Raw genomic sequence first — 57,671 nt, 5'->3', positions numbered from 1 at the left:
GCGTACATAGTCTGAACAGGAGGAGTAAAACGCAATTGTTTATTCATTTGGAAATATCGATACTGATCATATAAATGAAGATAAAGGTTACGAGGCTTTATTTGCTCCGTTTTTTCTAACCGGTCTTTATTTGCTATAACAAACGACACGCCTGCCATTCCTTGAAGGTTCTTATTTGCACTTGCGGCCAGATAGCTTATATTCATTTTTTGCATGTCAATTGGAACAGCTGCATACGAACTCATTGCATCCACAATCATTTCGATATTTTTCACTGCACAAAATTCCCCAATTTTTTCAATATCATTAAGAAGCCCCGTGGAAGTTTCACAGTGAACAAGCGCCAGATAAGAAACGTTCGTTGAAATCTTTTTTATAAAAATTTCTAAGTTGTTCATATCAATAGCCTGCTCGGCGGAGCTTTTATATTCTAAATAATTCAGTCCATAAATTTCAGCGATTTTACACATTCTTTCACCGTATGGACCATTATTGATAATAACAACCGTACCGTTATCAATTACGGAACTTAAAATCGATTCCACTGCCGCCGTTCCAGATCCGCCGAATAATACCGTAGTATACTTTTCTGGATTCCCCACAAATTTTGTTAGTTCAGCAGAGATAAATTCCATCGTCTCTCCAAATTCTTTTTCTCTCGGGCAAATGTCTTCCACTATTTGAGCATATTTGACGGTATCTGTTGTAGTTGCTGGTCCGGGGTTTAGGAGTATATTTCTCTTAACTGTATGCGTAATACCTTCTCGAGCTTTAATAATCGGATAAACAATAGCAGTTGCTCTTGCCCAGTGATCTTCATCATCCACTTCACACCATGCCAAATTATCTAGTTTATGAACATATACATTTGCTTTTTCGGAAATTTTAACGAGGCCATATTCATAATCGATCGTTTGATTAAACTGGAACAGCGTATTTGCTTCATCACAAAGTCTCTGAAATGTAGCATAAGAGAGTTTAGTTAAACCAACTAGTTCTGCATAGATACTATTCAACTCTTCTTTTTGTTTTGACATATTCTTAAGGTTATTATTTTCATCAGCTTCAATATAAACTTCATCGCCAGCACCGTTCAATTTACTTGCTAGTATGACATCTGATCTTGAATGGTTTACTAATGTTTCCAACGCATTCTTTTCATAAATTACATCTGATTCCAATAGTAAAAAATCTTCTTTAATATAATTTTTAAATTGATACAGCGTAAACAGGCTTCCCGTTGTTTCGTATCTAGAATTATAAACACATTTTATTTGAGGATATCTAACCATTAGCTTTTCATATTCTTCTTTCATATATCCTGTTCCAATAAAAATCGTCTTGACTCCTGCTTTTATTAACTTCGAAATGGAATGTTCAATAATCGATTTTTCATCAATCATCAAAAAACCTTTAGGGCGGTTTCCAGCTCTTTTACGAATCCTGCTCCCCATCCCTGCAGCTAGAATAACAGCTGTTTTAATCATCTAAAAACACCTGCAGTCTTTCTCTGACTTCATAAGGCTTCATTTCAGGACGCCCCAGGTTCTTTTTAGATCCTTTCGCTATTTTAAGATATAAAAACGTTAATTTTTTATTACTTTTCCACTGTTTGATGTACGTCTCTAACTCATGTAAGTTATGAACATGAATAGAATTTTGATACCCACAGGAAGAAGCAATATCTACAAAATTAATGTTATGAGAGACCGTATGTTGTCCCCCTGTAGAATCATGGGTTTGATTGTCTAAAAGAATGTGTAATAAATTTGCTGGACAGTAGTATCCGTTGGTTGCTAGATTTCCCATGCGCATAAGCAACGCTCCGTCTCCATCAATTGTAATGATGTTCTTTTCATTTCTGCTCAAAGCTAAGCCTAAACCAATGGAACTAACGCACCCCATAGATCCAACCATATAAAAATTATTTCTTGCGTCTTCTATTTCGTAAAGCTCTCTTCCTGTTTTTCCTGTAGCGGCCAATTGAATAGTATCGTTGTCTTTTAATGAATTAACTACTTGTAATGCCTCATACCTTGAAGGTAACTCGTCGGTTGTTATCTGTTCACTTCTCATTTTAGGAGTAATGTTTTTCATTGATTTTTCTAAAAGCTTAACTGGCTCAAACGTTCCTTTTTTTACAATAAAGAAGTAGCTTTCATTATTTTCAACAGCTTGATTAGCCCGCTGTAATTGTTTTTTAACTTCCGTAAAATCAAAAGACAAATATTCCCATTTTATTTTCATCGTATTTAGCAGGGCAGGAGTAATTTCTCCCATTAATTCATGCTGCGGTTCATCTGGACATCCAGGTTCTCCGCGAAAACTGACAAATCCAAGGACAGGAATTTTAAACGGATGAATAAGAGAGGTTAAAGGGGAAACAGCATTTGCTAATCCGGAGTTCTGCATTAAAACAACCGCTTTGTTGCCAGCAATTGATGCGCCAGCAGCAATCGCTACCGCTTCTCCTTCGTTTGCTGCTGCAACATATTCACATTCGTTGATAGCGTAGTTAATAAGATGTTTAAGATAGGAACAAGGAACCCCGCTATAAAATTGAAAACCTAGTTTTTTTAATTGAGTTCCAAATACGGACGTACTAATCATTTTTCCCACCATCTTTTTGAATCTTTGTATACGTTTCGGTATCTATCCATGACCCCATTGTATATTTAACAGCAACCGGGTGAATTAGATTAACATAATTAAAGAAATCAGAAAACGTGAGCTGAGCAAAATCTTTTCTTTGTGCCAATTCTTCCAAAGCTTTTTTTACAACCTCAGTGCCTTTTGCGGAAACTTTCCAAAGACCAATGAATTCACCGTGAATGTTGTTAGAGTTTGGATTGCACGACATTTGAATCAAGTCTACTGTTTTGGAATACAGCTGCTTGGAATAGGGAAGTTTAGCAGTTACATAAGATGTTTGATTCCCTTTTAACTCATAATCAGCTCCTGCTACGATAGTGATATCGCCACTTTGATGAATTAACTCCTCAAAAACATGTGTTTTATATACGATGTTACTATCGCTTATTAAAGTAGCCGTTCCTAACTTATCTCTTGCAGCATAGAGATGATATAATTCTCCTTTATTAGGAAACGCCTTATCTTCCATAGCTTTGTTGGAACCTACTTTTATACTATTTGTCACGCCGACTTTTTTTAACTGATTTATCTGCTCAGTTATCAAAGCTTCATTTGCTGATTCTTTTACCAGAATCATAGCGTTCGTGCTATGATTGGCAGAGCTTAAATAAAGTTTCTCTGCGATGTCGAGCTCTTCAGCTTTTTGAAGACGGAAAACTTCCTCAAGCGGAGAGACATTTTTTTCTACGTTAATCAAACTTTTATCGTAATAAATCTGAGCGGACGTTTTTTGCATAGCTGTAATGGAAGATCTTAAGTTATGGTTGGCCCAAATGCTCAACCTAATTCCTAAATCACTAAATTTATCAGTTGGAACTGAATAATATTTGGTTGGAACAATAATAACCGGAAGCCTGTTTCCCCACTCTTTCATAAAAGCTTCAATCTCTGTCATATCTGACCTTTTACTATGAATCAAAACGGCGTCGGTTCCCGCTTGGCGATAAGCTTCTGCACGTTTTAAAGCTTCCTTCAGCCCCCACCCTGCAATAAAAGCTTCTACACGCGATACCACTACAAAATCTTCGTCATTTTGGCTATCTTTCATTGCTTTGATTTTGCCGCAAAATTCATTAATATCTGCAAGCGGCTGTGCTTCACCTTTAATAAATGAGTTTGTTTTTGGAAACAATTTATCTTCAATACATACGCCTGGAATGTCTCGCTGCTCCAATTTCTTAACTAATCTTCTTGCATTATTAAAGTTCCCATAGCCTGTATCACCATCAAGAAGAATTGGAATGGACGTTGCGTCACTCATAAACTCTAAGATGTCTAATACCTGTGTCCATGAAGCCTCGTTATTATCTCTTACACCCAGTGCTGCAGATAATGACAGGCCGCTGGCCCATATCCCTTTGAACCCTGCTTCTTCTACAATCTTTGCAGATAGCGCACTGTGAGCCTCCATAATAAACTCTAGCTGTTTACTTTCTATCAACTCTCTTAGCTGTTTAGTCTTCTTCATGTCTATCCTCCTTTTACTCTTCGTTGTCTGGAATAAGTTTATTTCTTAATTCCTTAAAAGTAGGTTTTGTCATAACACGGTGCGTTACTTTTAATAAAATTATTGTATCTTCATTTAAATATGGCGCTAGCACATTGTATACTTCATCACCAGTCTTACAAAAATAGACTTTATTAGGGTCCATTCCACATTTTAAAGCTCCTGTCCCAATAGCTTTTGCTTCTTCTCCTACTACCACTAAAATATCAATCTTTGATTCCGCTGCTTTTTTTCCCATATCTTCATATTGTTTAATTGCATAAGGTCCTTCTCCTAGCTGAGGCATGTAACCTAATAAAGCAATAGATTGTTTCTCTTTTGACATATCACTAAGAACTCCGAGAGCTGTAGCCATCGATAAAGGTGAAGAGTTCCATGTATCATTAATTACCGTACATTCATTCATTCCTCTTTTAAATTCCAAATGTTCTTCTACTTGTTCAAACAAGCTAAGTCTTTGTATCGCAACGGAAATATCAACGCCCGCATAAAATACTGCAGCAATGGCAGCCAGTGCATTATACACATTATGTTCACCATATCCAGGGATAAAAGCATCGTATTCTTTGTTTTGGTACTTTAAAGTAAAAGCCATTCCTCCATTAGCATATTTAATATCTTTTGCTTGAAATTGTGAACTATCATTTTTACCTATATATACAACATTTTGAAGATGACTAACATCAAGCACTCTCTTAATATTTTCATCATCTGCGTTTAAAATCAAAATGCCGCTGTTTGGATCTAAGCCTTCTACAATTTCGGCTTTTGCTTTCATATATTCTTCAGGTGTTTCACAATCAGCGAGATGGTGCACGCCTATATTTAATAGAATTCGTATTTGTGGCTGAAAGTAGCGACACGCAACTTTTAAATAGCCCGGATAAGCGACAGGCATTTCAAAAACAGCTGCTTCTGTCGTATCATCAATACCTGTTAAATAACGTAGATTTACAGACATAGAATTCATACTCATCCACGTAGCTTTCACTTTATAATCTTCAATTAATATTTGTCGGATCATCTCTTTTGTGGTCGTTTTTCCACAAGTTCCTGTAACACCAATAACAGGAAGATCAAAAAGCCCTCGGTAGTATTCGATAAATTTCCAATAAGCCTCTTCTAATTGAGCTGTTTTAACAAGAATAATATTTCCCTCTAAGTTCGTGCACAGCTCAGGGTGATCTGTTATAACGACAATTGAATGATTTTCTTTCCAATACTTCCCTCTAATCGGTTCTCTATCTAAATGAAAGATGAGTGTATGATCCTCTATATCCTTTTTAGCGTAGTTTATAGCATGTTTAATAACAGGATTTCCTGATCCATAACAAAGGTCTCCCCCCGTTTGTTTAAGGATTTCATTTAATGTGAAGTGCTTCATGTTAAATCCTCCTTTTCTTCTTCGTAACCAGCCAGTGAAGACGCATAATTAAGCAGACGAATCCCCGCCAAAGTACGCAGCTTGTAGGCTCTAATTTGTGAGAATAGACTATCTGGTTTTGCATTTATTTCAAGTAACTTTATGGAACCGTACTGATCTATACATAAATCTACCGCCAGCTCCCCAAAAGGACCTACTTTCTCCTCTACTGTTGCAACAATATTTTTAGATATTTTAGCTAATTGGTTTATAATGAGTCTTCTGTCTGTTGGATCAGGATATAAACTGTTTAATATTTTACTGAGGCGCATATTCGTTTCAGAATCTTCCGTTAGCACATCTTCACCGGTGAGACGCGCAACCATACCCGTTCGAAGCCAAATTTGCTTTTCATTTTTTTGCATATAAACCCGTATTTCTAAATTTTTATCTTTATGCTGTTTTCTGCGAATTCCTTCTTGAACAAGATAAGGATTGTTTTTCATCAAAGGAGAGAGCAAAGTAAATAATTCTTCCATATTACTGAATTGATGCAGCTCTTTTTTATTAAGATCAAACCAAAAGATGCCTGTTGGTCGGCGAACGATACGCATGACTCCTTTACTTAAGGCTCCGCCAAGCGGTTTTAAATAAACTTCTCCGTAGCTATCAAGCATTTCTGCAATGTCAGCAGAATTTTGTACGAGACGTGACTCTGGAAGAAATTCTTCATATTCTTTCATAAGAAGTTCATATGTTGCCCACTTATCTCCCGTAAGCTGAAACAAATTTGAAGAATTAACAAAAGGAATTTTATAAATCGCCTGGAGTTTTGCCCTTACTTCATCTATTAAAATATTCTTTCTACCATCTATGAAATAACGGTCATAAATAACAGCAGGAAAAGGAAAAAGCCCTTCACCGTTAATGGTTGTTCCTTTAACCAATTTTTTCTCCCAATCAATATCTTCGGGTTCAAACACATATACAAGCATTCGCTTTTCAGTTGCTAAGCGACATAGATGATGAAAATAGGTTGTTTGTCTTTCAAAAGGACGGTTAGCAAGAATGCCAATGATAGGACCTAAAGTTATGATGCCTTCTGAAGCTGATAGCTTGGGGCACCAATCTTTCGGGAGAGATAGTTTATCACGGAGAGATTTAGAGAGTTGAACCATATTTGGATGGCGAAATGAAAAAGGATAAGAATGAACAGTTGCAGTTGATATTGCCTTTCCTGCACTAACAATCGTAGACTGCCCCTCTTTGAGGCCGTATTTTAAACGCAGCTTTTTGGGGATTTGAATAATATGTCCGCGGTCATAGATTTCTTTAGAAATCTTTACATTCCAATTCCTACGAATATCCTTTGATTCATCACAAGGAATTTCTTTTTCTATCATTTCAAATAGAAAAGATAGTTCATTTTGATAGTGTGGATAGCTGGATGTTTTCATAAGATTGGCTTTGATATCTTTCCACATTCGTTTAAGAAAGATTTTATTCCCTTGATAGTAGGCACGCTGCGTAAGTGGATGAAATAAAAATTCGCTTTTTAATTCATGATGATGGGTAGCAACTAGCTGAGCAAGAGCTAAAGTGGAGAGAGTAATTCTAGGGTCGATAATCCAAGAGCTTAAAGTTAAATACTCAAATCCATACGGTTTCTCACGATAGCGTCCAAGACCTCCATGGTTCGTTTTCCGTCTGAGTTTAGCGGTCTTAGATTCTTCTATCAGCGCTACGGGAATAGCAAGGTAGTGGTCAAGAGCTCTTAATAAGGATAAAGAAAGCGGAATGCCAAAATGAATATGTCCTCCACATTGATACCCTGAAAACGGCATGCTGCCTGCCTGAAAATGAATATTTTCATATGGTACCTGTGCAGATGCTTTTTCTATTAATTTTTGAATATTCTCAAATAGTTCTGTTGATGAATTCGCTTTTTCAGGCCTAACTTCTACTAATGCATACTCACCGCTATCTTGCTCTATTTGTCTTTCATCACAGCCTATCGGACCTTCAACAGAAAAAAAAGTAGAAGCTGGTAGAAGCTCTCCATCACAACTTAACATAAACTCAACGTCAGCACCCATGCTAAAAGGAACACTAGGCTTTAATGGATTTTCTATCCATTCACTTTCTGATGAGTTAATATCTGTGACGATACACTCTCCATTTTCTAATACCCCCATTTTGACAAAGCCACTTTTAGCTCCCGTTACATAAAGCGCTCGAATGGCTATGCTTACCAACATTTCCGGTACATCCATGCTGTTTATCTGTTCTAATTTCCAGCCGAAGGCTTTTGTTCGAATGGGTATTTCATTAAATACAACGTGTTCACTAGTAACTACTTGTACTGATTTTACGTTCAGCCCTTCCACTTCTAGGAAATATTCTCTGTCTATTGCATACATTTTCGTAAAATAATCATATCCTTCATATATTGCTTGATCCTTTGTATTTACGATGACAATATCTCTTCCGCTATGGTGACCATACTTCCTCCCTATCACTGGATATGAACAGGTTTTGGGGTCAACTAATTCAACAGACGGTATATTATTCAGATTAAGAGTTTGCAACGTCATTTCTTTATCAGATAATATCCCTAACTCTTCTCTCATTGGATCCATTTTAAAGCCTCCTAATTAGAACTTTCTATCGTATTTTGCTACTTTAATGCCCTATAACAATAATCAGCTACTCCTATAGTATGTAAATATACAAAATACTCCTGTACATTTATCTATTTATTTCCACCATCTCTAAAAACTTTTTATGTATGTATTTAACACGTGTACTAATTCACCGATTTTATTTTTACTGCATTTATTATAGAAAGGATAGATTTCAAACGATATAAAAGGAGAAATAGTCAATGACATTAAAATTCATTCATGGAAACTACTTAAAATACAACAAAGGAAATGGTTTTATAAGCTGTCATGTGGATGCACTTCATGCAGAACCACCCGCTGCTGATTTATTTACGGATAAAATTGTAGAAAATTTAGTCAAGAAAACAGGATGTGCAGGAATCGTTAGTACGATTTCCAGAACCATAGCAGATTTAAATAGAAATCTAAATGAAACAAACCATGAGGGGATACATGAATATAGAAGAACAATCCAAGAAATTGTTAAATCTTTAAAAATAATAGATAGTAATAATTTCCTTTTAACACCCTATTTGCATTTATCTTTTCATGGAATGAAGGACATACATTACGGGCCTCATGCAATTGAAGTGGGGACTTTATATGGACAATCTTGCTCAAAGGAAGTTAAAGATTGGTTCCAACAGGAGCTGACTAAAAAATCTGAAGATTCGTTCCCGAAAATCCATGTAATATTTGATAATAAATTTGTTGGAAACGAATCAATTGCCTTTCACAGACAAGGTGACAATAGCCGCTATCTAGGTTACAGTCATAATTTTAATACATTTCAAATTGAATTATCCCGGACTCTGCGCAGCAAACACAGAACTACTATAACAAAGATATTTTCCGAGATTATTGATGACTTTCAACAAACATTCGTCGCTACTTAGTTTTTAGGAATCTTTTCCGTCTACTATTTCTTTTATATATTTAGGTAAAACAAATGATGCACGGAAAATTTCAGGATCAATATATTGAGTATCTGTATGCTGTAGCTTCGTCAAATCGGCCTGAAGAGGATCCATTTTTTTAGAAGCAATCGTAAAACTCCAAATGCCGCAAGGGAAAAGAGGTATAGCCACTAAATATGTGCGGACAATTGGAAATAGCTCCTTTAAATTTTTAATTGTGCCTTGTAATGTAGAAGTATTGTAGTAAGGAGATCCTGATTGAAAAACAACTACGCCATCATCTTTAAGGCTGTTGTAGACATATTGATAAAAATCAGGTTGAAATAGTTTTTTTCCCGGTCCAACAGGGTCAGGCCGATCAATTATGAGAACATCATAAACTCCCTTTTGTTCTTGAATCCAATCTATTCCATCGCGATGTATCATATTGAGCCTAGTTTCACCATCATAACAAGAAGCCGGAGTTAGCCATGTGCGGCAGATTTCTGTAACTTTTGGATCGATTTCGACTATATCAATTTGTTGAATTCCGTCATACTTCATGGCCTCCCGTGCAGGACCACAGTCTCCTCCGCCAATCATCGCAACTTTTTTAGGATTTGAATGCGTTATAATCGGCACATGGCTAATCATTTCATTATAAATAAACCCTTCTCCTGTTGAAATTTGTGGAGTACCATCTAGCACCAACATTTTCCCATACCATTTTGTATCCACAATACTGATTTGTTGATAGGAAGATTGCTCATAGTGAAGCAGACTTTTTACTTTATACCCCATTTTCACTCTAGCCTGTCCAACGTAACTCCATATCCAGAGAACTCCATTATCATCCTTTTTATAACCTGAAAGAGGATGCTTTTCTGTCACTTTTTCCACCTTCTATTTCAAAAATTTGTGTTCTATATAAAATATGAATTATTTTTTATTTCGCTATAATTCGATAGCACAAATTTATAGATGCTTACTCTATTAATCTCTTCTAATTTCAATTTTCCTTCCATTCTTTCGACAATATTTCTACTTACTGTTTCTTTCAAAGCTTTTTAACCGTTTCTTCATCAGCACTTAGATAGAGTGTAAGTCTAAGTTATCTCTCCACTTTTATCTGGGTCCGTTCTTCAGTAAAAGTACGGAAGAAAACCTAACACAGAATGATACATAAGAAAGAAAGCGTAGTATCATAATTACCATATTGCAACAGCTTTACGCTGGATATAAAAAAGGAGGTTTTTAAGTAATGTTTTCTAAACGGCCCTTATCTGTACTTCTTATCTCGACTTTATCTATGATTATTGCTTTTTCAGTATGGTCTGTCTTCGCACCTATCGCTGCAGATATTCAAGTAATGTATTCATTAACCAATGCTGAAAAAAGTGTCTTAATTGCCACTCCCGTCTTATTAGGTTCCCTCATGCGAATTCCGATGGGGATTTTAACAGATCGCTTCGGGGGAAGAAAAGTCTATTCTTTGACTATGCTGGCTCTTTTACTCCCTACCATTTGTGCAGGCTTTACTCATTCTTATTCTATGCTGCTCTTTTGGGCATTTTTTATCGGCATGGCTGGAACAACATTTGCTATTTCCATTACATATGTCTCTAAATGGTATTCACCTCAAAAGCAAGGTTTTATTTTAGGAATTGCCGGGATGGGCAACTTAGGATCGGCGGTAGCAAGCTTTAGTATTCCACTTATCTTTTCTTCTTTTGGCTTGCCTTGGGTATTTTGGAGTTTAGCAATTGCGGTAGCCTTAATGGCTCTTTTATTATGGGTAGGAACTTCAGACCACCCTTCTGCTGCTTCCCCCAATACGCTGCAGGAATCTTTATCGGTATTAAAATTTAAAGAAACGTGGTTTTTATCCGTTTTCTATTTTTTAACATTTGGTGGATTTGTAACGTTCAGCATCTATCTTCCTACCATTTTGCATGATCAATTTAATGCTTCAACTGTAGACAGTGGACTGAAAACAGCTGTATTTGTCGTGCTAGCAACATTTGTACGGCCTCTTGGAGGATATTTATCGGATGTCTTCGGAGCAAAAAAAGTACTCACCTTCGTCTTTACCGGAATGCTACTAATAGGGTTATTTATTGCATTTACCATCACTGCCTTCTCCCTATTTAGCGTAGGTTGTTTACTTGCAGCCATTACTCTTGGTATCGGAAATGGAGCTGTTTTTAAAATGGTTCCATCTGTTTCAACAGGAAATATTGGAGCTGTTACCGGGATCGTAGGAGCATTTGGAGGAGTAGGCGGCTTCTTTCCTCCTATTGTGCTAGGCTTTATAAAAGATACAAGCGGAGATTACGTTGTCGGTTTTTCCTTACTAGCGCTTTTTGCCCTATTCTGTCTCTTTCTAAATTATTCTGGATTCAAAAAACAAAATGTACGTATTAACCAAAAGCACCTTGCCTGATTCCATGCAAAAAGCCTCTTTTTTCAAGAGGCTTTTTTGCATCAGCATTTTTAATAGCTGCTTCTTTTTACAGAAGGGCTAATCTTCACAGCACTTACTTTAAACCCCGGCATCTTACAGGCGGGATCTAATTTCTCAGAAACAAGGTTATTAACATTTTGAGAATCCGCCCAGTGAAAAGGAACAAATACGGTATCTGGCCGAATGCCCTCTGAAAATTTGCTTCTTACCACAATCCTTCCATATGAAGATTCAATTTGTACTAATTCTTGATTCAAAATTTCATATTTTTTCGCTGTTAAAGGGTGGATTTCCATAAAAGATTCGAAATTTCTAGCAGATAAAGACGCACTTTTTCGCGTTTGTACACCCGTTAAATAGTGCGACATCACTCTCCCCGTTGTTAAATAGAGAGGATATTTTTCCGTTATTTTTGCTTTAGGTACAATAGCTTGATTCGAGACAGGGACCATCATCGCTTTTCCATCACTATGAGCAAAACGCGTTTCAAACAGGCGCTCGGTTCCTTTATCTGTTAAGCTTCTGCATGGCCATAAAATTCCTTTTTCCTCTCGTAATCGTTCGTACGTAATACCAGAGTAATCCGCGATCCCTCCTTTACTTGCTATTCGTAGTTCATTAAATATTTCTTCAGCTGATGAAAATGAAAAATGTTCCTCTTTCCCTAAAGCTTTAGCAATTTCACATAGTATTTCCCAGTCGTGTTTGATTTCGCCGCCGCATGGAAAGCTAGCTTCGCGTAATGTAACTCTTCCCTCTACATTTGTCATGGTTCCTTCATCTTCCAAGTAGGAAGATGCTGGTAAGATCAAGTTTGCTAATTTTGCCGTTTCTGATTCAAACATATCTGCTACCACTAGAAATTCAAGCTTTTCAAAAGCCTTCTTAACAAAATTAGCATTTGGATTTGAAACTGTTGGATTTGAACACATCAAAAACAGCCCTTTAATCTCACCATCATGAATTTTTTCAATCATCTCATATGCAGAAACACCTTTTCTAGGAAGATCTTTCTCCTCTATGTTCCACACATCTGCTATATACATCCGGTGCTCATGATTTTCGATTGAACGGTAGCCTGGAAGCTGATCCGCTTTTTGACCATGCTCCCGGGCTCCTTGCCCATTTCCTTGACCGGTAATAGCCCCATATCCGCAGCGAGGTTTACCGATTTTCCCAACGGAAAGTAGAATATTCAAAAAATTTTGCACCGCAGCACTTCCGTCTGTTTGCTGCTCTACCCCTCTAGCAGTAAAAATCATTCCCGTTTTTCTTTGACCAAACATACGGGCAGCTTGGTACATCTCTTCAAGTGGCACTCCCGTTATTTCTTCAATGATATTAAATTCTAGAGACGCCACATATTGAATTACTTCTTCAAATCCATTGACACGTTCTTGTAGAAATCGTTCATCTAGATAATTTTCTTCGATAAGGATCTTCAAGATTCCATTGGCTAATGCCGCATCGCTCCCCGGCTTAAGTTTCAAGTGTAAATCAGCTATTTTAGTTGTAGCGGTTTCTCTTGGATCAATTGCAATAATAAAGGCTCCGTTTTCTTTTGCTTTCTCAAAATAAGGCATAATCGTTGGCTGACATTCCGCAATATTTGTTCCAGCTAACATAATACATTCAGTAAACGGAATCTCCTGCAAGCTATTCGTAAATCCTCGGTCCATGCCAAATGTTTTACTAGCAGCAGAAGCAGCAGCCGACATACATAAGCGTCCATTGTAATCAATATACTTTGTTTTTAACGCAACTCGAGCAAATTTCCCTAATAAGTAAGCTTCTTCATTTGTAATAGAGGCACTTCCATAAACACCTAGCGCATCTGCTCCATTCTTCTCTTGAATCTTTGCAACGTTTTCTTTAATATAGTGAAGAGCTTCTTTCCAAGAAATCTTTACAAACTCTCCGTTTACTTTTAATAAAGGATATTGAATCCGATCTTTATGCAAAGGATGCTGATGCGCATTCATTCCTTTGATACATAACCTTCCTTGAGAAGTAGGGTTGTCTGTTCCAATTGTTTTATACGTTTTCCTTTTTACATGTGTTTGTTCAACTAGCTGCATTTTGCACTGCATGCTGCAGTAAGGACACTGAGTATTATAGATACGCTCGGTTTCAACTTGCTTTTGCTGCTCACGAAAATATTTCAATAGCATCTCAGTCATCGTAGGTCCCCCTTCTTTCCTATAATAAATATGTGATTGCACGAGAGCGCTCTGAACTGAGCTGCTTCATTAAATACTCTCGATTGTCTACCTCAAACAAAACTTCTCTGACATGAACAATTCCTACTCGCTCGATCCAGCTCCCGACGGTTTCCAAATAGTTCCCCGTTTCACGGTAATATTGAATCAAAGAACAGCTGATTTCTACTGCTTCTTCGTTCGTTTCGGCCACATAAAACAGCTCCCCGCTTCTGGCTTCTGCGCTGCTTCCGCCGACATATATTTCCCATCCTCTGTCTATTCTTCTTAATCCTATATCACTTGTTGTTACATTCTCTGCAATGTGAGAACACGAAGCAATACTGATTTTGATATCACATGGGGTCTTTACATATTCAAGCTGTTTATCTAATTCATTTGATAAAGCAAGAGCAGGTTCATACTGACAAATACACGTTCCTTTCCCTATATAAACAGATACATTTTTAACTGTACGTTCATATAGCTGCTGAAGTCCTCTATCTATTTCCTCACTTACCAACGGAAGATATTCTTTTTTCACTCCAATAAGTTGAATGCGCTGATCACTTGTTAAACGAATATTAGAGATGTTGTACCTTTCAGCTACATTTGCTATGTTCCTTAATTCCTGTACATTTGTCAGACCACCGTAAATTTGCGGTACCACTGCATAAGTCCCATCGTGAAGCAAAACGGCCTGTTCATTCTCCGTAGTAAATAAAGAATGTCGATTGTTTTCATAATGAGGATTCATCATATCTAAATAGTAATGAAGACCGCCTTCACATAACGAACAGCCTTTCATGTCTTTAAACTTTAATATTTCTCTTACTTGCTGAACCGTTTCAAATTGATATTGCTGCATTTCTCTTACCAGCTCATCTTCTGATAAATGTGTACATGTACAAAAGGTTTTTTGTTCAATGATTTCATCAAACTCATCGCTTTGAATATATGTTAAAAGATCTGTTACAAGGGGTTTGCATCCTCCGCATGAACCAGAAGCTTTCGTGCAATTTTTTATTTCATCTACTGTCGTTAAATCATTTTTCTGTACTGCTTCAATAATGGCTCCCTTTGTTACACCGTTACAGTTGCATACAATATCTGTAAGGGGCATAGAAGTTACTGCATTTTCTTTTTCATGTTGAGAAGGAAATAATTGTACTTTTTCCGCTTGCGACAAATCCTTTTTTTCATTAATCATTTGTGATAGCTTTATAGCCTCACTGGTATCTCCAAAAAGAACAGCTCCCACTATTTTCCCCTCGCGAAAAACGACTTTTTTGTATATACCATCTAACATATTCGAAATCGTAATGGCTTTTGCACCTTGATTTTCCTTGAATTCTCCGACTGAGTAAACATCTATTCCTGATATTTTTAATTGAGTGGAAAGAACGGACCCGCGATAACCATCGTTTTTTATTTGGCAAAGGTGTCGTCCTAAGACTTTTCCTTGTTCGTAAAGAGGAGCAACAAGGCCGTATGTCATCCCTCGATGTTCCGCGCATTCACCTACTGCATAGATATCCGGGGTACTCGTTTCTAAATAATCATTTACGATGATTGCTCTATTTGTTTCTATTCCACTTTTTTTAGCTAGATTAACATTTGGCCTCACTCCTGTAGCCATTACAACTAAATCAGCTGCAATTTTGCTGCTATCGTTAAATCGGACGCCTTCTGCTCGATTTCCCCCTATAATCTCATCCGTATGTTTGTTTAATAGAAAACTCATGCCTTGCTTTTCTAATTCTTCTCTTAACATAGCAGATGCTGCTCTGTCTAACTGTCGCTCCATTAAGAAACCCGAATGATGAATGACTTGAACATCCATTCCCAAATTTAATAGTCCTCTAGCAGCTTCCAGCCCTAACAGACCCCCTCCAATAACCGCTGCTTTTTTATACTGTTTAGAAATTTTAATCATTTCCTGACAGTCTTCGATGGTACGAAAACCGAGGACACCTTCTTTGTCAGACCCTTTAACGGGGAGCATATACGGGCTCGAACCAGTAGCAAGAATAAGCTTGTCGTACATCGTCTCTCTGTTTTTATCTGTTTTTATTATTTTTCTCTTGGTGTCTATGTGCGTAACGCTTTCTCCTTTAAATAAAGTAATATTATTTTCCTTATACCATGCCAAAGAATGAATATTGATATCTTCAAGCTTTGTACTGCCTTGTAAAACGGTTGATAATAAAATTCGATTATAGTTAACGTGAGGCTCACTTCCAAAAACAGTAATATCAAAACAATCTGGAGAATGAATAAGAATTTCTTCAATACAGCGCATTCCTGCCATTCCATTTCCGATTAATATCAGCTTTTGTTTCGTCATATAAAAACCTCCAACACATAGATTCAGACCGTAAAATATACAGTTTTTATTATTTCATAAACTTCTCTAAAAGAAATGAACCTTGTTATAACTTCTAACATTAAAATCTGTTTAAAGCTTATGAATACGCCGATACCATTCGTTGAAAGCAAGCTTTTATATAGAAGATTAATATGCTTTAAAAAGGGGTAGAAAAAAGGATGCTATGCTTATATCACCTTTCCCTACACCTTATAAGTAATCTATATAAAATTTTGTTATCTTCTTTTTGCCTACTATTTATTTATTTTGAAATCAATTATGATAAAAAAAAGAGTCTGAATTGGAGGTTTAAAACATGTCAATAACCGTTCACGCCACTCAGTGGATTCATTTTCAAATTAAATTGTATAACCTTCATTCCAAAACGAGATCGCTTAAAGATCAAAAACTAGAATTACCTCTGCCAGAATTCCATCAAAACCTAATCATATTTACATCAGCAGCTCATCATGGCCTTACGTTTGGATATCAAGCCATTCAATGGGATACACCCTATACTTCCTGTCCGATTTACATAGAGCGTCAGTCTATTCCATGGTCCACTTTAGAACAACGTTCCCATAAGCACATAACCGAACATATTACAGCTATTTTCTTAGAGACAATGTTTTATAGACAAAGTCAATTCAAACAATGTCAATTTTGTTTTGAATTTATCATTCCTGAGAGTCTTTTTGACCATACAACCTGTCAAAACTGCGCATCACGACATTTTGGAGTGGTGTATTAATTAACAAACAAAAGCCTGAAGGAGTCAGAAAATCTCTGACTCCTTCAGGCTTTTGTTACATGACTAGCTGAACAAAAAGTGGAATAACGGCAACTGTGACGACGCCTACAATAACAACTGCAATACTTGCCATGGCTGCCTCTACTTCTCCCATTTCAATCCCTACGGCTACTCCTAGCGCATGCCCAGAAGTTCCAAGAGCTAATCCTTTCGAAATTGGATTCTTCACCTTGAATACTTTTAAAAATAAAGCGCCCAGCGCATATACGATCACTGCATTAAAAATAACAGCAAAGGAAGTAATAGCAGGAATCCCTCCAATATCTTGAGACAATGGCAGCGCAATCGCTGTTGTAGCTGCTTGTGGAAGCATTGATTTCATCACAACTTCATCCATATGAATACCTTTAGCAATCGCAAAAATAATCGCTACCGAACAAACTGACCCTACCGCAATAGAAGAAAGAATTTGCCACCAGTACTTTTTTAATTTATCGGCTTGCTTATATAAAGGGATGGCAAAAGCAATTGTTGCCGGTTCTAAAAAGAAGCTGATAATCTTCCCCCCGCTGCTATATTCCTCATAAGAAAAATGACCAATTTTCAAAAAAGCAATTCCGAGTACCATTGCCACAAATAAAGGAGTAAATAAGAAAAAACCTTTTGACTTTTTAAATAAATACGTTCCAATGCCGTACGCAGCTAAAGAAACCACGATTCCAAAATACGGATTCATCTTTCCAACCACCTTGTCTCTTTATAATTGATGTTAAGCAATACCTTGTTTTTTCGTTTTTTCACTCATATCTACATCTTTTATTTCTTCTTTTGCTTTATTATCTTTTGTCATGCCAAGTATAAGCTGTGAAAATAAGCCTGTAACGCCTAACAAAATAATCGTTGCCACGATGATAACTAAACAAATTTGAATGCCGTACTGCTGCATAACACCTAATGAATTCATAACAGAAATACCTGCTGGTACAAATAAAAATCCGATCAAAGAAGTTAAAGCCGTTCCCAGTGATTCAACTTGCTCTAGTTTAATAATCTTCAAGCAGAGTGCAAGAAATAACAGCACAAGTCCAATGACTGAAGCAGGCATTGGAAAAGGCAAATGCTCTGCAATAAAATCTGAAATCAACATAATTACGGAAAAAATAAATGCTTGTGTTAAGAAGCCATACACTTTTTTAGCACTCATTTCTTTCACCTCTCTCTGTTTGTTGACTTCATTATATAAAATGAAAATCGACAAGAAAGCGTTTTCAAATTAAAGAGTCAAATATTTATGCTCACTTACAAAAATCGAGCCTTGAAATGCAAAAAAAAGCTTGCCAAAATGCATACGCAAGCTGTTTTTTCTTTAAATTCCTAAACGTTTCTTCAGTTCTTTAGCATATGTACGGCTGACAGGAACTCGCTCATCGTTTTTCATTACTAAATTATACGTAGAATTAAACCAAGGCTGTACTTCGGAAATATGATCTACGTTGACGATATACCCCCTGTGGACACGACTAAACGACTGAGAAGGGAGCTTTTTTTCTAGCATAGCCAGCGTATCAGCAGTATGGTAGGATTCTGTTATAGTCTGGATGGTGACTTCTCCTTCTATTAATCCTACAAACAAGATGTCCTTTATATTCACCAACACAATCGAATCGTCTATAGAAATCGCTAACTTTCCAGTTTGAGAAGAAGACTCTCCTATCGATTCTTCTTCTTTCACAGCGGGATGAGGAACACGCATTTTTTTATATTTATGAATGGCCTGCACCACTCTTTCTTCATCAAAAGGCTTCAAAATGTAATCAATTGCATCTACTTCAAAGGCTTGTAAAGCGTACTGATCGTACGCGGTTGCAAATATAATAGCTGGCGGATTTTTCATTTTTTTAAGCCTTTTAGCAATATCAAAACCGCTGTCATCTGACAATTGTATATCTAAAAATAATAAATCCGGCTTTTCATCCATCATTTTATCCAACGCCTCTTCGATACTTTCAGCTTCTTCAATGAAGTCTACTTCTTTCGTTCGATGTAATAAATATTTTAATTCATCTCGCGCTAACATTTCATCATCTACTATTAGTACTCGCAGCATATTACATACCCTCGCTTTTTAATTCAATTGGTATAACAAACGAAACCGCTGTTCCTTCTGTTACGTCAAACTCCAGCGTTGTTTCTTTTCCAAATAATCCGTGCAAACGTTGTTTAATATTGTAAAGAGCCGTCCCCGTTCCTTTTTCTGAAAAAACGGGCTGATTGCCAAGCTTTTGCAATCGTTTTGTGTCTATACCTTGTCCATTGTCTTTTACCTTTACGTATACATATTTATCTTTTGTCTCAATATAAACTTCTACTCGACAGTGCTTTTGTTTACGCGGAAACGCGTGCCGAATGGCATTTTCCACAAGCACTTGAAGAATAAATGGCGGAAGCAAGACATCACCTAGCCCTTCTTCAATATACATGTCAATTTCGTATTTATTAGGGAACCTGGCTTGTTCAAGCGATAAGTACGCGTGAACATGATCAAGCTCTTTTGATAACGGAATCAACAGCTGCCTTGCACCTTGCAAATTGGAACGAAAATAAATGCTTAGCTGCAAAAGCAGCTTTCTGGCTTTTTCTACGTCCTGTCTGCACAGCGCCGATATCGTATTAATAGCATTAAATAAAAAATGAGGATTCACCTGAGCCTGTAAAGCTTTAATCTCCGCATCTTTTAGCAATTTACTTCGAAGCTCTGCTTCGCCGAGCTCTAGCTGAGTTGAAAAAAGTTTAGCTAATCCTTCTGCCAGCTCTTCCTCCACTCGGCTTAACCCGCTCGCATCTTTAAAGTACATTTTTAGTGTTCCAATGGTAGTACCGTGAGAAGTAAGCGGCATCACAATAGCGGCATGAAGCGGGCAGTCTTTATGCTGACAATCAATTTGTTCTCTCGATTTTGCTTTCATAATTTTTCCTGTCTTCAGCACTTCGTGAGACAGCCCGGTAATTAAACTATGCGAAGGAACGTGATGATCAATTCCTTCCCCTACATGAGCTAAAATTTTGTGCGTATCAGTTAGCGAAACAGCATCCGTACCTGTGAAGCGATGAATAATATTTGCAACATTTTCACATGATTCACTAGTAAGACCCTGACGAAAATGTGGAAGAGTTTGATCCGCGATTAATAATACTTTGTGTGTCTGGAGCGCTCTCATTTGTTCCTCTTGCCGTAAAATGGACTGAATAATAGATAAGAAAATATAGCTTCCCGTGCCATTTACAATAATCATTGGAATAGCAATAATACTCACTAGCGTCCATGCCGAATCAAACGGTTTAGCAAATAATAAAATAATCAGCATCTGAAGCGTTTCCATCGCTATGCCTACAAGTGCAGCAAAGCGTGGTGTAATCGTTCGATGTTTTTTCCGGTAGCCATAGCCGATATATCCAGTTAACACCCCTGCTAAAACGGATGAAACTGCACAGCTAAACGCCGTACTCCCTCCTAACATAAAGCGATGAACGCCAGCAAGTATTCCTACTCCTAAACCAACAAATGGACCGCCAAGCAGACCGCCCATTTCTACACCCATAATTCGTGTATTTGCAATCGAGCTTGATGGATCTACTTTTAATAATAAGTCTTCATTTCGAATAATTGTTCCTTGAATTTCAATTCCCGTGTAGTTACTAATAATGCTAAAAAGAGAAAAAATAAAAATAAGTACAGCTTTTCCTTTATACCCTTGCTGTTTGCGGAGAAATTGCCGAAAAATTTTTGTATGTGCCAGCAAAAAACCTAAGATGACAATAACTCCTACTCGTTCTACCATCATAATTAATAAATGAATCATTTCTAGCCACCCTTTGCTGTCCGTTTCTATTTTATATTGTTACATTGATGGTGGCAGAAATCTAGCTTTACAAATAGAAAAAAAGCTGTGCGAATACGTACTGTATTCGCACAGCTTGATTTTAAGCTTGAACCGTTTTAAAAAATTGAGGCAAGTAATCTTTATGAGCTTCTAGCATCTCATCGACAATTTGCTTAGCTAGTTTATCAGAAGCCACAAGAGGATTAATGGTTAATGCTAAAATAGCTTTATCATAATCTCCTGTCACTGCTGCTTCAGCTGCAATACGCTCAAATGACTTAATTGTTTGAACAAGACCTCGCACAGGTACAGGAAGGTCGCCGACTGAAATTGGCTTCGGTCCATCTTTTGTAATGATACAGCTTACTTCTACGGCAGAATCAGCAGGAATGCTTGCTATGGCACCATTATTGACAGTATTTACGGGCTGAATATCGCCTTTATCCGTGTAAATGGATGTAATCAATCGAACGGCTGCATCACTATAATAGGCTCCGCCGCGCTGTTCTAATTGAGGCGGTTTAATGTCTAGATTAGGATCTTTATACAGTTCGAACAGCTCTTTTTCCAACTGTTTTACGACTTCTGCTCTCGTTTCACCTTTTTCATAATTAACGAGCTCTTTTTCTACCATTTCACGCGTTTTATAATAGTACATGTGATATGGACACGTTAACGCATTTAGGGCTTTTGTAAATTCTGGCTCCCATCCAAGTCCCGCTACATTTTTCACAAAGCTGCTGTTAGTTGGATCACTCAATAAATCAATAACTTGATCTTTAACGCTTACACCATCTACATATACATCTAATCCATAGACCATGTGATTTAAACCAGCAAAATCAATTCGAATGCGAGAGTGATCTACATCAAGCAGCTTAGCAATCCCCATTTCCATTCCGATTGGTACATTACAAAGTCCTACAATCTTTTTAATGTTACTATAGCGGAGCACAGCTTCTGTTACCATACCTGCAGGATTTGTGAAGTTAATCAGCCAAGCTTCTGGACATAACTCTTCAATGTCACGGCAGATATCTAAAATAACGGGAATCGTGCGAAGTCCTTTAAATAATCCGCCCGGTCCATTTGTTTCTTGACCAAGCACCCCGTATTTAAGCGGTATTCTTTCATCTTTCGCTCGTGCATCTAACAAACCAACTCGGAATTGAGTCGTTACGAAATCCGCATCTTTTAGTGCTTCTCTTCGATCTAACGTTAAATGAACATTAATTGGCAAACCTGATTTTTTCACCATTCGTTTTGCCAAATTACCAACAATCTCTAGCTTTTCTTTTCCTTCTTCAACGTCTACTAGCCACAGTTCTCGAACTGGAAGTTCATCGTATCGTTTAATAAATCCTTCTATTAGTTCAGGCGTATAGCTTGAACCTCCGCCAATCGTTACAATCTTAATACCTTTTTTCATAGTGTAATCCCCCCAGAAATTTTGATTACTTCATATAAATCTACAAATTCAGTAGCCATTTCTTTTACCGTCATCGCATTCATTAAATGATCTTGAGCATGAATCATGAGCAGAGAAATTTCTGTGCTTTCCCCTCTAATTTCACCTTGAATTAACGACGTTTGGATATGATGAGCAGCATTTAATTCTTCTGCAGCCTGTGTAAGCTTTTCACGTGCTTCTGAAAAATTTCCGCTTTTGGCAGCTGCTATCGCTTCCATTGCTGAACTTCTGCCGTTTCCACCGTGTAAGATTAATTTAAAAATATATTCTTGAATGCTTTCCATCCTTTATCCCTCCTTACACAATATCTTTCTTTGTATCACTTGGTACCCCTTCAGCTGCAGGCTGTATACCATTTTCTTCAGTGAATTTTTGTTTATCCCACATTCTAAAGAAAGGATAATAAATGCAAACAGAAATTCCGATATTAATAGCTTGCATAACTGCACCCGATAATTTCCCTCCTGTTGCCAAATAGCCAGAAATAATCGGAGGCATAGTCCAAGGAACCGCAATACCTGCTGGTTTTGCTACCAGTCCTGTCGACATCGCAATATAGGTTGCTACTACCGTCACAAGAGGGGTAATAATAAACGGAATAAGCATCATTGGATTCATCACCATCGGAAGTCCAAAGATGATCGGCTCATTGATATTAAAAAGAGCTGGTCCTATTCCTAACTTACCAAGCTGCTTCATTTGTTGACTGCGTGCTTTTAAAATCATAGCTACAACTAGAGCTAACGTTGCTCCGCTGCCTCCGATATTAATCCAAATATCAAAGAACTGCTGTGTAAAAATATTTGGTAATGCTTCATGATTAGCAAATGCAATTCGGTTTTCATCCATAGCTCCATACCAAATGGGAGCCATAATTCCACCGACAATATTCGCTCCATGGAGTCCACATGACCACATAAGCATAATAACAAGTTCTGCAACTAGCGTACCGCCTAAACTGCCGCCTAACACACCTAAAGGCTTTCCAAGCAATTCTCCAACGATATTATGCAGACTTCCAAAATGCGTTTGTTCTACTAACAAACGTAAAATCCAAATAAATGCTATTACCGTAAAGCCAGGAATAAGAGCAGCAAACGATTTTCCAACAGCGGGAGGAACTCCATCAGGCATCTTGATGATAATGTCTTTTTGAATAAACCATCTGTAAATTTCCGTAGAGAGAATCGCGACAATCATTGCTACAAAGAGTCCTTTACTTCCCATTAAAGCGGTTGGAATTCCGCCGTCTACTAAAATAGCTTCTTTGGCTCCACTTGGGAGAAAGGACACTTTATACGGAGTAGCAAGTAAAAAAGCAGCAAGTGAAATAGCCCCTGCGGACAAAGCATCTACTCCGTATTTTTCAGCTAACCGATAGGCTATTCCGAAACAAGCAAGCAGCGCCATAATATCGAATGTAGCTCCAACTGGATAGGCCATTTTCGTTGCCCATTCTTTTCCGAAAATCCCTGCCATAAAGTCGTTATAACCTGGTATCGGTAAATTCGACAGTATTAAAAATACTGAACCGATAATAATGAGCGGCATTGTCAGAACAATACCGTCTCGAAGTGCTTGTAAATGACGTTGACCCGCCATTTTTCCAGCGATAGGCATTACTTTGCTTTCAAGCATACTATTAAATTTGCTCATGTAGTCCACACTCCTATTTTGAAACTAGTTGAACTGCAAATTTTAACACTTGTTCTCCATTACACGTTCCGTAGTGAACAGGATTTATAACGTCAACTGGCACTCCTTTTTCTTCACCTAGCTTCTTAAGCTGCGGCAATAGGTAGCGCACTTGAGGTCCTAATAAAAGTACATCCGCTTGATCAATATGGTTGCGAACAGAGTCACCAGGAACCGCCCAAATTTTATACTCCGTGCTTTGCTCCTGAGCGCTTTTTTCCATTTTTGTTACTAGTAAACTTGTAGACATTCCAGCTGCACAACATAATAGAATATTCATTTGTCATTCCCCCGTTTTTTATTTTGCTATCTGTTTTGTTGATAGTTTTATCTTAAAATAAAAGCGCTTACATTTATACACAACCTTTTTCCGTTACTAGCGGAAAAATTATGTTTGAACATTCAGATAAAAAAGAAGCCCCTCTCTTAGACTTCTTTTTTTATCTAATATTTTTCATAAACACCTCTATAAATTCCTCATAATCCTTGCACTTTACTAAGCGCTGCACGACCTGCTTATCATCCACAACGCGGACTAACAAACTGTACATCTTTTGCAAATCGCCTTGATTATTCGCTTTTACACTTAAAAGGCAAATAAATTGTACGAGGTTTCCTTCCCACATAATCGGTTTTTTTAACGTACAAATGGCCCAAAACGTCGTATCCGTTTGAGGAACCATAGGATGAGGAATCGCAACGAGATTGCCAAAACTTGTTGGTGATGCAGCTTCTCTTTCAAAAACAGATTCTATAAATTGAGAAGGAACTAGTCCTAGATGAGTTAATTTCTCTCCTAAAAAATGAAGCACTTCTTCTCTCGTTTGAAATTCTTGCTGTAAATATACTAATTCTTTTTTTGTGTATTCTAGGGATGGCTGCTGTTTGTTCTTCATTAAACAATCAATTTTTTTAAAATCACTGTTTCCTAGAATCGTACTTACTTGTACTACAGGAACAGGAAGATGATCTGGAATTGGAATCGTACTAACAATAAAATCTAAAGAGTGCAGCGACATTTGGTGAAGCTTATAATACTGCGTTGTTCCTAAAATAGTCAGATTTAATCCAAAAGTAGCCTGCAGCTTATATGATAATAGCTTGGCACTCCCTACGCCCGATGCGCATACAATCAAACAGCGCTTAGGCTGGTTGATAATTTTCCGACGTTCAATGGCCCCTCCAATATGTAAAGCTAAATAGCCAATTTCCGTTTCATGCATGTCGATTTCAAGGCGATTTTTCAAAACCTTCCCAGCTATAATCCCAGCTTCAAAAGCCAGAGGGTAATGACTCTTAATTCCTTCAAGCATCGGGTTTCGCAGATTCATTCCATATTTATAGCGATTGATAGCCGGTTTCAAATGCAAGCTCATGCCAAGGATCAGCTCTGAATCTTCACTAATTCCTAAATGAAGCTCTTTTTCAATTGCTTCTAATATAGCTGCTGTTAGTTCATAGATATGTGTGTCAATAAACTGCTTCACTTCTTTTTCTTCATGATTGCTATTGTTGAGCATTTTTGTACCTAACAAATGAATGGCGATATATGCCGTTTCTGACTTCGGAAAACGAATCTTGAATGCATTTTCAATCTCTCGCACAATTTCAGCTGCCACTTCATATTCTTTATGCTCCATAATCTCAAGCAGATCTTCTGAATACAAAGAGATAAAATTTTCTTCTTGTATTCGCTTACAAGCTATAGCTAAATGAATGATTAAATTATTTAATCCAATGTCTGAAACCATAATATTGTATCGTTTTATTTGATTTAAAATGTGGGCTTTAATCGTTAAGATTGATTCTTGGGGCAGAATAGATATTTTATTGTATACCATATCTATTTCTTTATCTTTTCGGTTGAATATGTACTCAGACATACAGAATCTCATTTTCATTTCGTCCCCCTTAGCTTTCAAGCCATAGTTAGGACGTTTTTCTAAAAGAATATCATACTTACACAGCTGTTTTTTAACATCTTTTAAATCGTTTTGAACCGTTGACTTGCTAATATACAACTCGTCTGCTAAATCTTCGAGCTTCAAATATTCGTCTGCTAGCAGCAATCTTTTGATTAAATAATGCACGCGATCATCAGGAACGGTTGGAATAGAAGTTGCATCAAATAATTGATTAGCCGAAAGTTCTTTTAATAGGTGATGGAACTGTTTTTCATCTAAAACGCTAAGTTCATATCCTGTCCCACGAGCTGATTTAATTTTAGCTCCGTACTGAGACAAAATGTCATCTAGCTGTTTTATATCCGTTCGAATAGTTCGAGAAGATACTTGATTTACTGTTGCTAAATATTCACTCGTAACGGTTGATAATGTAGACTGTACGGACATTAGTTCTCTTAATATGACGATCATTCTTGAATTAAGCATGTTTGCTTCTCTCCATTCTCAGAAGATTTCTCCCTTATAAAACAAACGAAAAAGGCTGGTTATTTTAAACAAAAACAAAAAATACCTAAACAGCAACAAACAGAAACTACCTTTTTCTGTCCTTGCAGCTTAGGTTTTGCCTGCTTCATCAGTAACAACCCTAAAACAATAGGAATAAATGTCTTTATTTGTAATCTATCATTCTTTCTCTTTTTTTTCAATTTCAACTAAAGCATTAGGCTTAGTGGCTTTAATGAAATTTATGTGGTCTGTTTATACCGGTGGAGGCCCAATGCAAACGTACGGATTAAAAAGTCTAGAGTCTCATCAGTGCTTAATGACATTCCAAATCCCCCTTTATGCTCCAAAGAAGAAAACCCATGTAAAATGCTGCGAAGACTTCTAACAGCATGAAGGGCTTCATTTTCCGGAAGCTGATACGGTTTCAACACATCTAGCACTAAAAACAAAATGTTATCAGATGCTTTTTGTACTTCTTCATCCTTTATCCTTGGTGCTACCGTTGCCGTTGCTTCGTATATTCCCGGAGACTTTCTTACAAATGAAACGTACGCTTTACTTAGATGATAAACAGCATCTTCTGCGGAAGCATGTTCAACAGTACTTTTTAAAAGATGATATAGCTGCTGCAGTCCACTTAAAGCCAGTTCTTTGCGCAGCTCTTCTAATCCTTTTATATAGTTATATAAAGACGGTGGACGAACATTTAGTTCTTTTGCTAATGAAGCAATTGTAACAGCATAAAATCCTTCACGATTGGCCAAATTTTCACCTGTTTGAATAACCTTTTTGAAATCTAGTCCTTGTCGTGGCGACATCCCTTCATCTCCTTTTTTCTATTTTTACTTTCGCTTGTTGTATTGCTTTTCCCATCAATTTTAGCGGCTGAGAAAGAATTTTTCCGTGTCCAACAGCAAGAAGTGACGGGTTTAGTTCATGTAGCTTTTCTGCACTTTTAAGCGCTAGCTCTTTGCTCCACGTTCCGAAGGCAGGAAACGGAAACAGCGGTTTTAACTGACCTGATACCGCAATTCCTCCTCGCACTTGGAACGAATCTCCGGCAATTAATGCGTTCGTTCTCTGGTCTAAAAAAGACATAGATCCAGGTGTATGTCCAGGTGTAAAAATAGGAGCCAGTGAGCCTATATAAGAATCTTCTTCGATGAAATGATCAATTTTAGTTGAAACCTTTCCTAGTTTTGGTATTCCTCCACGGATTGGGTTTTGAGGTTCTTCAGAATCGAGTGTGAAATCTCCTGAAAATAATCGATAATCTCTTTGCGACATATAAACAGAAGCATTCGGTAACCTTTTTTTCAAATTATCAATCGCTCCGATGTGATCTTCATGAGTATGTGTAAAAACAATTCGAGTAATCGGTTTTCCAATTTGATCTGCAGCTTTCAAAATACCCGACGCGCTGTAAGGAAGAGCTGCATCAATTAATGTAAGACTGTCTTTCTCTTCGACTAAATAACAATTCACTGGAAAAAAGCGAGGCAAAAACGTCAGTTGATACAACATTTTCTCACGAACTATTCTCATTTCCTCATCCCCTATTATCAAAATTAAAACTAATGGTATTAGTTTTAATTTTAACTAATACCATTAGTTTTATCAATCATATATTGGAAAAAACAAAAAAAGTGTGAGACATAACGAAATCAATTAAATCTAAAGACGAACAAATGGGATAAAGAAGCTCGTATAGATCACTTGTTACACCGTCCCCACAAAAAAATTCGAACGCGTTTGATTCTCTATCAAGAATCAAACGCGTTCGGATCTTCCTTTAACTAAACTACTTTTTTCATAGCCTCTATTAAAATTAAACGTCTTTTCTTTCTCCTGTAGCAGCCACTACAATCGCACTGCCTTTCTTTAACTCTTCTTCATATTTTTTTGTTTCGTCTTTTGATAAGCCTAGTGAAGCCATTTTTGTTCGAAGCTCATCTTCTCTGGTTAAAAATAAACTCGCTGCTGAATGTAAAGGACCTTCTTCAGACAGACGAATAATATTTGTGTCCGTTACTTCTGTTAAATTTTTAGAATTTTCCTTGTCATACGTAAACACGTATACTTCATCTTTCTCAAAACCTTTGTCTGCAAATTGATTAACTGCTTCGTTAATATTTGCTCCTTTTTCTACTACTTCAACATGTTTCATTATTTATAACCTCCTGTTTCTATCGCACATCTTTCTTTTATACTTAGCAAAAGAATAAACTTCTTACTACTATATATACCCGTTTTCAGAAAGGAAAACCCGCATTTAGAGCTTTGCAGAGAGTTTGAATTTCATTCCACATTATCCTTTAATAGAATGTATACCTCTTTTGATTAACTTATTTGAAACAATCATTCAGTTTATTTTCAGCTACCATTCATAAGAAATTCATCTACATTGCTTATTATAAAAAAGGAAAAAGACGCTAATCAGGTACTTTATACGCATAATGAATGTCTGTGTCAGAGTAAGCCAGATATGAATGCAACAATTCATATCCGCTTTTTGTATGAAAGAACCTCTAACAACATCCTGTCCATACGTCTTACAACATACTATAATTCTCCATATTAACTAAAAATTCAGGTTATATAGGAGGTTTTACAATTGAACAGCCAGCCACAGTTAAAGAAAGAGTTAAAGATTAGGCACATCACCATGATTTCTCTTGGAGGAATTATCGGTGCTGGATTATTTATCGGAAGCGGATCACTCATTAACACCGCTGGACCGGGATCTATTTTTTCGTACGCATTTGCTGGTTTGCTCGTTATTTTAGTCATGCGAATGCTTGGCGAAATGTCTACTGCAAATCCTTCCAGCGGTTCTTTTTCCACTTATGCAAAAGAGGCATTAGGCCCTTGGGCCGGCTACACGATTGGCTGGCTCTATTGGTTTTTCTGGGTTATCGTTATTGCTGTTGAAGCCATTGCAGGTGCAAATATTATTCAATACTGGTTCCCGTCTTTGCCGTCTTGGGGAGTAAGCTTGGCTCTTACTTTTTTATTAACGATGACCAATCTGTACTCTGTTAAATCTTTCGGAGAATTTGAATATTGGTTTTCCCTCATTAAAGTCGTCAGTATCGTTCTTTTTTTACTTTTAGGTATAGCTATTATTTGTGGATTCATTCCAGGAATTGATTCTCCCGGCACTTCTAACCTTTTGCACAAAGGCGGATTTTTACCAAATGGAATTAGCTCTGTATTTTTAGGAATTGCCCTCGTCATGTTCTCTTTTATGGGAACAGAAATTGTCGCAACCGCAGCAGGTGAATCGTCTCAGCCTGAAAAAGCCATTACCATCGCGACCAATACCGTTATTTATCGCATTTTGTTTTTCTATTTAGGCTCTATTTTTATTTTAGTAACGGTTCTTCCGTGGAATTCGTCAAGCCTAATGAAAAGCCCATTTGTATCTATTCTTGAATTAGTGAATGTACCGGCCGCAGCTCAAATTATGAACTTTATTATTTTAACAGCCGTTCTTTCCTGTCTGAATTCTGGTCTGTATACAAGTTCTCGCATGCTGTTTTCCATGTCTCAAAACGGCGATGCGCCAAAAAGTTTTTCAAAATTAAATAAAAAAGGCGTGCCGGTTAGCGCGATATTAGCTTGTACAGTTATCTCGTATATTAGCGTTATCTTTAACTACATTTCACCGGACAAAATCTTTTTGTTTTTAGTGAATGCATCAGGCGGTGTAGCGCTTCTTGTGTATCTTGTTATTGCATTTTCACAGATTAAAATGAGAAAAAAATATGAAAAAGAAAATCCTGAAGCATTAAAAATTAAAATGTGGTTATTTCCTTACTTAACTTACGCTACAATCCTTGCCATCACTAGTATTTTTATTGCCATGGCATTTATTGATTCATTACGTTCGCAGTTCTTTTTAACTCTTTTAATTGCTGTACTCGTCGTAGGTTCTTTTTTCTTTCAGCGTACCAAAATGACGAGCGGCTTAGCAGCAAAAGAAAATACATCAAAATAAAAGAGGTTGAGACATAACTAAATGAATTCGATCTCAAGATGAACAAATGAGATAAATGAGCTGGACTGCTTATTACACCGCAGTTGATTTCCGTGCAAGGCTTCGCTTTCCGCGGGCGGGCGCTGAGCCCGCAGGAGTCTTCGCCTTGCCCTCCAATCACCTGCTAGAAGGAACGAAACAGATGAAACTATATTCACCATCAAAAAACGAACCACGAATCAAACATATTGATTAATGGTTCGTTTTTCACTTGGATTAAAATGCTTTTGTACCAGCCTCTTTTTATTTAACGAGATAAATCTCCTACAATTTTTGTTCCGTGTAATTCAGCTGCTTTTGTTTCTTTTATAACCGCCTCTACGTTGCTTTCATGAATTCCTCCGCCGGGCAAAATAATAATACGGTCGTTAGCATATGTGATCAATTCTCGGATCATATGAAGATTTTGCAAAGCAGATCCTTTCCCTCCTTTGGTCAAAATACGGTCTGCTCCCAATTCACTAAGTATATCAATGGCTTTGTATTTATCTTTAATCTCATCAAATGCCATATGAAACGTAACGCTTAAAGGATGAGCTTCTGCTATTAACTCTTTAGTGCGTCCGTAATCGATTTCAGCTTCTTCTGTTAAAATGCCAAATACTACTCCGTTTACTCCAAGGTCTTTACATGCTTTAACATCTTTTTTCATAATTTGAAATTCTGCTTCGGAATATATAAAATCACCGCTTCTTGGGCGAATAATTACGTTGATATCTGTATCAAGATGTTCGCTTGCATATTCAATGGTGCCGTAACTTGGCGTAGTGCCTCCTTGACTGAGATTGTCACACAATTCAATGCGGTCTGCTCCTAGCTTTTCTGCTTTTTTTGCCTGCTCATACCCTTCTGCACACGCTTCTTTTATGTACTTCATACTCTCAACTCCTTTATTGGCTCTATAAATAAAGCCCATCTTTAAAAAGATGGACTTCCTTCTGCTATTTAATCGCTTTATGAACTTTTAATTTCTTTCCTTTAATCGTTTTGTTTTTCATTGCTTGTAACACTTTGGTACCTTTTCCATTCAGAATCTCTACATAAGAGACGTTTTCTTGGATCGTAATAATTCCAATATCGTCTGCGGTTACTCCGTCTAACTTTGCAATTGTTCCCACAAAATCAACCGCTCTAATTTTCTTTTTCTTTCCTCCGTTAAAATACAGCTTCATAATGTCTTTATTTAATGACTCGCTTTTATCCTTTTTAACTTCTGGACGCTCATTGATTTTGTCAGTAAAAGCGGATGCTGCTTGCTGTACTTCTTCTTTAGAAGGAGGGGTAGATGTTGGAATTGAAAAGCCGATATATTCTTCAATTTCCGATAGCATTCTCTCTTCATAAGGCGTTACAAATGTGATAGCCTTCCCTTTTTTACCGGCACGTCCCGTTCTTCCTGTACGGTGAACGTAGCTTTCTTTTTCTAACGGAAGGTCATAGTTAATAACGTGTGTGATATTATCAATATCAATTCCTCTCGCAGCTACATCTGTCGCCACTAAATAGCGAAATTTACCTTTTTTGAAATCATTCATAACCTCAAAACGGTCTTCTTGCACCATTGCCCCGTGAATTTTATCACAAGGATACCCAAGATCATCTAAATCATCTAACAGCGTATTTACCTGCTCTTGCGTGCGGCAAAAAATGATGCAGCTATCCGGGTTTTCTACTGTGGTTACGTCTTTCAGCAGTTCAAATTTACGTTCGTTTTCTACTGATATAACAGAATGGTCAATCGTACTTGTCGTTAATCCATTCGCTTTGATTTCAACATCAACCGGCTTTTTCATATACTTGCGAGAAAGCTCTTCAATATCTTCAGGAAGCGTAGCGGAGAAAAGCATCGTTACACGCTCACTAGGAAGATGTTGAATAATTGCTTCTACTTGGTCAATAAAACCCATATTTAGCATTTCATCTGCTTCATCAATAACCAAATAACGAATTTTCTCTAATGCAAGCGTTTCTTTTTCTATATGATCAAGCACTCGCCCAGGCGTACCTACAACAATATGTGTTTTTTGCTTTAATTCTACTTTTTGCTTGGCAAACGGTGATTTTCCGTAGACAGCTGCTGCTTTAATTCGCTTAAAACGGCCGATATTTGTAATATCTTCTTTTACCTGCGCGGCCAGCTCTCGTGTAGGTGTTAACACTAAGGCCTGGGGCTTATTTTCTTCCCAATTAACTAATTCACACAGTGGAATGCCAAAGGAAGCCGTTTTTCCACTTCCTGTTTGAGACTTCACGACAACATCTCTTTCTTCTAGCGCGATGGGAAGCACCTTGCTTTGTACTTCCGTAGGATGATTGTATTGCAGGCTAGAAAGCGCCTTAGCTACCTTGTCACTAAGACCATATTGACTAAAACTTCTTTGATTCATTTTGTACCCTCATTTATTTTAAATTAGTGATTATCTTTATCATGACCTGATGCACTATGTTTCATTATACTTTAATTCTTCTATACGCGCTCAAGATTTAATGTAGCATTGATTTGTCAAACAAAAGAGAAAAGCCGCTCTCTTATTAATAAGAAAACGGCTTTGGTATGAGCGATGAGGGATTCGAACCCCCGACCCCATCCCTGTCAAGGATGTATTCTCCCACTGAACTAATCGCTCGTGATATGTATTGACTATATTATAGAAAGAGTTATCCAATTTTGTCAACTATTTTTCCGCAGTTCCCAAGTTGGAAGGATTGTCTTTATTTTTGATAAAATAAAAACATGCCATAAAGGAGCGTGACGGGATGAAAGCGCATATTGAATTTTATTTTGATTTTGTCTGTCCACTATGTTTTCTAGCCACTAAGCCTTTAAGAGAAGTCATGAAAGAACAAAAAGCTGAGATTGAATGGAAACCTTTTGAACTTTGTCCTGAACCAGCCCAACAGATGGAGCAAATAGAAGATTTTTTAGAGAGACCTTGGAATCAATCGATAGCTCCCTTAGCACAACAGCTGCACTTAGAAATAAATATGCCGGAGTGTCCTCCAGTCCCGCGTACTCATTTAGCACATGAAGGCTTTCATTTTGCTAAAAAACATGGTCAAGAAAGTGCCTATGTAGATGCTGTTTTTAAAGCTTATTGGGAAGATGAAAAAGATATTAATCAGATTGAAGTCTTAGCAGAAATTGCTGATTCTTTGCATTTAGATAAAGAAATATTTACACGTATCTTAAAAGACCGGACGTTCGAACAAGTTCATAAAGATAGCTTAGTTCATACGTATGAAGATGCTCATGTAACGAAAGTACCAACTTTAAAAATTGGCAGCCGTGTACTTCAAGGATTCGCTTCCAAAGAGGCAATCGAAAAAGCGCTGTTACATGAACATTCTGCTAAAGACAGAGAGAAATGATTTACTAAGAGGTGCATTTGATGAATATTAATTATTATTTTAGTCGATTTTTAGCTAAGAAACCGGATAACCCAACGTATGAAAGCTTAGCTGCTTTACAGAACAAACACATGCTTCATGTTCCTTTTGAGAACTTAGATGTTCTGTCTCAAACCCCTATTATAATTCATTTAGAACGAATTTTTCAAAAAGTAATTGTAAATTTACGTGGAGGATTTTGCTACGAATTAAACGGTCTATTTGGCTGGCTGTTAAAAGAAAGCGGATATGAAGTCTCTTACGTTTCAGCTACCGTCAAAAAACCCGACGGCACGTGGACCATTGAAGGAAGTCACGCTACAAACCTTGTGACGATTGAAAATCAGCCTTACATCGTAGACGTTGGATTTGGAGATTCTGTGCGCAAGCCAATGCCTTTAAATGAGGAAGTAGTAAGAGATGTAAGCGGCTCTTATCGTATGACAAACGTTGCTGAGCATATGTATGATTTGCAGCGATGGGAAGATGATGTATGGAAAACGCTGTACCGTGTGTCTACGCTTCCTAAGAAACTGACTGACTTTGCTCCCATGTGTGAGTTCAATCAAACGTCAGCCGATTCTCCGTTTGTACACAAACGTCTTGTTACGATCGCAACCCCTACAGGGCGCATTACCCTCTCTGGTGAAACGCTAACTGTAACAGATGGCGAAAAAAAGACGAAAAGGAACGTTTCAGAAGAAGAAATACCTGATATTTTACAAAATCATTTTTATATTATTAAAGGATTTTATTAATATGTTCTTACACAAAAAACCGACCTCTTATGGGGCCGGTTTTTGTATAGGAGTAATCATCCTATTTTCTACGGGCGACTTTAAAATAATTGAGGTATTCACATTTCCATAAGGAATCAGTTCATCCACTAGCATTCTAAGTCCATCCATTCCAGACACGGCTGCTTTGATAAAGTAAGAAACCGGTCCCGTTACGCGATGACATTCAAGCACGTCTTCATTTTGCTCAATAAAGTCTTCAAATTCCTCCGGTTTTCTTTTTAGTTGGCTTACTTGAATAAACAGCTGTGTATCTCTTCCTAAAGCTTTCGGAGACACCGTAGCGCTGAAACGCTGGATCACTCCTCGTTCCTGAAGACGCTGCAGTCTTTCTGATACACTTGGACGGCTAAGAGCCAGCTCTTTTGATAAATCACTAATCGTCATACGTCCGTCCCTTTGCAAAATAGACAATAGTTGTGCATCGATTTGATCCATCCAAACCTTTCCTTTCAAAATGAATATAATAAATAAAATCTTTATTCAAGTTGATAACAGAACAAGTATTATTTCCTTCATTTATACATGGGTTTTCTTTATTTAATATCCTATCATTAAAGTAGATAATTGAAAATGAAAATTCCGAAAAAACAAACAAAGGGGTTTATTTATGAAAAAATTTTTATGGATTATTCTTGGATGTACGATTGCAAGTATTGGTGTTCTTATCTTGCGGCACTCCCACGTAGTGACGGGGGGAACAGCTGGTCTGTCTCTTAGCTTGTCATATGCCCTTCCCTTATCGTTTGCGGTGATCTTTTTTCTCATTAATATTCCTTTTTATCTCTTTTCCTTCTTTCAAATGGGATGGAAATTTACCGCCACAACTATAGGATCAGTGTCTTTGCTATCGCTTCTCACTTCACTCGATCACTTGCTTCCTTCCTTTACACTTCCCAGCCTGATGGGTGCTGTTACGGGCGGACTAATTGCCGGCCTTGGCTTATCCATTTTATTTATGAACGGAGCTTCTCTCGGCGGTGCTAATATTCTAGCGTTATTCGCACAGCGAAAATTCGGCTGGGATCCTGGAAAAGTGAATTTTTCATTTGATTTCCTTGTCGTGCTGTCGAGCATGTATTCAATTGGACTTTCAAAAGGAATTTTCTCTGTTATATCCATTGCAATTACAGGTTTTGTCATCAGCTACTTCAAGCAAAAAATTGCTTTACACAATCAACCGACATCCGCTTCTGTCACACAGCCTTTAGATAATGCGCTTTCTAAATAAAAACCACGATTTAGCTGTGGCTAAATCGTGGTTTTTATTTACATTTTTTCTACTTTTATAAAATCAAATTGGGCTTCATACCCTTCTCCTTGAGGACTACAAGCATAAATACCAACTTGAACAGGTTCTTTGGTTGAGTTCAATAAGTGAGCGAGTCGGAGCTGAGTCCAAGAATCTCCATCACTTGAATAACAAACGGTGTAATCATCGTTTTTGCGCTGAATTTTAAAATAAAGCGCTGATTTGTTTTGAGTAAAATTTTGACTGGACCAATCTGAGAAGCCCTGGTTGGTTACGACTGCTCCTAATTGGTTAGGACCATCGGGATTGTATTCAACTGACGTTTTGATCCACGTATCTTTTGATACACGAATCATGAGACCTGCTTGATCGTAGCGATTAACTGGATATGTATGCACCTTTGTCATGATTTCAAAGTCGCCTTCTACTTCACGGTAAAGAAAGTGTCCATTGTCCGCTTCAAAGCCATAATGAGTACGCTGCCAAAAATCCGTTTTAGCGTCTGTTTTAATCACTAATCGATTCGTTTCTGTATCAATTTGAAATTGAGCTGGTGGACAATACCAAGAAACGTCTGAATCTAATTTTCCTTCTGAAAAGTTTGTGAAAAATACTAGTTGATTACTCACTCTCTGTCATTCCCTTCTTAGAAGCTATTATTCTTCTATTTCTATTTTGCCATAATTTAACGAATAAATAAAATATTTTGATTATTTTTCTTGCAAATTCTTTTCTTTCATAAAAAAATAAGACTCTTTTACATAGAGTAAAAGAGTCTTATTTTTAAATTAATGCATTTAGAATAAGTGCGCCTGCAAAAGCAATAAAGGATAGAAGCGTTTCCAGAACGGTCCATGTTTTGAACGTTTCTTTCACTGTTAATCCTAAATACTCCTTCACCATCCAGAAGCCAGCATCATTAACGTGAGAGAACATTAGTGAACCCGCACCCGTAACGATAACAAGCAGTTCTAAGTTAACACCGGACATATGCTCAATGATTGGTGAGACAATACCAGCCGCTGTTGTTAATGCAACCGTTGCTGAACCTGTAGCAATACGGATTAATCCAGCAATTAAAAATGCAAGTACAAGTGGTGATAGAGATAGATGTTCAGACATTTGACCAATCGTTGTACCTACTCCGCTATCGATTAATACTTGTTTGAAGCCGCCCCCTGCACCAATAATTAAGACAATAGATCCTACAGGAAGCAAACATTCTTCTGTTAATTTTTTAATCACATCTTTTGTCATACCTTGACGTTTTCCAAGCAGGTAAAACGCTGCAAAACAAGCAATTAAAAGTGCAATTAATGGACTTCCTATTAATTCTACAAACTTCACTACGCCGCTTGGCAATCCGTTAATAACAGGTGCTATAGCTGCTAAGACCATTAATAGAACGGGCAGTAAAATGACAAAAAATGAAACGCCTGTACCAGGAAGATCTTTTGATGTTGTCGTAATACGAATTAGATCAGGTTCTCCTTCTGGAATCACTCGTTTGTGAACCCATTTTGCAAAAACTGGTCCAGCGATAACTGCAGCTGGAATTGAAATGATTAATGCATATAAAAGTACTTTCCCCGTATTTGCTCCGTAAATACTAATAGCTGCCATCGCTCCTGGATGAGGAGGAACGAGACCGTGAACAATTGATAATCCCGCAATAACCGGCAGAGCAATCAATAATATATTTTGTTTTGTTGTTTTATGAATGGAAATAACTAAAGGCAGTAGAATTAAAATTCCTACTTCGAAGAAAACAGGAATACCAATAATGAAACCTGCTACTAGCATCGCCCATGGCAGTCTTTTCACACCGAATATTCTTACGAAATAATCCGCTACCTGCATGCCGGCACCTGAATCGGCCATCAGCTTACCTAAAATTGTTCCCAGCGCTAAAATTCCTACTAAGTGGCCTAAAACACCGCCCACTCCCGTTTCGTAAGCGCCAACAATTTTATCCATTGATAACCCAGAAGCAATTGCCAAAAACAAACTCGCAACCGTTAAACTAATAAACGCATGCCATTTAAAAACTGAAACACCTACAATAACAATAACAATTGCGGCAACTGTAATAGCTAATAAGTATGCATCCATCTTGCTTTCCACCTTCCCTTTAAGTAAACGCTTTCTCTATGTAGCAAAAAAGCTCTACATCCTGTGAATTTTTTAAAAATAAGTTCCAATTATCGAAATCGTTTACATTAATTATTTTAGAAAACGATTTCATTTTTTTATTACTTAAATTATATGAAAAAAAAATTCTTAAATCAACAAAAAAACTCAAAAAAATTTTATCAATTTTCTTCCATACAATTTTAACACATAAAAAAATCCAATCATGTTAATGATTGGATTAATCTTATTTATTTTGTGATGGTTGGATCAGCCGTTTGACTGTCGATAATCGTTTTTTCGCTTGTTTTTAACGTTATTTCTTCATATTCCCCCGCCGCTAATACACTTTTATCTCCTCTCATGAGATACGTGTAAGCGATGATAGAAATGAATAGACCAAATGTCCAGGCATTATCCCATAAAAAGCGCAGTCCAGGAATCAGTAAGCCTAAAACGGGTATGGCCACGCCAATTACTAATGCATAAATACCGTTTTTATTAAAACCTGTTGAATAACTGTAGCGACCGTTTACCTCATATAAATCCTTTAATGCCATCTGTCTCCTTCTTACAAGCCAGTAGTCAGCAATGGCGATGCCGTCTATAGGGCCAAGCAGCGCTCCGTATGTTCCAAGCCAGCCGAAAATATAGTTCCCGAAATTAGACATGATGTACCATGGCTGAAGTAGAATAGCAAAAATACCGGTCACTAGCGCCCCCATCGCAAACGTGATTTTCTTTGGATTCAGATTCTCAATTGCACGGGCTGGTGCGACGATATTTGCTCCCACATTAATCGTTAAAGAAGAAAGCACGATAACGATTGTTCCTAAGAAAATGATAAACGGAGGGAATTTAGCTACCAAGGCCACTGGATCCCAAATAGCTTCTCCAAATATAACGATTGTTGCTGAGGTAACAGCAATTCCAATAAATGAAAAAATACTCATCGTCAAGGGCAAAGAGAAGGTTTGCGCAACCATTTGAGATTTTTGACTTCTAGCATATCGACAAAAATCAGGAATGTTCAAAGCGAGCGTCGCCCAAAATGCAATGACTCCGGTTAAAGCAGGGAAAAATACAGCTAGAAATTCTCTGGTTGATGTAAATTTAGAAGGCGTAGATAAAATGGGACCCCACCCTCCCGAGTTTGTATAAGCCCATATAAAAAGAATAATAGCTGAAATACCAATAACCGGAGCAGCAATCGCTCCTAATACTTTAATCGCTTGCGGTCCTTTATATGCCACTCCTACATTTAAAAGCCAAAAAAGAGCAAATACAATGGCTGTATGACCAGCTAAGCCGTTCCAAGATGAAAACGAAGCGCTTAGCAGTGTATCAATTGCTTCCGTTCCAATCCACGTATTAATTCCAAACCACCCAGCAGCCACGATGGCCCTAGCCAGTGCTGGGATATGTGCTCCTTTATCTCCAAACCACAGGCGGGCAAATACTGGATAAGGAATACCAAACTTGGTTCCAGCGTGAGAATTAAGCAAAATAGGAATAAGAACAATAACATTTCCTAAAAAGATTGTACCAATTGCTTGCCACCAGTTCATTCCAAGCGTCATCATTCCACTCGCCATTGTGTAAGCTGGAATACACAGACACATCCCAATCCAAAGCGTGGCAAAGTTAACTCCTTTCCAAGAATGCTCTTTCATCGTAGTCGGACGTAAATCCTCATTCCAAAGGTCACTGCCGCTCAGCTGATTGTGCGTCTCATCTGTGAGCGTCACAATTCCATCTTGCTCAATTTGTGTTTTCATCCATAAAACCCCTTTTCATAAAATAAGTTCATTCAAAAAACCAATTTTATTTGAATTTTCTGAAATATAAAGGCGTTTGTGACGATTCCTTCTAGTATGTGATAAATACTAACGTTATTCCTTATTATATTTAATGAGAAACGGGGATACACTGGACAAATTGTAACATTATTTGAGGGAACTTTTATATATTGTGTAGTGTCAACTCTTTTGGTTGTTAGATAACCTAACACGCAAAAAATCATCGCTTGAAAACTTCAAGCGATGATTTTTGAACTTAATGTACATATTTTTTTTGAAAAGCCGTAATGCTTTCGTATTCTTCTTTAAATAAGCGAGCCAAACGAATATAGATAGCCGTTAACTCTTTATATACTTCACTGTTTTCTTTGATTGGATAATGATGATTAGTCGCTCCAACCATATCAGAAACAACGTTTAATGAGTCAACTTCGCCAAGGCTATATAAGCCAAGGATAACTGCTCCTAGACATGAACTTTCAAAACTTTCCGGCACGGATACTTCTTGGTTAAAAATATCTGCCATCATTTGACGCCAAAGTGCGGAACGTGCAAATCCGCCCGTTGCCTGAATTTTTGTAGGCTCTCCAATTAACTCTTCAAGTGCCAATAATACCGTATACAAGTTAAAGATAACGCCTTCTAATACAGCACGAATCATATGTTCTTTTTTATGATGCAAACCTAGGCCAAAGAATGAACCTTTAGCATTTGCATCCCAAAGCGGCGCACGCTCTCCTGAAAGGTATGGGTGAAACAATAAGCCGTCCGCTCCCGGTTTCACTAAAGCTGCAATATCCGTTAATACTTCATACGGATCTTTTCCAAGGCGTTTAGCTGTTTCTACTTCTGACGCTCCAAACTGATCGCGAGCCCATCTGAAAATCATACCGCCGTTATTCACAGGGCCGCCAATTACCCAGTGGTCTTCTGTCAACGCATAACAGAAAATACGACCTTTTGGATCGACTACTGGCTTGTCAGTCACTGCTCGAATAGCTCCGCTTGTCCCGATTGTCACAGCCACAACGCCTGGTTCAATTGCATTTACGCCTAAATTTGATAATACACCGTCACTTGCACCTACAATAAAGGGCGTATTTGGAAGTAAATGCATATCAACTGCAAGCGCTGGGTTTAACCCTTTTAACTGATGCATTGTTGAAACAGGAGTGGATAACTGATCAGTTGTAACACCTGCTACTTTAAGTGCTTCTTCATCCCACGCAAGATTTTTTAGATTAAACAAACCCGTTGCTGATGCAATCGAATAGTCGATAACATATTCGTTAAACAACTTAAAGAGTACATATTCTTTAATCGAAATAAACTTATGTGTTCCCTTCACTAATTCAGGCTGTTCATTAGAAAGCCATGTTAGCTTGGAAAGCGGCGACATTGGATGAATAGGCGTACCCGTACGTAAATAAATCTCATGGCCATTGTATTCTTTTTTAATTTTTTCTGTCCATTCTGCACTTCTATTATCCGCCCACGTGATACATTTTGTCAGCGGTTTTCCCTGCTGATCAACGGCAATAACACTGTGCATAGCTGAGCTGAATGAAACGCATAAAATATCATCAGGTTTTACATCGCTCGTTTTTACAACCGTTTGAATTGTACGTACAACTGCTTGAAAAATTTCTTCAGGATCTTGCTCAGCCATCGCGGGCGTCGGCGAGTATAATGGATACTCAATCCCATGATTTGCAATGACTGTACCGTCTACTGAAAACAATACAGACTTTGTACTCGTTGTTCCGATATCTACACCTATTGCATATTTTTTGCTCATGCTGCTGTCCCCCTATTTTACTACTTTACTTATTTACAACACCGTGGCCGCCGAATTCGTTTCGAAGTGCTGCTACAACTTTTCCTGTAAATGTATCTTCCTCTAATGAACGATAGCGCATCATTAGCGATAAAGCAATAACAGGAGTTGCCGTTTGAAGATCAAGAGCAGTCTCTACGGTCCATTTCCCTTCTCCAGAAGACTGCATGACTCCTTTAATACTGTCTAGTTTAGGATCTTTTGAAAACGCATTTTCCGTTAGTTCCATCAACCAAGAACGAACAACAGATCCGTTATTCCAAACGCGTGCTACGGCTTCATAGTCGAAATCAAACTGACTTTTTTCCAGAACTTCAAATCCTTCAGCAATGGATTGCATCATTCCATATTCTACACCATTGTGAACCATTTTTAAAAAGTGACCGCTTCCGCTTTTACCTGCGTACATAAATCCATTTTCTACGCAAATATCATTAAAAATCGGTTCAATTGTACGGAATACTTCCGCATCTCCGCCGATCATTGTACACGCTCCGTTTCTTGCGCCTTCCATTCCGCCGCTTGTCCCTACATCAAAGAAGTAAATACCTTTTTCCTGAAGATCCTGAGCACGTCGAACAGATTCTTTATAATTAGAGTTTCCTCCATCTATTATAATATCTCCTTCTGACAGAAGTTCTTTTAGTTCTGTAATAACATTTTCCGTTACTTCTCCAGCCGGAACCATAATCCATACAACTTTAGGTGAAGGAGGAAGTTCATTAACTAACTCTTCAACAGTAAAGGCGCCAGTTGCTCCTTCATTTGCAAGTTTTTCTACCGCTTCTTTATTTACATCATAAGCTACTACTTCATGACGGTTGTCCATTAAATTTAATGATAAATTATATCCCATTTTTCCTAAACCGATTAATCCAATTTTCATTTTACAAACTCCCTTTGAAAAAAAATTTCACATTACCTTCATTATACGAATTATTTTTCATTTTGCAATCGTTTACAAGAAAATTTTTTTCATTCATATTTTTGTGCTATACTCTTTTTACTACTAAATTCGTAGAAAGGAACATCAGTTATGACGCAAAATTGCTTAGGAAAAATTCGTTCTCACTATGCTAGATTCAGTGAAAAAGAGAAAAAAATAGCAAATTATATTTTAGAACAGCCGGAACAAATTATTCACAGTACCATTAACGAAGTGGCAGACGATTTAAATGTAGCTGATGCAACAGTCTTTCGCTTTTGTAAACGAATTGGCTTCAAGGGCTATCAAGCGATGAAAATAGCGCTGGCTGCTGAAATTATGACGCCTATTCAGCAGATTCACGAGGAAATTGCTGAAACGGATAATGAAAAAACGATTGCTGAAAAAATCTTTCGCTCCAATGTGCGAACGCTTGAAAATACATTACAAATACTAGAAAGCAACGCTATTGAAAAAGCCGTCAAACTTCTTATGAAGGCGGATAAAGTTCAGTTTTATGGCACGGGCGGTTCTTCCGTAGTGGCTATGGATGCTTTTCATAAATTTGTTCGAACAGGAATTAAAACGTTTGCATTTATTGATTCCCACTTCCAGCTTATGTCCGCTTCTCAATTAACAAAACAGGATGTAGCGGTAGTGATTTCTCATTCTGGAACAAATAAAGACACGATGAACATTTTAAATACAGCAAAAGCGAACGGTGCCAAAACGATCGGTATTACGGGTTTTCCAAAATCTCCATTAAGCCAAAATGTCGATGTTTCTCTTTATACGAGTTCAGAAGAAACAGAATATCGATCTGAAGCTCTTGCCTCAAGAATTGGACAGCTAAGCCTCATTGATGCTTTGTACGTTAATGTAATGATTGCGAATAAAGATGCCTCTAAACACTCGCTTGAAAAAGTACGCGATGCCATTGCTGAAACTAGAATTTAACGTTTCGCTCTTATATATTCTTCAACTATAACATCAAACAGAGCATAGAATATATGCTCTGTTTAGTGCAGTTCTTTCCTTAAAATTTTCAAGTTTTAATTCTCATTTAACATTTTTTAAGTTGCTACATATGATAAAGCACAACTTTTAAAAAGTAGGTGAAGTGTGTATGGAGATTATCTATCGCACTGCAAAACTCGATGATTATACAGAAGTAAATAAAATATTAGGGGAATCACTAGAACTCCACGCAAATGCGCTTCCTTCTATGTTTGATAATCAGATGGCTGTTTTATCTCCGGAACAATATCAAGCTACTCTTTATTATGCAACTATTGATATTCTTGTAGCTCAATATCGAAATCAAATTATTGGGGCGTCTGTTGTTGAATTAAAATATAACCCTCCCACTACATTAGCTCCTCTTTCCTACACAGCGTACATCCAATATTTTGGCGTTAAGAAAGGCTTTCAAAATTATGGCGTAGGAAAAAGTCTTTTTTCTGCTACGAAACAGTGGGCTGTACAAAAAGGAGCAAGTGACCTCCAGCTTACCGTATGGGCATTTAACGAGAAAGCACGTGCTTTTTATGAAAGTCTTGGGCTGAAAAACTTAAGCTACCTTATGACTACTTCACTACAGCCATAAATCGTTCCATTAACGGAGACTAGACACGCAGGTGATACGTGCCTAGTCTCCGTTATTTAAATAAAAGACTAAATCATTCGGCGTGTTAATTTACGCAGCTTATATACATACTAAAAGAAATTTATTACGTAGCCGGATTGCCTTCTTGCAGCTGTTCTTGTTCATCACGCTGACGGTGAGCTAAACGACTTGCCGCACTAGAAGCCACGCTCGCTACTAAATCATCTAAAAAGGTATTAACTCCTTTTTCTTTTTTACAGTCCAGCTTTTCAATAATGCCTACTTTTACTTTATCTAAATAGCCAAAGGTCGTAACAGCGATACTGCCATAGGTTAAAACGGCACCTAAAGCAATCGTTTCGTCAACACCAAACAACCCTTCGTCTTGTTCTACAATACTTTGAAGAGGTTCTGATAATTTATTTTGCTCTGCTAACTTATCGAGTTCGATTCCAACTAGAAGCGCATGCTGAATTTCTCTCTTTTGCAGTACTCTCTCTACGCTCTCAGCGCATTCCTGAATGGTTAGAGCTGGATGATAAGGAAGCTGTAAATCATACACAATTTCAGCAATATCCAAAACTGTTACGCCACGCTCTTCCAGCAAATTAAATGTTGCCTTTGCTACTTCTTTGCTCGTTGGGATTTTTTTCGCTGTCATGTCTCTCTCTCCTTTTCAAGTTGTTGTCTCTCTTTATACTAAATTCGATGAGAGGCGCTAAAAACCTTTTTTGTTCACCCGCCTGAGTTCATAAACTCGTCACATATCTCTTTAGGCGCTCATTACATTTACTTGCTATAATGAAATTATCTAATCAGGAGGTTTGTCTACTGTGGAAGAAAAACAAAGTAAATTTAGCAGAGGCTTATTATTATTTTTCATTGGCGCAACAGCCCTTTTCTTTATCGTCTTAATCGTTCTGTTTCTCATGTCTACTTTTGGAAAAAGCGAAAAAGAAGCCGTAGCTCTTCTAGCAGGGAATCACTACGCTATCGTTAAAGAAGAGAATTCATATACTCTTTATGATCAAAAAGAAAACAAGCCTATTTTAGAAGATGTAAACGGCTATTTCGGTGCTCGCAATATCCGAAGTTATGTAAAAAATGACACAGAATTGGTTTCGATTGATGAAAAAGAAGAAGAATATACGAAGAAGCCGCTAGAAAAAGCCACTCAAGCAGAAAAAGATATGTTTAAAAAGATGAAGAAATTAGATTAAATTAGATTAACGAAAAGAGGCTTGGAAAAAAGTAGTGTAGCCGAAGTAAAAAACGAATCATTAATCAAACTGTTTGATTAATGATTCGTTTTTTTGTTAAAGTAGACGCAGATTTTATCTCTTTCGTTCCTTCTAGCAGTTGATTGGAGAGAAGGCGAAGACTCCTGCGGAAACAGCGGAACAGGTGAGACCCCGCAGGAGCGCAAGCGACGAGGAGGCTCACGGGCCGCCCGCGGAAAGCGGAGTCTTGCACGGAAATCAACTGCGGTCGAGCAAGCTGTCCAGATTCTATATCCAGATTGTTGGTGTTTGGATGAAATTCATTTCGTTATGTCCCAGCCTCTTTTTTAGCAAAGTATGCCTCTTTCTCGTCATTCGCTAAAAAATTCGTTACAATAAAATAAAGAACGGTTGTTAGAAAATGTGTTACAATAAAGGTAACGCTTTCATTCAAATGCATAGGAGTCGATTATTCATGTCAGAAAGTAAGCGGAAGTTAGAAGAAATTTCTTTTTATAGTGACGCACTGCAAGAAGATGTCACGTTACTAGTCTATTTGCCGTCAAACTACTCTACGCTCTATAAGTATTCTCTACTTATCGCCCAAGACGGAAAAGATTATGTTATGTACGGACGGACACCTCGTTTAATTGATGATTTAATGAACGAGTCGGAAATCGATCGTACTATTTTTGTTGGAATTCCATATAAAAGCGTAGAAGACAGACGTGATAAGTATCATCCAGAAGGAAATCAAGTAGATGCTTATATTCGCTTTTTAGCACATGAGCTTGTGCCATTTTTGGATAAAACATATCCTACATATCAAATGGGAAAATCGCGTGTTCTAATTGGTGATTCGCTTGCTGCTACAGTTTCACTGCTGACGGCCATTGCGTATCCACACACGTTCGGGAAAGTAATTATGCATTCTCCTTTCGTGAACGATGCTGTATTACAAACGGTCAACTCATTTGCTTCTCCTTCACTTCTTGATTTGTATCATGTTATTGGAACGGAAGAAACGGATGTCAAAACAACGCAAGATGGTATATTGAACTTTATTGAACCTAACCGCCTGCTGCATGAACAAATGAAGCAGCGTGGATATTCCGTTTTCTACGAAGAATTTAATGGAAATCATACGTGGAAATACTGGCAAAAAGACGTAAAGCGTTCGCTTCAATACATGTTGAAGTAGAAAGATATCATATTTTTTGAAAATTTGTTATAATAAGCTCGCTTTATACATATTTTATGATCTTACTTTGGAGGGATTTTTTATGAAATTTGGCGTTGTACTTTTTCCATCTAAAAAATTGCAAGATGTAGCGAATTCTTATCGAAAGCGCTATGATTCTCACTATTCATTAATTCCGCCTCATCTTACATTAAAAGAAGTCTTCGAAGCTACAGAAGACCAAATTGATGAAATTGCGGCTAACTTGCGTAAAATTGCCGAAGAAACAAATCCATTTACATTAAATGTAACAAAAGTAAGCTCATTTTCACCAGCCAATAACGTTATTTACTTAAAAGTGGAACAAAAGCAAGAACTGACGTCACTTTACAATAAACTTCATGAAGGCAATCTCGAACAGCCAACTGAATATTCATTTATTCCACATATTACAATTGGTCAACGCCTTTCAGATGATGAGCACTTAGATGTGTATAGCCAGTTGAAACTTGTAGATGTCGCTCATGAAGAAACAGTGGATCGCTTTCATTTAATGTACCAGCTTGAAAATGAAACGTGGACTGTGTTTGAAACATTTCGTCTTGGAAAGGGATAAGATACGTGAACATCAAAGTACTAACGAACAAACAAGACTCTTCTGATGCTTACTTCGTACGTCAAAAAGTATTTATAGAAGAACAGCAGGTTGATGTGGAGCAAGAAATCGATGAATACGATTCTGAAGCCCTGCATTTAGTTGTATACAAAGGAACTGCACCAATTGGTGCAGGACGCTTCCGTATGGTAGAGGACTATGGAAAAGCCGAACGAATCTGCGTTCTTTCTTCTTATCGAAAAGAAGGTGTAGGAAAGCTTTTGATGGATAAGTTAGAAGAGCTCGCAGCGGAGCATGAAATTGAAAAGATTAAGCTGCATGCTCAAACGCATGCGGAAGGATTTTATAAAAAGCTAGGCTACGTAACGGTTTCAGGTGAGTTTATGGATGCTGGAATTCCACATGTAGAGATGGTAAAGAAACTAAGTAAAAAACACTAGGAATTGAACCTGGTGTTTTTGCTTTTTTAAAGGATAAGAACCTTTGCTTTGCTTATACTAATACCTAATCATGTGAATTAGGTGAAAATATGGATGAACTTATCGGAATTGCACTAGAACTTTTTATCGGATTTATCTGCTTGTTTATTTTAACTAAATTTTTAGGCAGAGCGACAATCACTCAGCTTACCACTTTTGATTTTATCTCTGCTCTTGTATTAGGAGAGTTAGTAGGAAATGCGTTATATGACTCAGAAGTAGGAATAGGCAAAATTTTATTTGCTGTTATCTTTTGGGGAGCGCTTATTTATGTCACCGAAGTTGTTACTCAAAAAAATATTCGCCTGCGTTTGTTTTTAGAAGGACGGCCATCTATTATTATTCGAAAAGGGAAAATTTCGTACAAAGAACTTAGTAAAAATCGATTGGATATCGATCAGCTTCTTCATATGCTTCGTTCAAAAGACATATTTTCCATTCGTGAAGTTGAATATGCGATTTTAGAAACAGATGGATCACTAAGTGTATTGCCAAAATCTGATTATGCTAAGCCGACAAGAAGCGATCTGCAACTGCCTCCTTCTGAACCTGCTTTATCTATCGCCTTCGTCAGTGATGGACGTTTGCTTTTGAAAAACTTGATTCAGTCAGGCTTTGATGAAGACTGGCTAAAGACACAGTTGAAAAAACAGGGATTTACCGATTATAAACAGGTGCTTTATGCTGAATGGCAGCAGGGCAGTACAATTTTTATTGAATCTTACTAAGGTGTTTTTTAATTATTAATTACTTTGTGAAAAAATCGTGAGCGCATTCATTCTGCTGCGTTCACGATTTTTTCTATTATACCCGTGTATTAATCACTAGGCCCTTATTTGTTAGCTTGCTGTATACACGCTCCGCTGCTTGAAGCTTTCTCCGCTTTTGTAATGAATTTGGCGTCAATTCCAATGAGTGAGAACGCGATTCAAACTCTTCGTCAAAGCTTTTTTTCTCGACAGGCCAAATACGATTTGAAAAAGAATCATTATTTTTTTGAAGGCGATTTGCATATTGAATAGACTGATAAGGTGTGACAGGCAGTATATATCCCATATGAACCCTCCTCTTTTTCAAGATACCTCCTACTCCAAGACCTCAGTATTTTTCTCAAGAAGTATCAACATTGAAACAGCTCACTTAAACCCTCTTCTAGACTCGTTCAGAACAGATAGCACTTTGTATCTATACCGCCTTTTTTTGAACATATGTGACCTCTTACTCAATATATACCCTTTTTTACATCCTATCCCTCCAAAAATATCCGTGCTCTTTTTAAAAAAAGATGATTTTGATATGATAGACTTTGATTATAGAATAAAAACTGTGCGTATATACACATCTATATCGATGTAGAACGAGAGCGGCTTCTTGCTTTAACTCCCTCTTATTTACTATTGATTGTTCATGTTTTACAAAGGAGGCCATGTTTTTTGCAACGTGCACTTTATCAAAATCAGATACTTAATCTTGCTATAACGGCTAGAGACCGATTTCAATATTTATATGAAGCTAGTCTCCGAGGAGAAATAATATGTGCTCACTGCGGAGAACCAGTTAAGTTATATCTGGGGATTGAACATTCTCCTTACTTTTATCATGCTCAAGTTCCCCATGAAAGAGAAGAGTGTTCAGACACACTATCAGAAACAACAGCTGTACAACAGATAAAAGAAACTCCGGCTGAATACAGAGAAACCAATGGATTTCGTATTCCTAAAGGACGAGCTATTGGTGAGAAAAATTCAACTGTAAAAGAGAAAGCGGCATGGAGGGCTTCCGCACCTTTTTCAAGTGTTCCTGCTTTTCGCTCAAAACCACCTGTTCCTAAACACTCTGACTCTCCTTATTTAAATGAATTTAAAGAGAGCGGTATTGAATTAGATTCGAACCAATGGAAAGCTGTTACACATTCAGAAGGACCTCTCCTTATTCTAGCCGGTGCAGGAAGCGGAAAAACGCGTGTGTTAACAGCTCGCACCGCATATATGATACAAGAAAAAAAAATTGATCCAAAATCCATTATGCTAGTGACTTTCACGGCTAAATCAGCTAAAGAAATGAAAGAACGATTAGCTACATATCCAAAGATGTCCGGCTTCCATCTTCGTCAAATGCTAGTTGGGACTTTTCACAGCATTTTCTTACGTATGATTGTTCATCACAATCCTCAAGCGTGGCAAATGGACCGCCTGCTGAAATGGGATTGGCAAAAAGAACAGATCGTGAAAGAAGCAGCAAGAGAGCTCCACGTGGATGAAAAAGATTTTCCGTTTGATCAGGCACTTCAGCAAATCGGCTATTGGAAAAACACGCTTGTTGGCGTGAAAGATGTTCGCCCAAAGGACAAATGGGAACAAGATGTGCACTTTTTATATCGTCGTTATGAAGAAGTCAAAAAGCAAAAACAGCTATTCGATTTTGATGACATGCTGTATGGATGTTATGAAATGCTAAAACAAAATCCCGATTTACTAACTCGTTATCAAAAAAGGTTTCGCTATTTTTTAATTGACGAATTTCAAGATATCAATAAAGTTCAATATAAAATTATGAAAATGCTAAGTGAAGACTCTAAAAACTTGTGTGTCGTAGGAGATGATGATCAATCAATTTACGCTTTCCGCGGAAGCGACCCTTCGTTCATTTTAAACTTTGAAAAAGATTTTGCTAATACAACTGTTATTACGTTAAACCAAAATTATCGTTCAGCTCATGCCATCGTTTCTTCCGCGAATAAAGTCATTGCACGAAATACAGCGCGCCGACAAAAAGAAATGGCTGCCCAGTTTGATAATGAGTTGCGACCTACATTCTTCTTTCCATACGACGAAGAAGAAGAAGCAACAATGATTGTAACGGATATGAAAGAAAAAATTAAGCAAGGGGCTTCTCCAACTGAATTCGCGGTCTTGTACCGAACTCACGCTTCTTCACGCGCCATCTTTGAACGTTTATCGCAGTCAAACCTGCCATTTTCAATCGAACAAGATGCGGATTCTTTTTATAAAAGACGAATGGTTCGAAGTTTACTTTCATTTCTACGCTTGAGCGTGAATCCAAATGACGCAAGTTCGCTGCAAGATTTAGTGAACGCACTCTTTTTAAAGAAAACAGCAGTCAATGACTTAAAAGCAGCAAGTATTCTTCATGATGGTACATTTATTGATGCACTTGAATATCTTCAAGATTTAAAACCGTTTCAGCAAAAAAAGCTCAAGAAAGTAATTCCTTTATTCAAGTCGCTAAAATCAATGTCTCCTTCTTTGGCACTTGAGACGATTTCTAAAGATATGGGATTCGATGATTTTGTCAAAAAACGCGGAAATGAAGGAAATATGATGGAAAAAGGTTCGGATGACGTGCGGGATTTAAAAGTTGTAGCACGTAAATTTAAAACCGTACCTGAACTGTTAGAGCATGTGGATCATATGATTGCCATGAACACAGAGATGAAAGCTTTAAGCAAGCAATTTAATGAAAGTATTCAGCTAACCACAATTCATCGAGCAAAGGGTCTTGAATATAAGCATGTATACGTACTGAGCAGCGTAGATGGCGGATTGCCTCATGATTATGCACTCGAAGCTTATCGAGGCGGAGATGATGTGCCGCTTCAAGAAGAACGCCGCCTTTTATATGTAGCCATGACGCGTGCACAGAATTCACTTTACTTATCTGTTCCGCAAACTAGAAGAGGTAAAACCGCTTATCCTTCAAGATTCCTGAAGTCGTTTATAAAAAAAGTGTAACGGAAAAACAGGCTGGGACAAAAGTAGTTTCACTAAATTGCAACACGAACTATCTATCATAAACGGATAAATAGTTCGTGTTTTTTATAATCACGGTGAATGCAGGTGCTTCTAGCTGTTGGTTGGAGGACAAGGCGAAGACTCCTGCGGGCTCATCGGCCGCCCGCGGAAAGCGAAGTCTTGCACGGCAAGCAACAGCGGTCGAGCAAGCAGTCCAGATCATGTATCCAGATTGTTTGTCTTTAAATTTGATTCCTGTAGTTATGTTTCAACCTCTTTTTCTTACTTCATGCTAGCGTCCATAACTAATATTCTCACCATCTATTATTAACCAAATATTCCACTAAGAGGCAGCTATTCATAAGTAGATGCGTTACACTACGTTATGTACTATATTACTATATTTCAGGAGATTCCATTATTGAAAGCCAAGCTTATTCATGAAAATGAAAAGATTTTTTTCATTCTGTGTATGGTTATTAGCTTATTAACCTATTTCTTTTTAATTATTTCACTAATTGGTATTATCTATCTTGTAATCGGTTTTTTAATTACATTTATGCTCCATGGTTTCTCTATTGCTCAAATTCGCAATAATGGAGTTAGATTGACAGAGAAGCAGTTCCCCCACACTTATCATCAGGCAAAACATTTATCTTCAGAGCTGAATTTAGAGCTGCCCGATATTTATATTATTCAATCAGGCGGCTTGTTAAACGCGTTTGCTACACGTTTTTTTGGACGTCACTTTGTCGTTTTATACTCGGACATTGTTGAAATGATTGAAGATAATCAAGAAAAAGAACTTTCTTTTATTATTGCCCACGAATTAGTTCATATCAAACGTAAGCATACACTCTACCACTCACTTATTCTACCTGCTCTTTGGGTTCCTTTTTTAGAAAAAGCTTACTCTAGGGCCTGTGAATATACATGTGATCGCATAGCTTCCGTTGCGATTGGTGATGCAAAAGCTGCCACTCAAGCACTCACTATACTTGCGGTTGGTCATTGTCTGAATAAAAAAGTAAATCAGGAAGAATTTGTTCATACGCACTCACAGGAAAAAGGTTTTTTTATGTGGTTGAATCAAGCTACTTCAACTCACCCTCCTATCGCTCATCGTATTAAAGAAATTAATTACTTAGCACAGCATCCGGAACTGTTTGATCTTGATTCTAACGCATTTCAAACAAATGAAATTGCATAAATGGAAAAAAGCCCTGACGTGTCAGGGCTTTATATAAAACATTAAATTATTTTTTCTCATTTAGCATTTTAGCGATGGTCGCAAAATCAATGGATTGATTATTGTTTGCAATCGCCTTAACAATTTGTTCTTCTTTTTGTTTTGAAATTGGCTTATTCGCAATTTGTGCTACTCGCTTCACAATATTACGCACCGTTTGCTCATCTTTAAAATTAGCATTTTGTACAGAATTCGCAAGTTCAAAGATATCCTTCATATTAACGCCTGTTTTCTTTTCTATATTTTTAAACATATTATTATCCATTTTGCATGACCTCCTTTATTTATACTTCATCGTATGCACCATGTGCCTAGATGGTGCCCTTTACATTTAATAAAAAAATAAAGTACGAGTGAAACTTCACCCGCACTTTTCGGTGCCTTATTCATAGAAGGGATTAATTGTAAAAACAAACACAACCAACAATAATTAATAGAATGAATAATACAACGATTAACGCAAAACCACCGCCGTAGCCACCACCGTAACCACAACCACCGTAGCCAAATCCGCAGCCCATAATATTACACCCCCTCTGTTTTACTCTCTATACTGTATGTTCACTCAAATGATTTTGTATGGGCTTTTCAACTGTGTACATTAAATTTCATTGTCCAAACGGATCTTCAGCATCTTGCTCATCAAGTCTTTTTACATTTTGCTGCAGTTTCCTCTCACGCTGTTCCATCTGCTTTTCTGCTTTTTCTACTTCGTTCATTCTCTTTCGATGTTCTCCCATCATATGCTGTTCAAAAAAACGTTCAAATTCATCGAAAAAATCCGGCATATCTACACCTCTCTCTACTCTATGTAAAAAAGCATTGTTCGAGGAACAATGCTTCTATTGCTTATCGCTTTGGTAACTTTGAACCACAGCCGCAACCACCTTGTTTTGGAGAAGGGTACTGGACTGGCTTAGGAGTAGACTGACCTTCCTTCACTGATTGTTTTGTAATGGGTTGTGGATGATAAGGCAGTGGCTGAGGATATTGATTAGGATTATAATGATAATACATCATGTTTCCCTCCTTTTCACAGCATCCTATCTATAACATTATATTCAGGACTAAAGAAAGACGTTCTCTCTTATTTGTCCATTTTACGCTGCATGGACAAAAATAAATCGGTGCTGCTTTTGGGTTTCCTTGTTCTTGGTGCTTCCACCCTTTCTTGCTCTGTTACTTCTCCCAGCCTGCTCTGTAGCTCCTGAATCGTTTCTGATGCATGATCATCGTACTGCACAATAGACTGTTCATTTTTTGATTTTTGTTCATTGACACATGCCTTAAGCCAATCTATTTTTTCTTGCAGCTTTCTTTTTTCTTGTTCATGCTTTTCCTTTAATTCAGCTAACTCTTCTTTCATATCTTCATATTCAAATTCTTGGTGCTTGAACTTTTGATATTCTTCCTTATAAAAAGCCAGCTCTGACTTTAATGAAGAGATCTTTTGTTTCACTTTTTCCTCACTCATGCTGCTCACTCCTTCATTATAAACAATGCACAAACCTCTGAAAATCAATTAAAGATGAATAACACTTTTTACTAACATGAATATGCTGTAATTGAGTTTATTATTTCCTTCATTTTTTATGCTCGCTTCATCCAGAAATTATTGCTATAAATTCCGCTTTTACTAAGGAACATAAAAGTAAGTCATTCATACACTATAGTAGTCCGATACCTAGTAACGAACAGCGTAAAGGAAGGACAATTACAATTAGGAGGTTTAAAAATGGGAGAACATTTTGAAGCATTGTGTATCCGCGTACCTAAAGTGTACGATTGGGTCAGACGTCAAGTGGTTTTGCCACAAATCTTTACTAATGACGCTTCACTATTTGATGAAGAGGCGCTTGAAGATTTAGGCCATGATGTAGAAGTAGAAGTTATTTTAACTGATAGTAAAGGACACTCGGTAGACGTTTCTGATGAAGAGGCGCTCGATCATGTAATTGAGCTTGTACCACAAGGTGGTCGCAAACCTAAGAAGGTCGTTTTACCAGACGGAGAAATTGTTATTCTTCATGAAGTAAAATTATCAATTAGCGGTTTTTATAAAATTAGGTTAATTAATTTAGGTGGACATCATAAATACAGCGATGTCGAATCTAGTGTTATTCCTTGGAAAATTCATCAAACATTCTATCTTTGCGCACCTGAAGGAACAGAACCTGTGGTACACCTTGATTCTTTTGAAGGAACTGATGGTTCTATTAGATTATCAGACATTCACTTACAGCAGCTAAGCTTCGATCTTGTGTTAGGTCTAAGTGTGCAAATTGAAAAAGATGTTAAGATTGAAGTAGAAGGAAGCTTCTGTTATCCTCGCCCCGAAGTTATTTCTACAAGCGGTTTCTCACCTATTGAATATCCACCTCAGTGTGAAGCTATCTTCCCTGGAAGACCTTATCGTGATTCTGATGAAAGTGACTTCGAAAGTGACTTTGAAAGTGACTTTGATTAACTGGATAACCTCAGAGGAGAATATTTCTCCTCTTTTTTCATCGTTTACAAGCTTTGTGCATACATATAAATAAAACTGCTGTGAGCAGCCCTAGTTTACAAAGCTGGTTCATAGCTCAGCAGGAAAGGAGACTACTAGATGAGTCGTAACTCCCCTTCCCCTAAAGATGATTTAACTCAATTAAAACAAAAGCTCATTCACTATAAATCGGAAATCCGGCACGTACAAAACCAATTAAAAAGCTATGAACGAGCTTTGGAACGAGAAAAAGAAAATACATCGTTTTGGAAGAAAAAACACGCTGAGACGCTTTCTACATCTGAAAAAGAAGTAGAAATTGAAGGATTAGAAAAAGAGCTGGATTTACTGAGAAATGAGCTTTCTGAACAAAAAATTATTGCAGAAGCATTTCGAGAAAAAGCCTCGAGAAAACAGCCCGTTATTGAAGAAAAGATTGTGGAAAAAGTGATCGAAAAAATTGTAGAAAAACCCGTGGAAAGGTTTGAAAAGAGTGATATCCTCTGTTTCTTTCAACATTCTATACTGCTGCCAGAACAACATGAAAGGGAGCTGATGATATTCGGCAATGTAATTATTCAAAATCAAACGAGCAGTACTTTACACTCTCCTGTGCTTTGCTTAAAAATGAAGCCTGCCGCTTCGTCTACATTAAGCGGGAAGATCGTTGATGAAAAAAGCATTGAAGCTTCTAGTATTCCATCTTCTTCTTTACAATGGCGTTACGCTCATCCAAAATGGAACGAAAAAATTCAACGTGAGGGTGAGTATTGGATTAAACCTATTAAGCAGACAGTATTAAAGCCAAAAGACAAATTACTATTTGACTCTTTTCAAGTAGTTGTTCCTCTTTCCTCTGATATGCCCTCATTTATTTTAGAAGGCTTTTTCTATAGTGAAGAATGGCAAGAAGGCATTCCTTTGTTAAATAAAGTTGTGCTAAATTTTCCTTAATAACTAAAAGACATATTGATGTTCAATATGTCTTTTAACTCGTCCATTTATTTCATAAAAGATTCTACAATTCCAGCACATCCTGCAATAGCTAAGATTGTAATGATAGGAATAGCAATGTGGGGAACCGCTACATAACTAAAATAAATCCCTACCGCACACCATATGCCCGTGCACCAATAACAGCTGAGCAGTTCTCCAATCCATCTTCGCAGTCCTTTTCCTTTTATTTCCAAGTATGTTATCCTATTTCCTTCTTCATCTTGATCTTCTACAATTTTGTGAAACGGTTTACGAATAAAAGCCGTAATTTTATCAAAAACGATTAGGCGAGTGAGCCGAAACGTCGCAAAGACAAATAACGTTAGGTAAATCCATGTCATCTTCATTCCTCCGTACATTCACAAGCTTATGAAAATAAAAGCTAACATGCTTTTTCACTGTTAGCTTTTAGGGTTACTTAAATTTTAATGATGGATATGGTCTGAATATCATTAAATGTTAATACTTTCTTCTCTTTATTAGGAGGGATGCTTACGTATAAATTTCCTTCTTTGAGTTCTAAAATTGTTCCTATATATTTTTGGTTTTGACATAAGATTTCACAAATAGGTTGAGACATATGAGCCGGAAAGCTGCATAGAAATTCAATTTTTTCTTTGATCGTCATAGACTGAAACATTTTATTTGGCTTTTTAGTCTCTGATTGCGGTATATTCACAGGAATAATTGAATGTTCTACAACTTTTTCCTGCTTAATTTCTTGCCTAATTTCTACATCTTTTTCCCGCTTAATTTCTTGCTTAATTCCTACATCTTTTTCCCGCTTAATTTCTTGCTTAATTCCTACATCTTTTTCCTGCTTAATTTCTTGCTTAATTCCTACATCTTTTTCCTGCTTAATTTCTTGCTTAATTCCTACATCTTTTTCCTGCTTAATTTCTTCTACTTTTTCTACCTCAGGCTCGTTAACTTCTTGAATAGAAGAAAAGCTGGGCTCTTCTTTTAACACATACTCTTTCTTTATTTCTTTATTGTCTTGCTGTTTTGAACTGAAATAATATTGCATAGAACGCTGGTTTTGCGTAGCGTTTGGCTGGATAATGTACATTAGCGGCTCGTTTTCTTCTGACTTAGATTTTGAGTTAGTCATGAAGCATACCTCCAATTGCTTGTTATCGTTCTTTTAAAAATGTATGCTTGAACACGGAAAAACTTGTTTATTTTTTTGCGGTAGCCTTTTTAACACCAAAAGCAGGGCTGTACCTTTATTTTCAAAATTTGTTAAAAAAACAATAAAAGAGATTGAGACATAACGAAATTAATTCAATCTAAAGACGCATAAATGGGATACATGAGCTTAACCGCTTGTTACACCGCAGTTGATTTCCGTGCAAGACTTCGCTTTCCGCGGGCGGCCGATGAGCCTCCTCGTCGCTTGCGCTCCTGCGGGGTCTCATCTGTTCCGCTTTTCCCGCAGGAGTCTTCGTCTTGCCCTCCAATCAACTGCTAGAAAGAGCTAAACAGATGAAACTTATTTTCAAAACAACAAAAAAAACGAACCACTAATCAAACATTTTGATCAGTGGTTCGTTTTTTTTTTGAGCTAAAATACTTTTGTCCGAGCCTCTTCCCCTCACACAA

57 protein-coding genes and 1 tRNA gene (1 of these 58 only partly in view) are annotated in these 57,671 nt (G+C 37.4%); 19 read left to right on the top strand and 39 right to left on the bottom strand.

Annotated elements, in window-relative coordinates; translation table 11 throughout:
* The 5 genes in view from POF52_RS16965 to POF52_RS16945 are tightly spaced (at most 13 nt apart) and all read right to left on the bottom strand, a layout consistent with a single transcriptional unit that may run on beyond the window.
* Positions 1 to 1,487: the 5' portion of a 2-aminoethylphosphonate aminotransferase gene (locus POF52_RS16965; protein ID WP_271993565.1), read on the bottom strand. Its footprint begins 355 nt before the window's first position; the window shows 1,487 of its 1,842 coding nt (coding positions 1-1,487); the start codon lies at positions 1,485 to 1,487; the stop codon falls past the left edge of the window.
* Entirely contained in the window at positions 1,480 to 2,610 is a 1,131-nt protein-coding gene (gene aepY, locus POF52_RS16960) for a phosphonopyruvate decarboxylase (RefSeq protein ID WP_176585077.1), read from the bottom strand. Before aepY ends, POF52_RS16965 begins: the two co-directional genes overlap by 8 nt.
* Positions 2,603 to 4,120, bottom strand: a complete 1,518-nt coding sequence (aepX, locus tag POF52_RS16955; protein ID WP_271993563.1) for a phosphoenolpyruvate mutase — start codon at positions 4,118 to 4,120, stop codon at positions 2,603 to 2,605. Before aepX ends, aepY begins: the two co-directional genes overlap by 8 nt.
* A gap of 13 nt (positions 4,121 to 4,133) precedes the next feature.
* The gene (locus POF52_RS16950) at positions 4,134 to 5,543 is read right to left on the bottom strand and encodes a Mur ligase family protein (RefSeq protein ID WP_271993561.1); all 1,410 of its coding nucleotides are present in this window, start codon (positions 5,541 to 5,543) and stop codon (positions 4,134 to 4,136) included.
* Complete coding sequence (locus POF52_RS16945; RefSeq protein WP_271993559.1) at positions 5,540 to 8,161, bottom strand: putative amidoligase domain-containing protein; 2,622 nt, start codon at positions 8,159 to 8,161, stop codon at positions 5,540 to 5,542. The genes POF52_RS16950 and POF52_RS16945 overlap by 4 nt, the downstream gene beginning before the upstream one ends.
* 245 nt (positions 8,162 to 8,406) lie before the next feature.
* Between POF52_RS16945 and POF52_RS16940 the strand changes: the two genes are divergently transcribed.
* Positions 8,407 to 9,081 carry a hypothetical protein gene (locus POF52_RS16940; protein WP_271993557.1) on the top strand — a complete coding sequence of 225 codons (675 nt, stop codon included), beginning with the start codon at positions 8,407 to 8,409 and terminating at the stop codon, positions 9,079 to 9,081.
* A gap of 3 nt (positions 9,082 to 9,084) precedes the next feature.
* On the opposite strand, the gene speE is transcribed toward POF52_RS16940, so the two are convergent.
* Positions 9,085 to 9,972 carry a polyamine aminopropyltransferase gene (gene speE / locus POF52_RS16935; RefSeq protein ID WP_271993555.1) on the bottom strand — a complete coding sequence of 296 codons (888 nt, stop codon included), beginning with the start codon at positions 9,970 to 9,972 and terminating at the stop codon, positions 9,085 to 9,087.
* 370 nt (positions 9,973 to 10,342) lie between these two features.
* Between speE and POF52_RS16930 the strand changes: the two genes are divergently transcribed.
* Positions 10,343 to 11,524, top strand: coding sequence for an MFS transporter (locus POF52_RS16930; RefSeq protein ID WP_271993553.1), 1,182 nt, complete (start codon positions 10,343 to 10,345; stop codon positions 11,522 to 11,524).
* 50 nt (positions 11,525 to 11,574) lie between these two features.
* Here the strand turns inward: POF52_RS16930 and nasC are convergent, their stop codons facing one another.
* On the bottom strand, positions 11,575 to 13,725 hold the full coding sequence (gene nasC, locus POF52_RS16925; protein WP_271993551.1) for an assimilatory nitrate reductase catalytic subunit NasC: 2,151 nt from the start codon (positions 13,723 to 13,725) through the stop codon (positions 11,575 to 11,577).
* A gap of 19 nt (positions 13,726 to 13,744) precedes the next feature.
* On the bottom strand, positions 13,745 to 16,090 hold the full coding sequence (nirB, locus tag POF52_RS16920) for a nitrite reductase large subunit NirB (protein WP_271993549.1): 2,346 nt from the start codon (positions 16,088 to 16,090) through the stop codon (positions 13,745 to 13,747).
* 337 nt (positions 16,091 to 16,427) lie between these two features.
* On the opposite strand from nirB, the gene POF52_RS16915 reads away from it, so the two are divergent.
* Entirely contained in the window at positions 16,428 to 16,862 is a 435-nt protein-coding gene (locus tag POF52_RS16915; RefSeq protein ID WP_271993548.1) for a hypothetical protein, read from the top strand.
* A gap of 55 nt (positions 16,863 to 16,917) precedes the next feature.
* Here the strand turns inward: POF52_RS16915 and lrgB are convergent, their stop codons facing one another.
* From lrgB to POF52_RS16855, 12 genes are all read right to left on the bottom strand, one after another.
* Positions 16,918 to 17,598: an antiholin-like protein LrgB gene (gene lrgB, locus POF52_RS16910; RefSeq protein ID WP_013055484.1), complete on the bottom strand. Its 681-nt coding sequence runs from the start codon at positions 17,596 to 17,598 to the stop codon at positions 16,918 to 16,920.
* A gap of 33 nt (positions 17,599 to 17,631) precedes the next feature.
* Positions 17,632 to 18,066: an antiholin-like murein hydrolase modulator LrgA gene (gene lrgA, locus POF52_RS16905; protein ID WP_028412310.1), complete on the bottom strand. Its 435-nt coding sequence runs from the start codon at positions 18,064 to 18,066 to the stop codon at positions 17,632 to 17,634.
* A 162-nt stretch (positions 18,067 to 18,228) separates the two neighbouring features.
* Positions 18,229 to 18,969, bottom strand: a complete 741-nt coding sequence (locus tag POF52_RS16900; RefSeq protein WP_271993542.1) for a LytR/AlgR family response regulator transcription factor — start codon at positions 18,967 to 18,969, stop codon at positions 18,229 to 18,231.
* A gap of 1 nt (position 18,970) precedes the next feature.
* Positions 18,971 to 20,722, bottom strand: coding sequence for a sensor histidine kinase (locus tag POF52_RS16895; RefSeq protein ID WP_271993540.1), 1,752 nt, complete (start codon positions 20,720 to 20,722; stop codon positions 18,971 to 18,973).
* Between the two features lie 121 nt (positions 20,723 to 20,843).
* Positions 20,844 to 22,172, bottom strand: a complete 1,329-nt coding sequence (locus POF52_RS16890; RefSeq protein WP_074893907.1) for a 6-phospho-beta-glucosidase — start codon at positions 22,170 to 22,172, stop codon at positions 20,844 to 20,846.
* A complete protein-coding gene (locus POF52_RS16885) occupies positions 22,169 to 22,498 on the bottom strand; it encodes a PTS lactose/cellobiose transporter subunit IIA (protein ID WP_271993538.1) in 330 nt (109 codons plus the stop codon). The genes POF52_RS16890 and POF52_RS16885 overlap by 4 nt, the downstream gene beginning before the upstream one ends.
* Before the next feature lie 13 nt (positions 22,499 to 22,511).
* On the bottom strand, positions 22,512 to 23,870 hold the full coding sequence (gene celB / locus POF52_RS16880) for a PTS cellobiose transporter subunit IIC (RefSeq protein ID WP_013055478.1): 1,359 nt from the start codon (positions 23,868 to 23,870) through the stop codon (positions 22,512 to 22,514).
* Positions 23,871 to 23,883: 13 nt separating this feature from the next.
* The gene (locus POF52_RS16875) at positions 23,884 to 24,189 is read right to left on the bottom strand and encodes a PTS sugar transporter subunit IIB (protein WP_013055477.1); all 306 of its coding nucleotides are present in this window, start codon (positions 24,187 to 24,189) and stop codon (positions 23,884 to 23,886) included.
* Between the two features lie 160 nt (positions 24,190 to 24,349).
* A complete protein-coding gene (locus tag POF52_RS16870; protein ID WP_271993533.1) occupies positions 24,350 to 26,299 on the bottom strand; it encodes a BglG family transcription antiterminator in 1,950 nt (649 codons plus the stop codon).
* Between the two features lie 260 nt (positions 26,300 to 26,559).
* Positions 26,560 to 27,138, bottom strand: coding sequence for a TetR/AcrR family transcriptional regulator (locus tag POF52_RS16865; RefSeq protein WP_074893905.1), 579 nt, complete (start codon positions 27,136 to 27,138; stop codon positions 26,560 to 26,562).
* Positions 27,139 to 27,142: 4 nt separating this feature from the next.
* Entirely contained in the window at positions 27,143 to 27,865 is a 723-nt protein-coding gene (locus tag POF52_RS16860) for an MBL fold metallo-hydrolase (RefSeq protein WP_075421220.1), read from the bottom strand.
* A 283-nt stretch (positions 27,866 to 28,148) separates the two neighbouring features.
* Positions 28,149 to 28,487 carry a general stress protein gene (locus POF52_RS16855; RefSeq protein WP_013081802.1) on the bottom strand — a complete coding sequence of 113 codons (339 nt, stop codon included), beginning with the start codon at positions 28,485 to 28,487 and terminating at the stop codon, positions 28,149 to 28,151.
* A 498-nt stretch (positions 28,488 to 28,985) separates the two neighbouring features.
* Here POF52_RS16855 and POF52_RS16850 point away from each other — a divergent pair, with 498 nt between their 5' ends.
* Positions 28,986 to 30,320 (top strand): amino acid permease, encoded by a 1,335-nt coding sequence (locus POF52_RS16850; protein WP_271993885.1) that lies wholly within the window; start codon positions 28,986 to 28,988, stop codon positions 30,318 to 30,320.
* Positions 30,321 to 30,606: 286 nt separating this feature from the next.
* Here POF52_RS16850 and POF52_RS16845 read toward each other — a convergent pair whose 3' ends face one another.
* The 3 genes from POF52_RS16845 to POF52_RS16835 all read right to left on the bottom strand — a co-directional run bounded on the left by POF52_RS16845 (position 30,607) and on the right by POF52_RS16835 (position 32,986).
* Entirely contained in the window at positions 30,607 to 31,236 is a 630-nt protein-coding gene (locus tag POF52_RS16845; protein WP_271993529.1) for a copper homeostasis protein CutC, read from the bottom strand.
* Positions 31,237 to 31,300: 64 nt separating this feature from the next.
* Positions 31,301 to 32,746, bottom strand: coding sequence for a DEAD/DEAH box helicase (locus POF52_RS16840; RefSeq protein ID WP_128821152.1), 1,446 nt, complete (start codon positions 32,744 to 32,746; stop codon positions 31,301 to 31,303).
* Between the two features lie 168 nt (positions 32,747 to 32,914).
* Positions 32,915 to 32,986, bottom strand: a tRNA-Val gene (locus POF52_RS16835).
* A 130-nt stretch (positions 32,987 to 33,116) separates the two neighbouring features.
* Between POF52_RS16835 and POF52_RS16830 the strand changes: the two genes are divergently transcribed.
* Positions 33,117 to 33,728, top strand: a complete 612-nt coding sequence (locus POF52_RS16830) for a DsbA family oxidoreductase (protein ID WP_271993528.1) — start codon at positions 33,117 to 33,119, stop codon at positions 33,726 to 33,728.
* Positions 33,729 to 33,748: 20 nt separating this feature from the next.
* Positions 33,749 to 34,504, top strand: a complete 756-nt coding sequence (locus POF52_RS16825; protein ID WP_271993527.1) for an arylamine N-acetyltransferase family protein — start codon at positions 33,749 to 33,751, stop codon at positions 34,502 to 34,504.
* A 27-nt stretch (positions 34,505 to 34,531) separates the two neighbouring features.
* Here POF52_RS16825 and POF52_RS16820 read toward each other — a convergent pair whose 3' ends face one another.
* Positions 34,532 to 34,981, bottom strand: a complete 450-nt coding sequence (locus POF52_RS16820; RefSeq protein WP_271993525.1) for an Lrp/AsnC family transcriptional regulator — start codon at positions 34,979 to 34,981, stop codon at positions 34,532 to 34,534.
* Between the two features lie 172 nt (positions 34,982 to 35,153).
* Between POF52_RS16820 and POF52_RS16815 the strand changes: the two genes are divergently transcribed.
* The gene (locus POF52_RS16815; protein WP_271993523.1) at positions 35,154 to 35,774 is read left to right on the top strand and encodes a YitT family protein; all 621 of its coding nucleotides are present in this window, start codon (positions 35,154 to 35,156) and stop codon (positions 35,772 to 35,774) included.
* A gap of 38 nt (positions 35,775 to 35,812) precedes the next feature.
* Here the strand turns inward: POF52_RS16815 and POF52_RS16810 are convergent, their stop codons facing one another.
* The 5 genes from POF52_RS16810 to gnd form a co-directional block, all read right to left on the bottom strand.
* Complete coding sequence (locus POF52_RS16810; RefSeq protein WP_028407502.1) at positions 35,813 to 36,424, bottom strand: DUF1349 domain-containing protein; 612 nt, start codon at positions 36,422 to 36,424, stop codon at positions 35,813 to 35,815.
* Between the two features lie 154 nt (positions 36,425 to 36,578).
* Positions 36,579 to 37,907 carry a GntT/GntP/DsdX family permease gene (locus tag POF52_RS16805; protein WP_013081793.1) on the bottom strand — a complete coding sequence of 443 codons (1,329 nt, stop codon included), beginning with the start codon at positions 37,905 to 37,907 and terminating at the stop codon, positions 36,579 to 36,581.
* 269 nt (positions 37,908 to 38,176) lie between these two features.
* Positions 38,177 to 39,703 (bottom strand): NCS1 family nucleobase:cation symporter-1, encoded by a 1,527-nt coding sequence (locus POF52_RS16800; RefSeq protein WP_176585093.1) that lies wholly within the window; start codon positions 39,701 to 39,703, stop codon positions 38,177 to 38,179.
* A 277-nt stretch (positions 39,704 to 39,980) separates the two neighbouring features.
* Positions 39,981 to 41,522, bottom strand: a complete 1,542-nt coding sequence (gene gntK / locus POF52_RS16795; RefSeq protein WP_271993519.1) for a gluconokinase — start codon at positions 41,520 to 41,522, stop codon at positions 39,981 to 39,983.
* A gap of 25 nt (positions 41,523 to 41,547) precedes the next feature.
* Positions 41,548 to 42,447, bottom strand: a complete 900-nt coding sequence (gnd, locus tag POF52_RS16790) for a phosphogluconate dehydrogenase (NAD(+)-dependent, decarboxylating) (protein ID WP_271993517.1) — start codon at positions 42,445 to 42,447, stop codon at positions 41,548 to 41,550.
* A gap of 150 nt (positions 42,448 to 42,597) precedes the next feature.
* Here gnd and POF52_RS16785 point away from each other — a divergent pair, with 150 nt between their 5' ends.
* Together POF52_RS16785 and POF52_RS16780 are read left to right on the top strand one after the other, a co-directional pair.
* The gene (locus POF52_RS16785) at positions 42,598 to 43,443 is read left to right on the top strand and encodes a MurR/RpiR family transcriptional regulator (RefSeq protein WP_013055460.1); all 846 of its coding nucleotides are present in this window, start codon (positions 42,598 to 42,600) and stop codon (positions 43,441 to 43,443) included.
* 169 nt (positions 43,444 to 43,612) lie between these two features.
* A complete protein-coding gene (locus POF52_RS16780) occupies positions 43,613 to 44,092 on the top strand; it encodes a GNAT family N-acetyltransferase (protein ID WP_013081789.1) in 480 nt (159 codons plus the stop codon).
* 124 nt (positions 44,093 to 44,216) lie between these two features.
* Here POF52_RS16780 and POF52_RS16775 read toward each other — a convergent pair whose 3' ends face one another.
* Positions 44,217 to 44,753, bottom strand: a complete 537-nt coding sequence (locus POF52_RS16775) for a phosphatidylglycerophosphatase A family protein (RefSeq protein WP_028412335.1) — start codon at positions 44,751 to 44,753, stop codon at positions 44,217 to 44,219.
* 172 nt (positions 44,754 to 44,925) lie between these two features.
* Here POF52_RS16775 and POF52_RS16770 point away from each other — a divergent pair, with 172 nt between their 5' ends.
* From POF52_RS16770 to POF52_RS16750, 5 genes are all read left to right on the top strand, one after another.
* Positions 44,926 to 45,312 (top strand): hypothetical protein, encoded by a 387-nt coding sequence (locus tag POF52_RS16770; RefSeq protein WP_050689356.1) that lies wholly within the window; start codon positions 44,926 to 44,928, stop codon positions 45,310 to 45,312.
* A 475-nt stretch (positions 45,313 to 45,787) separates the two neighbouring features.
* Positions 45,788 to 46,513, top strand: coding sequence for an alpha/beta hydrolase (locus tag POF52_RS16765; protein WP_028407496.1), 726 nt, complete (start codon positions 45,788 to 45,790; stop codon positions 46,511 to 46,513).
* An 82-nt stretch (positions 46,514 to 46,595) separates the two neighbouring features.
* The gene (locus tag POF52_RS16760; RefSeq protein WP_013081786.1) at positions 46,596 to 47,108 is read left to right on the top strand and encodes a YjcG family protein; all 513 of its coding nucleotides are present in this window, start codon (positions 46,596 to 46,598) and stop codon (positions 47,106 to 47,108) included.
* A gap of 5 nt (positions 47,109 to 47,113) precedes the next feature.
* A complete protein-coding gene (locus POF52_RS16755) occupies positions 47,114 to 47,548 on the top strand; it encodes a GNAT family N-acetyltransferase (RefSeq protein WP_271993507.1) in 435 nt (144 codons plus the stop codon).
* 89 nt (positions 47,549 to 47,637) lie between these two features.
* Complete coding sequence (locus tag POF52_RS16750) at positions 47,638 to 48,315, top strand: DUF421 domain-containing protein (RefSeq protein ID WP_271993505.1); 678 nt, start codon at positions 47,638 to 47,640, stop codon at positions 48,313 to 48,315.
* 76 nt (positions 48,316 to 48,391) lie between these two features.
* Here POF52_RS16750 and POF52_RS16745 read toward each other — a convergent pair whose 3' ends face one another.
* Positions 48,392 to 48,643 carry a hypothetical protein gene (locus POF52_RS16745; protein ID WP_271993503.1) on the bottom strand — a complete coding sequence of 84 codons (252 nt, stop codon included), beginning with the start codon at positions 48,641 to 48,643 and terminating at the stop codon, positions 48,392 to 48,394.
* Positions 48,644 to 49,020: 377 nt separating this feature from the next.
* On the opposite strand from POF52_RS16745, the gene POF52_RS16740 reads away from it, so the two are divergent.
* The 3 genes from POF52_RS16740 to POF52_RS16730 all read left to right on the top strand — a co-directional run bounded on the left by POF52_RS16740 (position 49,021) and on the right by POF52_RS16730 (position 52,549).
* A complete protein-coding gene (locus POF52_RS16740) occupies positions 49,021 to 51,339 on the top strand; it encodes an ATP-dependent helicase (RefSeq protein ID WP_271993501.1) in 2,319 nt (772 codons plus the stop codon).
* A 77-nt stretch (positions 51,340 to 51,416) separates the two neighbouring features.
* Positions 51,417 to 51,635: a hypothetical protein gene (locus POF52_RS16735; protein WP_074893891.1), complete on the top strand. Its 219-nt coding sequence runs from the start codon at positions 51,417 to 51,419 to the stop codon at positions 51,633 to 51,635.
* A 125-nt stretch (positions 51,636 to 51,760) separates the two neighbouring features.
* Positions 51,761 to 52,549, top strand: a complete 789-nt coding sequence (locus tag POF52_RS16730) for a M48 family metallopeptidase (protein WP_271993499.1) — start codon at positions 51,761 to 51,763, stop codon at positions 52,547 to 52,549.
* A gap of 46 nt (positions 52,550 to 52,595) precedes the next feature.
* Here the strand turns inward: POF52_RS16730 and POF52_RS16725 are convergent, their stop codons facing one another.
* From POF52_RS16725 to POF52_RS16705, 5 genes are all read right to left on the bottom strand, one after another.
* Positions 52,596 to 52,853 carry a stage VI sporulation protein F gene (locus tag POF52_RS16725; protein WP_013055449.1) on the bottom strand — a complete coding sequence of 86 codons (258 nt, stop codon included), beginning with the start codon at positions 52,851 to 52,853 and terminating at the stop codon, positions 52,596 to 52,598.
* Positions 52,854 to 52,986: 133 nt separating this feature from the next.
* Complete coding sequence (locus tag POF52_RS16720) at positions 52,987 to 53,109, bottom strand: YjcZ family sporulation protein (RefSeq protein WP_013055448.1); 123 nt, start codon at positions 53,107 to 53,109, stop codon at positions 52,987 to 52,989.
* An 87-nt stretch (positions 53,110 to 53,196) separates the two neighbouring features.
* Positions 53,197 to 53,376, bottom strand: a complete 180-nt coding sequence (locus tag POF52_RS16715) for a hypothetical protein (RefSeq protein WP_016763069.1) — start codon at positions 53,374 to 53,376, stop codon at positions 53,197 to 53,199.
* Positions 53,377 to 53,437: 61 nt separating this feature from the next.
* Positions 53,438 to 53,608, bottom strand: a complete 171-nt coding sequence (locus POF52_RS16710; protein ID WP_162837671.1) for a hypothetical protein — start codon at positions 53,606 to 53,608, stop codon at positions 53,438 to 53,440.
* Between the two features lie 67 nt (positions 53,609 to 53,675).
* Positions 53,676 to 54,062: a hypothetical protein gene (locus POF52_RS16705; protein ID WP_271993495.1), complete on the bottom strand. Its 387-nt coding sequence runs from the start codon at positions 54,060 to 54,062 to the stop codon at positions 53,676 to 53,678.
* A 261-nt stretch (positions 54,063 to 54,323) separates the two neighbouring features.
* Here POF52_RS16705 and POF52_RS16700 point away from each other — a divergent pair, with 261 nt between their 5' ends.
* Both POF52_RS16700 and POF52_RS16695 read left to right on the top strand, forming a co-directional pair.
* Positions 54,324 to 55,055, top strand: a complete 732-nt coding sequence (locus tag POF52_RS16700; protein ID WP_013081780.1) for a hypothetical protein — start codon at positions 54,324 to 54,326, stop codon at positions 55,053 to 55,055.
* A 138-nt stretch (positions 55,056 to 55,193) separates the two neighbouring features.
* Positions 55,194 to 56,027 carry a hypothetical protein gene (locus POF52_RS16695; protein ID WP_013081779.1) on the top strand — a complete coding sequence of 278 codons (834 nt, stop codon included), beginning with the start codon at positions 55,194 to 55,196 and terminating at the stop codon, positions 56,025 to 56,027.
* Positions 56,028 to 56,074: 47 nt separating this feature from the next.
* Here the strand turns inward: POF52_RS16695 and POF52_RS16690 are convergent, their stop codons facing one another.
* From POF52_RS16690 to POF52_RS16680, 3 genes are all read right to left on the bottom strand, one after another.
* The gene (locus POF52_RS16690; protein WP_016763066.1) at positions 56,075 to 56,410 is read right to left on the bottom strand and encodes a DUF1360 domain-containing protein; all 336 of its coding nucleotides are present in this window, start codon (positions 56,408 to 56,410) and stop codon (positions 56,075 to 56,077) included.
* A 77-nt stretch (positions 56,411 to 56,487) separates the two neighbouring features.
* Positions 56,488 to 57,180, bottom strand: coding sequence for a CotO family spore coat protein (locus POF52_RS16685; protein ID WP_128821161.1), 693 nt, complete (start codon positions 57,178 to 57,180; stop codon positions 56,488 to 56,490).
* 218 nt (positions 57,181 to 57,398) lie between these two features.
* Complete coding sequence (locus POF52_RS16680; protein WP_255323478.1) at positions 57,399 to 57,533, bottom strand: hypothetical protein; 135 nt, start codon at positions 57,531 to 57,533, stop codon at positions 57,399 to 57,401.
* Positions 57,534 to 57,671: the final 138 nt, after the last annotated feature.

The organism is Priestia sp. AB, from assembly GCF_028369225.1.
Taxonomy (GTDB): domain Bacteria; phylum Bacillota; class Bacilli; order Bacillales; family Bacillaceae_H; genus Priestia; species Priestia megaterium.
Note: the sequence above shows the minus strand (reverse complement) of the source record. Positions and strands in the feature narration are given on the sequence as shown.

Bases quoted from the DNA above. Each gene is read 5' to 3' on its own strand.
- POF52_RS16760 (WP_013081786.1), top strand. From the start codon at position 46,596: ATGAAATTTGGCGTTGTACTTTTTCCATCTAAAAAATTGCAAGATGTA.
- POF52_RS16750 (WP_271993505.1), top strand. From the start codon at position 47,638: ATGGATGAACTTATCGGAATTGCACTAGAACTTTTTATCGGATTTATC.
- POF52_RS16815 (WP_271993523.1), top strand. From the start codon at position 35,154: ATGAAAAAATTTTTATGGATTATTCTTGGATGTACGATTGCAAGTATT.
- POF52_RS16840 (WP_128821152.1), bottom strand. From the start codon at position 32,746: ATGAATCAAAGAAGTTTTAGTCAATATGGTCTTAGTGACAAGGTAGCT.
- POF52_RS16860 (WP_075421220.1), bottom strand. From the start codon at position 27,865: ATGAGAATAGTTCGTGAGAAAATGTTGTATCAACTGACGTTTTTGCCT.
- POF52_RS16845 (WP_271993529.1), bottom strand. From the start codon at position 31,236: ATGAAGTACATAAAAGAAGCGTGTGCAGAAGGGTATGAGCAGGCAAAA.
- POF52_RS16720 (WP_013055448.1), bottom strand. From the start codon at position 53,109: ATGGGCTGCGGATTTGGCTACGGTGGTTGTGGTTACGGTGGTGGCTAC.
- POF52_RS16775 (WP_028412335.1), bottom strand. From the start codon at position 44,753: ATGACAGCGAAAAAAATCCCAACGAGCAAAGAAGTAGCAAAGGCAACA.
- gnd (WP_271993517.1), bottom strand. From the start codon at position 42,447: ATGAAAATTGGATTAATCGGTTTAGGAAAAATGGGATATAATTTATCA.
- POF52_RS16855 (WP_013081802.1), bottom strand. From the start codon at position 28,487: ATGAAACATGTTGAAGTAGTAGAAAAAGGAGCAAATATTAACGAAGCA.
- POF52_RS16930 (WP_271993553.1), top strand. From the start codon at position 10,343: ATGTTTTCTAAACGGCCCTTATCTGTACTTCTTATCTCGACTTTATCT.
- POF52_RS16865 (WP_074893905.1), bottom strand. From the start codon at position 27,138: ATGTCGCCACGACAAGGACTAGATTTCAAAAAGGTTATTCAAACAGGT.
- POF52_RS16900 (WP_271993542.1), bottom strand. From the start codon at position 18,969: ATGCTGCGAGTACTAATAGTAGATGATGAAATGTTAGCGCGAGATGAA.
- POF52_RS16945 (WP_271993559.1), bottom strand. From the start codon at position 8,161: ATGGATCCAATGAGAGAAGAGTTAGGGATATTATCTGATAAAGAAATG.
- POF52_RS16950 (WP_271993561.1), bottom strand. From the start codon at position 5,543: ATGAAGCACTTCACATTAAATGAAATCCTTAAACAAACGGGGGGAGAC.
- aepX (WP_271993563.1), bottom strand. From the start codon at position 4,120: ATGAAGAAGACTAAACAGCTAAGAGAGTTGATAGAAAGTAAACAGCTA.
- POF52_RS16785 (WP_013055460.1), top strand. From the start codon at position 42,598: ATGACGCAAAATTGCTTAGGAAAAATTCGTTCTCACTATGCTAGATTC.
- POF52_RS16705 (WP_271993495.1), bottom strand. From the start codon at position 54,062: ATGAGTGAGGAAAAAGTGAAACAAAAGATCTCTTCATTAAAGTCAGAG.
- celB (WP_013055478.1), bottom strand. From the start codon at position 23,870: ATGAGCAAATTTAATAGTATGCTTGAAAGCAAAGTAATGCCTATCGCT.
- POF52_RS16690 (WP_016763066.1), bottom strand. From the start codon at position 56,410: ATGACATGGATTTACCTAACGTTATTTGTCTTTGCGACGTTTCGGCTC.
- POF52_RS16685 (WP_128821161.1), bottom strand. From the start codon at position 57,180: ATGACTAACTCAAAATCTAAGTCAGAAGAAAACGAGCCGCTAATGTAC.
- POF52_RS16700 (WP_013081780.1), top strand. From the start codon at position 54,324: ATGGGAGAACATTTTGAAGCATTGTGTATCCGCGTACCTAAAGTGTAC.
- POF52_RS16765 (WP_028407496.1), top strand. From the start codon at position 45,788: ATGTCAGAAAGTAAGCGGAAGTTAGAAGAAATTTCTTTTTATAGTGAC.
- POF52_RS16780 (WP_013081789.1), top strand. From the start codon at position 43,613: ATGGAGATTATCTATCGCACTGCAAAACTCGATGATTATACAGAAGTA.
- POF52_RS16895 (WP_271993540.1), bottom strand. From the start codon at position 20,722: ATGATTCATTTATTAATTATGATGGTAGAACGAGTAGGAGTTATTGTC.
- nirB (WP_271993549.1), bottom strand. From the start codon at position 16,090: ATGACGAAACAAAAGCTGATATTAATCGGAAATGGAATGGCAGGAATG.
- gntK (WP_271993519.1), bottom strand. From the start codon at position 41,522: ATGAGCAAAAAATATGCAATAGGTGTAGATATCGGAACAACGAGTACA.
- POF52_RS16940 (WP_271993557.1), top strand. From the start codon at position 8,407: ATGACATTAAAATTCATTCATGGAAACTACTTAAAATACAACAAAGGA.
- POF52_RS16850 (WP_271993885.1), top strand. From the start codon at position 28,986: ATGATTTCTCTTGGAGGAATTATCGGTGCTGGATTATTTATCGGAAGC.
- POF52_RS16745 (WP_271993503.1), bottom strand. From the start codon at position 48,643: ATGGGATATATACTGCCTGTCACACCTTATCAGTCTATTCAATATGCA.
- POF52_RS16885 (WP_271993538.1), bottom strand. From the start codon at position 22,498: ATGGAAAGCATTCAAGAATATATTTTTAAATTAATCTTACACGGTGGA.
- POF52_RS16725 (WP_013055449.1), bottom strand. From the start codon at position 52,853: ATGGATAATAATATGTTTAAAAATATAGAAAAGAAAACAGGCGTTAAT.
- POF52_RS16915 (WP_271993548.1), top strand. From the start codon at position 16,428: ATGTCAATAACCGTTCACGCCACTCAGTGGATTCATTTTCAAATTAAA.
- aepY (WP_176585077.1), bottom strand. From the start codon at position 2,610: ATGATTAGTACGTCCGTATTTGGAACTCAATTAAAAAAACTAGGTTTT.
- lrgB (WP_013055484.1), bottom strand. From the start codon at position 17,598: ATGAATCCGTATTTTGGAATCGTGGTTTCTTTAGCTGCGTACGGCATT.
- POF52_RS16800 (WP_176585093.1), bottom strand. From the start codon at position 39,703: ATGAAAACACAAATTGAGCAAGATGGAATTGTGACGCTCACAGATGAG.
- POF52_RS16875 (WP_013055477.1), bottom strand. From the start codon at position 24,189: ATGAATATTCTATTATGTTGTGCAGCTGGAATGTCTACAAGTTTACTA.
- nasC (WP_271993551.1), bottom strand. From the start codon at position 13,725: ATGACTGAGATGCTATTGAAATATTTTCGTGAGCAGCAAAAGCAAGTT.
- POF52_RS16870 (WP_271993533.1), bottom strand. From the start codon at position 26,299: ATGCTTAATTCAAGAATGATCGTCATATTAAGAGAACTAATGTCCGTA.
- POF52_RS16805 (WP_013081793.1), bottom strand. From the start codon at position 37,907: ATGGATGCATACTTATTAGCTATTACAGTTGCCGCAATTGTTATTGTT.
- POF52_RS16825 (WP_271993527.1), top strand. From the start codon at position 33,749: ATGAATATTAATTATTATTTTAGTCGATTTTTAGCTAAGAAACCGGAT.
- POF52_RS16820 (WP_271993525.1), bottom strand. From the start codon at position 34,981: ATGGATCAAATCGATGCACAACTATTGTCTATTTTGCAAAGGGACGGA.
- POF52_RS16830 (WP_271993528.1), top strand. From the start codon at position 33,117: ATGAAAGCGCATATTGAATTTTATTTTGATTTTGTCTGTCCACTATGT.
- lrgA (WP_028412310.1), bottom strand. From the start codon at position 18,066: ATGAGTGCTAAAAAAGTGTATGGCTTCTTAACACAAGCATTTATTTTT.
- POF52_RS16710 (WP_162837671.1), bottom strand. From the start codon at position 53,608: ATGATGTATTATCATTATAATCCTAATCAATATCCTCAGCCACTGCCT.
- POF52_RS16890 (WP_074893907.1), bottom strand. From the start codon at position 22,172: ATGAAAAAAGGTATTAAGATTGTAACGATTGGCGGAGGTTCAAGCTAT.
- POF52_RS16715 (WP_016763069.1), bottom strand. From the start codon at position 53,376: ATGCCGGATTTTTTCGATGAATTTGAACGTTTTTTTGAACAGCATATG.
- POF52_RS16695 (WP_013081779.1), top strand. From the start codon at position 55,194: ATGAGTCGTAACTCCCCTTCCCCTAAAGATGATTTAACTCAATTAAAA.